Source organism: Bacteroides sp. D22, assembly GCF_000163675.1.
Taxonomy (GTDB): Bacteria; Bacteroidota; Bacteroidia; order Bacteroidales; family Bacteroidaceae; genus Bacteroides; species Bacteroides xylanisolvens.
This window is the reverse complement of record NZ_GG774795.1, coordinates 61863-118954: the sequence shown is the minus strand read 5'-3', so window position 1 is coordinate 118954 and position 57092 is coordinate 61863. Positions and strand designations below refer to the sequence as shown.

Genomic DNA, 57092 nt, shown 5'->3' with positions numbered 1-57092 from the left:
CTGTACTGAAACGAGTTAAACGGTGCGCTAATGAAGTGGGTCAAAGGTGAGGGTTGGTGAGGGTAGATTTATAACTTTCGTATTTTTTTTATAGATAAAAAGGAGATAGTATAGAAAATAATAAAATAAAAAGTTATAAATCTACCCTCACCAACCCTCACCTTTGACCCATATCTTATAATAAAAAGATAACGGGGAATCTTAAAAACTCAATCATCTTTTTCAGATTTACCACAACGTTTCCAGAATACTCTATTATTTTATTCAAAACTGTGCGGAAATGAATGAAACCTTGCTTTCTAACTGCTGATTACTCATTATTTCTTTATCCGTACGTTTACTGTTTGGGTAGTGTTACCGAGAAATATGGATTGGGCGTATGTTGTTCGAAGATGATAGCTTTCATCTTTTCTACAACGTCCGGATGTTGGAGTGCTATGTCAGTATCTTCGTGAATGTCCGTTTTTAAGTTGTAGAGGAACGGTGTTCCTTTTTTTACCACCATCTTCCAATCGTCCATGCGTACGGCAATCTGGTCTGTTTCATCAAATTCCCAATACAGGAAATCATGTTTCTTTTGCTTTTTCTTACCCAGCAGTGTGGGAGCAAAAGAAATCCCATCGAAATAATCGACTTCTTTTTCTTTATTGCGATATTTCTTTTCGTAGTCCTTGATGCCGATCACTTCGCAGAATGTGGGCATTAAATCATAAAAAGCACAGATATGATCGTTCACTTTACCTGCCGGTATGTGTCCCGGCCAACGCGCGATAAACGGAATACGTATTCCTCCTTCATGACACTGGCGTTTTAATCCACGTAGTTTTCCGTCTCTGCCGAAGAAAGTAGGGTCGGCTCCGCCTTCTTCGTGAGGGCCGTTGTCACTGGAGAAAATAACCAATGTGTTTTCGTCCAGCCCTTTCTCTTTCAGCTTTTTCAGGACTTCACCCACGTAATAATCCAGACGGGTAATCATTCCTGCAAATTGAGCATGGGTGTGCGTAATAGCATTGTATCGTGAGCCTTCGCTTCCTTTAAACTCTTTGTCCGGGTTGAATTTGGCTTTGTATTCATTCAGGATAGAATCTTCCGGTTGAACGAGTTCCGCATGAGGCAAGGTGTAAGTCAATATGCCGAAAAACGGTTGTTGGTCGTCTTGTTGGTCCAGCCACTCCAATGCTTTCTGATGAATCATGTCGGCCGAGTATTGCGGACGTTTCTGGTAGTCGGGACCATACATCGGATATTTGATGTTTTCATTCATCACCACACGCACCACTCCGGTGTCGCCCAACGCTTTACTATAACGGTTCAGGAAATTGGGGTAGTAGAGATGAGCCTGAAATTGACAGATGTAACCGTAATATTCATCTATTCCCCGTTTGTCGGGAGTAGAACGCGAGCCTTCATATCCTCCCGCCCATTTGCCGAACATACCCGTGGTATAGCCATTGTCTTTCATTATTTCCGGCAAGATTACATGGTCGGAATCATAAGGATGTTGTCCTACTATCGAATATTCTTGGTTTTGCCCATACAACACGATCGGTACATTTTTCCAGTATTCTTTGTTGCCTCGCACCTCACAGTGGCCTGAATGTTGCCCTGTCATGAATGAAGCTCTGGAAGGCGCGCTGACGGGACTGCCGGCGTATGCCTGTGTAAAACGCATACCTTCATTGGCCATGGTGTCTATATGAGGGGTGCGGATAAATGGTTGACCGTAACAGCCTAAATCTCCATATCCCATGTCGTCACAAAGAATGAAAAGAATATTGGGTTGGGTGTTCTTTTTCTGTCCGTTGGCAGTTAAGGTAGATAGAAGCAGCGTGCCGCCTATCAACGAGATTGATTTATAATTCATCATATTATGCAATTAAATAAGGTTAAGCTGGTTAGAATGAAATGCCTCTCTAAGGCTTTGTGACTGTCTTTATGAGGCATTTCATCATTCTATATCCTGAATCTATTTTCCGATTAAATCTTTTCCTTCGCGTACGCTTTGAAGGATATTTTGCAGTTCGGCCACTTTCTCCGGCATATTCTTTGCGTAGTTGGTCACCTCTTTCACTTCTTTCATTTTATAAAGCTGCGGTTCTTTAGAGTTTCCGGTTTCTATCTTCGGTCCCCACTGGATCATTTTCGGTCCGTCATTCGGTTCGATGTACTTCCAGTCTTTGGTGCGGACGGACAGCGTGTGGTTGGAAGCCTGCTCTATTACCCACGGGCGGTCTGTCTTTTCTTTACCTAGCCAACTTCCCAGATAGTTGTAGCTATCCGGTGCAGTGCTTTTAGGCATTGTAGCTCCGGTGAGGGAAGCCAGAGAAGCCAACCAGTCTACTTGCGAAACCAACAGGTCTGAAGTCATGCCTTTTTCTGCTCCCGCAGGCCAGCTGACAATGGCGGGAATACGCGTGCCTCCTTCGAAGGCGCTGTATTTGTTGCCCCGTAACGGTCCCGCAGGGCTATGACCGTTGAGCAGTTCTTCTGCTTTGTCGTCGTATCCGTCGTCTACCACCGGGCCGTTGTCACTTGAAAGAATGATGAGCGTATTTTCTCTTAAACCCAATTTCTCTAATGTATTCAGAATTTCACCGACACAATAATCGAACTGTACGATAGCGTCGCCTCTTAATCCCATCGGGTTTTTACCTCTGAAACGGTCGTGAGGAAAGCGGGGAACATGTACGTCGTTAGTGGCAAAGTAGAGGAAGAAAGGTTTGTTTTTGTTCTCCTCAATAAACTGAATGGCATGTGTCGTTAATGAATCAGCAATGTTTTCGTCTTTCCAGAGTGCTTTTCCTCCGCCTTTCATGAAACCGATGCGGGAAATTCCGTTGACGATAGACATGTCGTGACCGTGACTTGGCTTGAGGTTGTAAAGTAATTCAGGATTACTTTTTCCGGTAGGTTCGCCCTCGAAGTTCTTTTGATAACTTACTTCGATAGGAGCACTCGGATCGTAGTTGGCAACTTTTCCGTTTTCGATATAGACACAAGGCACGCGGTCGGCTGTAGCTGCCATGATATAATGATAGTCGAATCCTAAATCACCTAATGCGCAAGGCAACGGAGCATTCCAGTCTTGAGTAGCGGTTTTATCTCCAAGTCCCAAATGCCATTTGCCTACTGCGGCAGTAGCATAACCGACACTTTTGAACATATCTGCCATGGTGTATTGCTCGGGGCGGATAATCATCCCGGCATTTCCTGCCGCTACATCCGTTCCTTCTTTGCGCCAGGCGTATTCTCCTGTCAGCATGGAATAGCGGGAAGGGGTACTGGTGGCGGCTGTTGCATGAGCGTTGGTGAAAAGAATTCCGGATTTTGCCAGCCGGTTGACATTAGGGGTTTGCACGTTTTTAGCTCCGTAACATTCCAAATCGCCATAACCGAGATCATCAGCATAGATAAATACGACGTTGGGTGTTTTTGACTTTGTCGGTGTAGTGTTTTCCGGTGCTTTGTTAGTGGCTGTTGCAGTGCAGGCAACAGTGGACATAAGGGTTAGAATGAAAGGTTGTTTCATTGTTTTTGGGGGTTAAGTGTGTTATTATTAGTAGAAAAAGATGTGTCTGTTCTTTGCCGGACACATCTTTTTCATCGTCTGTTTAACTTAATTCAATGATTTCTTCATTGCAGTTCGTCAGCTTTTCTATTCCTTCGTTGGTTACTACCCAAGAGTTTTCAATGCCTACGGGGCCTACCCCCGGAATAACGATTTTCGGTTCGAGGGCAAAGACCATGCCCGGTTCTAATTGTTGTTTCATGCGGGGAGCTAATACTGGAGCTTCATTAATTTCGAGTCCGATACCGTGGCCGATAAACTTGGCTTGTTGCCCTGTTCCCATAAATTTGTCGGCAAATCCGGCTTCTTTGGCTATTTCGGCAGCTATGTCGTAAAGCACTTCACAAGCAATGCCCGGTTTGGCGATGGAAGCTATCTTTGTTTGGATATCCAAACAAACCTGATGGGCGGTGTAAGCCTCTTCGGGCAGCTTTCCTATTGAGAATACGCGGCTCATATCGTTCATATAACCGTTGAAGTTGCCTCCCAAGTCCACCATAACGCTCTGACCTTCCTTTAGCGGAGTTTTATTTGCTCCTCCCGGCAAAGCAGGATCAAGTCCCTGTCCACCTAAAGCAAAATCATAAGGCGAGGGGTATCCGGCATTGTCTCCGGTCAGTACGCTACCCATGAATATTTCCATGCTGCGTCCGAATACCCGGAAAATTCCGAGGCAACCTTGCAGACGCATCAGGCGTTCTATTTCAATGGAAAACTCGATGTCCGTCATACCGGGGCGATATACGCTTGGAATCTGCTCGTATGCCTTGGCGTGGGCAATGCCCGAACGGCGGAACATCTCAATTTCTACAGGTGTTTTTACGCTGCGTGCCTGACGAATCAACGGGGTGCCATTTACAACTTCTGCTTCCGGAAACAGGCTGGCCAGACGGCAATATTCCGTATAAGGGAGCTCGTCACCTTCTAACATCAGTTTGGTTGGCATCGGCAATCCTTGTTCTTTCAACAGGTCAACGATTTGTTCCGGTTTGCGAATCGAGAACGAATGTTCTCCTGTGATATTATTAGGGCGTTTGAAAAATAATAGTGCAGGCGAATGAAGGGGGAGGTAAAGATAGCCACTGACTACACAGCCATACGTGTAAATTAAATTTGCATTACAAGTGATAAGTGCGGCGTCAATGCCCTGTGACACCATCAGACTGCGAATCTTGTCACGGCGAAATTTCAATTCGGGTTGTAGCATTTTTTATTTATTACATGATTATTAATTACAAAACTATCAATGGTAAATTATTAGTTGTGAGTTGTTTATCTGATATAACAAATTCACAAACCATTATTTAACCTATCATGCCACAAAGATAATTAATTCCAGCGAAAATAATGTTAATCTCAAAAAAATAGCGCTACCCGCGTCCTGTCACAGGAGGCGAGCAGCGCAAACCACAAATACAAATACAACTAAACAAAGTCTTCTAAATAACGCCTTGTCCCATCATTGCGTGAGCTACTTTCATAAATCCGGCAATGTTGGCACCCTTCACATAATTAATGTATCCGTCGGGTTCCGTGCCGTACTTCACGCATTGTGCATGGATGCCGTGCATGATTGCATGGAGCTTTTCGTCCACTTCGGCAGCACTCCAGCTTAGGTGCATTGCGTTTTGAGACATTTCCAAACCGGAAGTGGCAACACCGCCTGCGTTGACCGCTTTACCCGGAGCATACATTGTCTTATGTTCAATAAAGAGGTCGATTGCTTCGGGAGTACATCCCATGTTGGAAATTTCTCCGACGCAAAGTACGTCATTTTTTATGAGATTTTGAGCATCTTCTCCATTTAATTCATTCTGGGTAGCACAAGGAAGCGCGATGTCTGCTTTCACTTCCCACGGGCGCTTGCCTTCTACAAAGGTAGCATTCGGATACTGTTCTGCATAAGGGGCAACAATGTCATTACCCGACGAACGAAGTTCGAGCATATAGTCTATCTTTTCGCCGCTGATACCATCCGGATCGTAGATATATCCGTCCGGGCCGGAAATTGTAATCACTTTGGCACCCAGTTCGGTAGCTTTGGTAGCTGCTCCCCATGCAACGTTGCCGAAACCGGAAATAGCGACTGTCTTACCTTTTATATCAATACCTTTCGCTTGTAGCATCTGATTTACAAAATACAGACCACCGAAACCGGTAGCTTCCGGGCGAATCAACGAGCCTCCGAATTCTAATCCCTTGCCGGTGAATGTGCCTGTAAATTCGCGAGTCAGTTTCTTATACATACCGAACATATAACCTACTTCACGTCCGCCTACGCCGATATCACCGGCTGGTACATCCATATCCGGTCCGAGGTGACGCCATAACTCCAACATAAAGGCTTGGCAGAAACGCATGATTTCAGCATCACTCTTACCGCGCGGAGAGAAATCGGAACCACCTTTTCCACCACCCATAGGCAGCGTGGTCAGTGCATTTTTGAATGTCTGTTCGAAACCGAGGAATTTCAGAATGGAAAGATTGACGGAAGCATGGAAACGGATACCACCTTTATAAGGACCGATCGCATTATTGAATTGTACACGATAACCGAGGTTGGTCTGCACCTCGCCTTTGTCGTCCATCCACGTCACACGGAAAGTGAAGATACGGTCGGGTTCTACCAATCTTTCTATGATTTTAGCTTTTTCAAATTCAGGATGTTGATTGTATATATCTTCGATAGAAAGAAGAACTTCCTTCACTGCTTGAAGATATTCAGATTCACCGGGATGCTTAGCCTCCAAAGAGGACATGATTTTCTGGATGTTCATGATACTATATTTTAAAAGGTTAATTCTGATAAAATGTCAACTAAATCACTGCAAATATAGGAATTTTTTTCAAAGTTGCTTGTTTTAATGCAGATATTTTGATTAAATAATGATAAAATGTCAATTTCTTCTGCTGAAAAACACAAAGCCCCGCAGCCTGTAATGTAAAATACAGGTTACGGGGCTTCTATGTGTTTATAAATAGGAAGTGTCGCTTTAGAATTTTGGTTTCATTCCTAAATTATACATGATGAATCCGTAAATATCAGCTTGTTCTTCCAGTACTTTAGCCATTGGTTTGCCTGCGCCATGCCCGGCTTTGCTGTCAATACGGATCAGTGTCGGATTGGTACCGTCGTTGTCAGCTTGCAGGGTAGCGGCAAACTTGAATGAGTGGGCAGGGACTACACGGTCGTCATGGTCGGCTGTAGTGACCAGTGTTGCCGGATATTTCGTGCCCGGTTTCAGGTTGTGCAGTGGAGAGTAGCCTTTGAGGTATTCAAACATCTCTTTGCTGTCTTCGCTTGTGCCGTAATCACTAGCCCAGTTCCAGCCGATAGTAAATTTATGATAGCGGAGCATATCCATCACACCTACCTGCGGGATCGCTACGCGGAACAGGTCAGGACGCTGTGTCATGCAGGCACCTACCAACAGACCACCGTTGGAACCTCCTACAATGGCGATTTTATCTTTATTCGTATATTTCTGGTCGATCAGATATTCGGCAGCAGAGATGAAATCGTCGAATACGTTCTGTTTCTGCATTTTAGTTCCGGCTACGTGCCAATCTTCACCGTATTCACTACCACCGCGCAGGTTTACTTGTGCGTAGATACCTCCATTTTCGAGGAATGGAATGCGCGTGGCGCTGAAGCCCGGGTTGAGGCTGATGCCGAAGCCGCCATATCCGTAGAGGAATACAGGGTTCTTGCCGTCTTTCTTCAAATCTTTCTTATAAGTAAGGAACATCGGAATTTTTACGCCGTCTTTGCTGGCGAAGAATACTTGTTCGGTCACAAAATCATCCGAGTTGAATTGTACTTTCGGGGCACGGTATAGTTCGTAGGTGTTCTGATCCATGTCGTATTTGTAGGTAGCACCCGGTATGGTGAATGAAGTGAATCCGAAGAAACATTCTTTGTCGTCTTTGTTGCCGCTAAAGCCTACGGAACCGAGTGACGGCAGTTGGATTTCCTGAATTTGTTTACCGTCGAGACCGTAAACGTATGCGTGGTTCGAGGCATCTTTGTCATAAGTAAGGAATAGTTTGCCACCGATCACTTCCGCATTTGAAAGAACAGCTTCCGATTCGGGTACGAGCTCTTTCCAGTCCTCCAATTTCGGACGGTTGATGTCAGCGACCATAATTCGGTTTTTCGGTGCGCCGTAGTTGGTATAAATATAAATCTGGTCGCCGATAACTTCAATCGGATAATATTGGTAGTCGAGGTCTGTAGTCAGTTGGATGAAGGGTGAATTCGGCTTTTTCAGGTCCCGTATAAACAGGTTGTTACCTCTTCCGGCGCCGGATTCTGTCAGGAAGAGAATCCGTTCATCTTCACTGGTGCTTGATGTGTAGAAACGTTTCGGATAAGCAGGGTTCTGATAAATCAGTTTATCTTTTGACTGTGGCTCACCGATTTTGTGATAATAGATTTTGTGATTTTCATTCACGTTAGAGAACTCTTTTCCTTTGGTCGGCGCATCATAGGCACTGTAATAGAAACCGTCTCCCTGCCAGGCGGCACCGGTAAACTTGGCCCATTCGATGTGGTCTTCCAGCAGTTTTCCGCTTTCGGTATCCATTACATAAATTTCAGACCAGTCCGAACCGCTGCGTGAAATACTGTAAGCGGTGTACTTGCCGTCGTTTGAGAAATAAAGACCGGTCAGTGCCACTGTTCCGTCGTCCGAGAGTTTGTTCGGATCGAGGAAAACACGCGGTTCGCCGTCCAGTGAGTCCTGCACATAGAATACACTCTGGTTCTGCAGACCGTCATTTTTACTGAAATAATACTTTCCATGTTTTTTGATCGGGGCACTGATCTTCTCGTAATCGGCCAGTGTCGTCAATCGTTTCAGCAGGTTTTCGCGGAACGGAATCTGGCTAAGATACTCATTCGTTACTTTGTTTTGTGCTTCTACCCAGGCAGTAGTGGCTGCACTGGTGTCATTTTCCAACCATCTGTAAGGGTCGGGAACTTGTGTGCCGAAGTACACATCTACAGTGTCTACCTTTGCCGTCTCGGGGTAGACCAGCTTTTTTTGTTGGGGAGCGCATGACATCACCATGATTCCACTCATTAATAAAGTTACTTTTTTCATGTGAATAAAAAGTCTTTTTGAATAAACTTAAAGTTACAAATCTACAAAATAATAAGAGATAAACAAGTAAACTTTATAAAGAAGATGATGGAAAATGAGATTTAAAGAATTAACTTTGCAAAAGTAATCATCAAGTATAAAGGACTATGGGTAATTTTATTACGAGTATCAAGGTTAATCATATTTTTCATTTGGAGAACTTTTGTATACCAATCTCTGAAAATGAAAAAAAACATCTGATTATTACGGGAAAGAACGGAAGTGGTAAGACTATTTTGTTGAATGCAATTGTGGAGCATTTAAGTCAGGTTTGTAATGATAAGGCGTTGAGATTCTTAGATTTAAAGAAAAATTTAGAGTCTAATCAAGCATGGTTGCAGCAAGCTGAGACCACTGGTGATTCAAAAAGTATTGCTTCCGGCCAGAATAACGTTGAATATTATAAAAATAGAGTTGAAGAATTTTATGGAAAAGTAGAACTTTCATTCCATGATATATACTCCATCTCTAAGGATTTTTTTAGTCAGAACTTTATTATAGCCTACTATGCTGATGAACGTAAGTCTCTTTTTGTAGAACCTAAGAATCCTGTTAAGCCGGATTTGAAGATGAAGACTGATCTGAAACATAATAAAGTAGATCAGTTCTTGAATTTTATGGTTGACTGTAAAGTGCAAGAGGCCTTAGCTCGTAATGAAGGAAAAACAGAGGATGCTGATTATATTCGTCAATGGTTTGTCGGCTTCCGAAATATTCTTCGTCAGATATTTGATGATACAACCTTAGAACTTGATTTCAATTATAAAGATTACTCTTTCCTCATTCAAACACGCGGAAAGTCGTTTAAATTCACCGAACTATCAGCAGGGTATTCGGCTGCATTAGACATTGTAGCCGATTTAATTTTAAAAATGCAATCACAGAATAATGTGGTCCGTGCATACGAGAAAGAAGGAATTGTGTTGATTGATGAAATAGAAACGCATCTTCATTTGGAACTACAACGAGTGATTTTGCCGATATTGACTACTATTTTTCCTAATATACAGTTTGTTGTCACTACTCATTCCCCTTTTATTCTTAATTCTTTAGAGAATGCTGTTGCTTTTGATTTGGAGCATCGTGAACCAATTGAAGATTTAACGGATTATTCTTATGAAGCATTAGCAGAAGGTTACTTTGGTGTTCGTACAGACTCCAGTGAGATTCAAATGCGTTTACAACGGATGGAAGAATTGATTCGTTCCGATCGGCTTTCTATTTCGGATAAAAGTGAGTTGGAAATGTATCTGCAGGATTTTGATAAGATTCCGGAAGCAGTTGCTCCTGCTATTAAAGCTAAATATTATGATCTGAAAAGAGAGTGGCAAAATAAGAATTAATTAAGATGATTAGAATTTGTAAAAATGCAGATAAGCCACAAACTTTAGATAAGAGTTATAATACGGACGAGGTCTGCAAACAATTACTGATGGATCAGAATGATAAATGTTATCTATGCGAACGGCGTTTGACAACTGATTATCAAGTAGAGCATTTTAAATCGCAAGCCAATAATGGAGACTTGAAACAAACATGGGAAAACTTATTTGTAGCTTGTGGATACTGTAACAATAAAAAGTCGAATAAGTATGATGATATCTTAGATCCGACTCAATATGATATCGAAACTATAATAGAACATTCAAATGATTTTGTTAATCAGAAAGCAATATTTGATAGTGATAATAGAACTTCTGAAGTACTTTCAACGATAAAGTTATTGAATTTATTATTTAATGGAAAACTATCTTATAGGAATTGTCGTGAGCAACGATTTTATGATGAATTTATTCAAAAAATGAATTTCTTTTCTTATGTTGTTGATGAATATATGTCAGGTAAGAAAGAATATTATTATCCGGTTATAAAAGAACAGTTGGATATTCGTAGTGAATATTTGGGATTTAAATATGCAATTATTCATAGTAACGATTTGCTGAAACATGATTTTGGAGATATGACGATTTGGAATAAAAAAGGAGAATGACTTTATGCTTAGTAAATATAAATTAAACCAGCTTTACTTCAAAGATACACAGTTCGCCAACCTGATGACAAGGCGAATTTTTAACGTGTTGTTAATCGCCAACCCTTATGACGCTTTTATGCTGGAAGATGACGGGCGCATTGATGAGAAGATTTTCAATGAATACACCTCTTTATCTTTGCGTTATCCGCCTCGTTTCTCGCAGGTATCCACAGAGGAGGAAGCATTGGCGCAGTTGGAAAATATGTCGTTCGACCTGGTGATTTGTATGCCGAGCACAGGAGATAATGACAGTTTTGATATTGGTCGTCATATCAAAGAGAAATATGAGCATATTCCTATCGTCATTCTGACTCCTTTTAGCCATGGTATTACCAAACGGATTATCAATGAAGATTTAAGTGCGTTTGAATATGTGTTCTGTTGGTTAGGCAATACCGACCTGTTGGTGTCTATTATCAAATTGATAGAGGACAAGATGAACCTGGAACACGATGTGCAGGAAGTCGGTGTGCAGTTGATTCTTTTGGTGGAGGATGGCATTCGTTTCTATTCTTCTATTTTGCCGAATCTGTATAAGTTCGTGTTGAAGCAGAGTCAGGAGTTCTCTACTGAGGCCTTGAATGCTCACCAGCGTACGCTTCGTATGCGCGGGCGTCCTAAGATTGTACTGGCACGTACGTATCAGGAGGCAATGGAAATTTATCATAAGTATCAGAATAATATATTAGGAGTAATCACCGATGTCCGTTTCCCGAAAGTGGAGCGGGGGGAGAAAGACGGTCTGGCAGGTATCAAGCTGTGTGCCGAGATACGCAAGAACGATCCGTTTGTTCCGTTGATTATCCAGTCGTCCGAATCGGAAAACTCTTCTTATGCCGCTAAGTATGGTGCCAGCTTTATTGATAAGAACTCAAAAAAGATGGACGTTGATTTGCGTCGTATTGTCTCCGATAATTTTGGTTTTGGTGATTTTATATTCCGGAATCCGGATACCGGGGAAGAGATAGCCCGTGTCCGGAATCTGAAAGAATTGCAAAACATTCTTTTTGCCGTGCCTGCGGAGTCTTTCTTATATCATATCAGCCGGAATCACGTGTCGCGTTGGTTCTATTCTCGTGCCATGTTCCCGGTAGCCGAGTTTTTGAAACCGATTACCTGGAATAGTCTTCAAGATGTGGATGCTCACCGGAAAATCATCTTTGAGGCCATCGTGAAGTATCGTAAGATGAAGAACCAGGGAGTCGTGGCAGTGTTTAAGCGAGACCGTTTCGACCGTTATTCTAACTTTGCCCGTATCGGGGATGGTTCTTTAGGAGGAAAAGGGCGTGGACTGGCGTTTATTGATAATATGGTGAAGCGTCATCCGGAATTTGAAGAGTTTGAGAACGCACGTATTGCTATTCCTAAAACGGTGGTGCTTTGTACGGATGTGTTTGATGAATTTATGGACACTAATAATCTGTATCAGATTGCGCTGTCAGATGCGGATGATGCTACGATTCTGAAATATTTTCTGAAGGCAAAGTTGCCTGACCGCTTGGTGGAGGACTTCTTTACTTTCTTCGATGTAGTGAAATCTCCGATTGCCATCCGTTCCTCATCTTTGCTTGAAGATTCTCATTATCAGCCGTTTGCAGGAATCTATAACACGTACATGATTCCTTATCTGGATGATCGGTATGAAATGTTGCGCATGCTTTCGGATGCCATCAAAGGGGTGTATGCATCAGTCTATTTCCGTGACAGCAAAGCGTATATGCAGGCTACTTCGAATGTGATCGATCAGGAAAAGATGGCTGTTATCTTGCAGGAGGTAGTTGGCAATCAATATGGCGACCGTTATTATCCGTCTATGTCGGGTGTGGCCCGTTCACTGAATTATTATCCTTTAGGAGATGAAAAAGCCGAAGAAGGAACGGTTAATCTGGCTTTGGGATTAGGGAAATATATTGTAGACGGTGGTATGACCCTTCGTTTTTCTCCCTATCATCCCAATCAGGTGTTGCAAACCAGTGAAATGGAAATCGCTCTGAAAGAGACCCAGACCCGTTTCTATGCTTTGGATTTAAAAAATGCCGGACATGATTTTTCTATCGACGATGGTTTCAATTTACTGAAACTCCATGTCAAAGAGGCGGAAAACGATGGTGCCCTGCGTTATATTGCCTCTACGTATGATCCGTACGATCAGATTATCCGAGATGGTCTGTATCCTGGGGGGCGCAAGGTGATTACTTTTGCCAATATCCTGCAACATGATGTTTTCCCGTTGGCTCGTATTCTGCAGTTGGTCTTGAAATATGGTGAACAGGAGATGCGCCGTCCGGTTGAAATTGAATTTGCAGCAACGTTAAGTCGCGAACATGATAAATCCGGAACCTTCTATCTGTTACAGATACGTCCTATCGTAGACAGTAAAGAAATGCTGGACGAAGATTTGAACGAGATATCGGATGAAGATGTGATTCTCCGCTCATATAATTCGTTGGGACACGGTATCATGAATGATATTTATGATGTGGTCTATGTAAAGACCGATAATTATAGTGCCTCCAACAATCAGGCAATTGCTTGGGAGATAGAAAAGATCAACCAACAGTTCTTGAATGAAGGAAAGAATTATGTGCTTGTCGGTCCGGGACGTTGGGGAAGCAGCGATACATGGCTCGGTATTCCTGTGAAGTGGCCTCATATCTCGGCTGCCCGTGTGATTGTGGAAGCCGGACTGACCAACTATCGGGTAGATCCCAGTCAAGGAACACATTTCTTTCAGAATCTGACTTCGTTCGGGGTAGGATATTTCACTATCAACGCCTTTATGAATGATGGTGTGTATAATCAGGACTTCCTCAATGCGCAACCTGCGGTGGAAGAAACGAAATATCTTCGTCATGTCCGCTTTGAGAAACCGATGGTGGTCAAGATGGATGGAAAGAAGAAGCAGGGTGTGGTTTTGATGCCGGAAACTTAAGTGACTGTATAATTTATATTATTCACCCGTTATTTCTATATGCCAATGGACTCATGCCAACATATCGTTTAAAGTATTTGCCGAAAAACGATGTGTTGGCAAAATTGAGTGAGTTAGAAATTTCTTGAATGGAAAGATGAGTAGACTTTAATTGTGATTTGGCATCCATGATAACCATGTGTGAAATAATTTCTGCACATGTATTTCCTGTGACTTTTTTCACTGTAGTACAGAGGTGGATATTTGAAATCTTGAGCTTTTCAGCATACCACATAACATTGCGTGTTTGATTATAATTTTGCATTACCAGTTGAGTGAAATTTTTGTAGATTAATTCGCTTTTAGATAGACATTCTTTGCTGCTTTGCATCTGGTTGTTATACATGGCAGCTATTCCTGCGTGTATGTTGTTATATAGGTGTGGAGTAATTCCTTTGCGAGTTGATTCATTAAAAAAAGTATATAATTTTATCAGGAATTGAAAATAGTCAGCTAGTAACTTTGCTCCTTCTGATTTTAATGAAATGACTGGTCGTCCTATCGTTATGAATAAAGTGTTGATGGCTGAAGGTACTAAATTAGCCTGTTCTATATATTTAGATGAGAATCCTCCGAAATAAAGTATCGGTTCACTATTTACACTGTGTATTTGAAGAATGCTTCCGGGCATAATTGTAATGAAATCATTAGCTCGCACCGTAATGCGATTTAGGTTGACTGAAGCTTCGATTTCTCCTTTCATACATAACACGAATATTTCAGCTTTTAACCGACAGGGAAAGTTTGTATATAAATTGAGCAATTCTTTATTGACTCCTGTTCCTATGAGCCATTCTTCTGGCAAATCTATTTTGGGTAATTCTTTCATTATATCATGCTTTTTACTTCGTACAAAGATATATTGATTATTGAAAATAGACTATCTTTCCTTTTTTAAATTATAATTTTGACTTGAAAAATGGTGTTTTAGAAGGTCTTTGGGGTATATTTCTTTAAAAATAGAACAGAAACAAGAAAAATAGACCTTGCGAAGGTGTGAAAATAATGGTTACTTTGCACCTGTGAAATTTTGGTATCTGTGCGATGGTATATCGTGCATATGCTTTTATTAATTAAAAAGAGAATTTAGAAATGAAAAAGAATTTATTTTATTATCTGTTTGTAGTATTGTGTACTGCGACATTGTTTACGTCTTGTAGTGATGACGATGATAATGGTAAGAATGGTGATGATCAAGTTACTGATATAAGTGGTAAATATAAAGGTAGTTTGGTCGTATCCATTGATGGAAGTGCAGCTGATCCTGTCTCTCAAGTGATATCTATTGCTAAATCAGGTGAACAAACATCACAAGTTGTATTGTCTTTGAAGAACTTTTCATTCACCGGTCGGTTGGTCGGTGATATTGAAGTACCTTGTACGGTAGAAGAAAAAGATGGAGTGCAATCTTTTAGCGGTCAAAAGGACTTGAAGTTTACGACAGAATTTGGTCAGGCATTGGGTACACTTCCTACATCGGTTAATGGAACTGTGAAGAATGGAAAAATTAGTATGAAGATTGGTGTAACAGTTGCGCTTTTAGGACAAACGGTTGATGTTGATTTTGACGGAGATAAGATGTCTGGTAATGAAAGTAGTGAAGCGAAGATTTCTGATTTTGTTATTGATAGTGATTTTATCACAGAACAACCTGTTATTGATGATGAGAATGGAACTATTACTTTTGAGGTTAATGAGGCAGCAACTGATGATGATTTGAAAGCATTAATTCCTACATTTAATATTTCTGATAAAGCTACGGTTTCTCCTGTAAGTGGTGTTGCACAAGATTTCTCTAGTAATAAAGTTGTAATTTATACAGTGACTGCGGAAGATGGGACAATAAAAACTTATAATGCCTCTATTTCGGGATATATTATGAAGTTCTCATTTGAAGAATGGAAGACTGTTGGGACTGGTCCTGCCAAACATGAGGAACCACTTCCTAGTGAGGTTTTGGCTTCAAGTGTTCAAGGGGCATCTTTATTGGGTATCTTTGGTTGGTCTGGAGGATTTCCTGTTGAAAAGACTGATGATGCTAAGGATGGGGAATATGCAATCAAATTGGTTACTTTAGATACTCATGAAATTTCATCCTCTTTTGTTCCTGCCTTAACAGCTGGTTCTCTTTTTACTGGCACTTTTAATGCCGGGCCAGCAATGAGTGGAGATCAATTGTCTTGTACAAGGTTTGGTGTTGAGTATAATAAGAAACCGTTAACTTTGAAGGGATGGTATAAATATACTCCCGGGGATAAATATATGAATGGTACAGACAAGAAAAATGTAACCTATCCAGAAGGAACAGATGAATGTGCTATTCAAGGTGTGTTGTATGAAGCTGTTGATGAAGAAGAAAACTCCGTAACTTTAACGGGACATGACATTAATGATTCGAAGTATCGTGTTGCTACAGCAGCTTTATCGGATGGAAGTGCAAAAGCTGATTATACTTATTTTGAATTACCTTTTACATTTTTAGAAGGTAAAGAGTATGATGCTAATAAGAAATATAAGTTGGCAATTATATGTTCATCTAGTAAAGATGGAGATAAGTTTATAGGAGCAGGGGGAAGTACGTTGATTATTGATGCACTTGAAGTTGTTGGAGAATAATATTCAAGTTTGTTGTATATAAAAACGAAGATTTTAGGGATATTTCCTGTATAATAAAAAGGTAACTAATTCTTTGCGAGTTAGTTGCCTTTTTTAGGAATTATAGAATGCGATATTTTTTGAATTTTTAGACTCTGTTCGAAAACGGTTCAGTTTGAAAGTTTCTTTGCAGAATAGCTATCCTAAAAACGATTCATTCCCATATAGACCTGAGTCAAATCTTACTATTCTACCTGCTATAAGTATGCTTCATGCGGCTTGCCGAATATGACTGTGGATGTTTTTTTAAAAGTTTGCTATGTTTTTCGGATCAGTTCGAAAACTTGGGGATTTGATTCAGGATAATCACATTCTTAAAATTGATTCATTTTGGTGCGGAAATGAATTAAACGATGGTTTCCAATAGTTAGTAAAAGATAATCTATTGCAATACTGTATTTAGTTTCCTGTCTTTTATAAATAATAATTAGATATGCACTCTAGTTTGCGTTCCACTTAAGTGGTTCTGTCGTTCGACTTAAGTGGAACGCAAATTTGTTAGGGAACAAAGAAAATAATACTTCCAAGAAGAAGTACTAAAAATAATAATGTGTTAGATTAATCCTTGTAGCTATACATTTAGCCCAAAGCCGTGCAGGATGGATCAATTTTTAGGGATATAGTTGCCCTGTCTCCTAAATCCCCCAAGATTTCAACCAAAGTCATAATAATGAGGCGAATAATAGAGGATAATTCAAAAGTATCCAACTGAAACCAATAAAAGAAGTGGCGAAGAAATCGGTAAACCTGTTCTTCGCCACTTCTTTTGTTTTTAAGATATCTAGTTTATTTAGAACGCATATCCAAACCCAATATTCAAGTAGATAGGATACATCGCAAATGTGATGGTATCAAAGTCTTTCTTAAAGATGTCGTTTAGCCCCCATGTCAGATCTGCATAGACATTAAGGTGCTTGAAAGCTTTCCACTCACCGCCTAATTGAGCTCCCCATTGAAATTTACGTAAGTTGTCTGAAAAATCATAAGTTGCAATACTTTCACCTGTGAAGTCGACACGTTGACCGGTTTCATCAGGTGTGCGTAAATGTCCTTTATATACATGTCCGGAGAAGTTGCCTTCAGTCATATAAGAGACATAAGGACCAAGTGATACTTTCCAACGGTCACTTATCTTATAATTAGCCAATACAGGAATGGTGAGATATGAATTTTTCACTTTTGTTTTTACACCACCAGTCCAAAGACCTTGTAGCTCGCCACCATTAGTGTTGATGATCTTCATACCATAATTTTTTACGGTAGCTTCGGTAGTCATCGTTTTATTCTCAAGACGTATACCTGCGGTCATTCCCCATTTTTTGTCTTTGCCGAACCATTTTGTGGTATTTCCCTCAATAGCGATAGCTATGTTTGGCGTATAGCTATCAATACTACGTATTTCTTTAGGTAGGGGAAGAGGAGAAGTACCTCCAATGCTCAATCCAGCTTTGATACTATACTCCCATCCATGTAAATATGAGTAGATAAGAGCTTTGTTACGTTCGTTTTGGGCATATGCTACATGTGAAAAAAGTATTGCGAGGAATATGATTCCTGCTACTTTATTATATATTATTTTCTTCATTATCTTATCGATTGATTGGGTTTATTATTGATTTGCAGGATATTCACTCGGGTTAGAAGTATGGGTAATCACTACTTTGTCTATATGAAGTGTACTACCTACGGCTCCCTCAAATTTTGCACCGTCTACACTAGAAGAGAATACAATGGCAAGTTTGTAGATACCTTTCTCTAGCTTGTTAGAGTCAATAGATTTGCCATTCTGTGGTTTGAAATTAAAACTGAATTGTTTCCAACTATCTGTTTCAGGAAGTGCATCAAGATTTCGTGCCAAGGCTACAATATTGGGTGAAGTGAGTGAAGTAGAGCCATCGAGAAATTGTACATTATCATCTGTTTCATACAATACTCCGTAGATATCACATTTATCTTTTTTTCCTTCTATAATTTCTCCTTTTGATGAGAAGTTGGCACCTGCTTTATATTTATACCCTCCTTCCAACTTCAGCGGATAGTAGAAGAATGGAAAGCCAAAGTGAGTGGCTTTCATGGCATTGCTTAAGGCCTGTCCCACTTCAAACGAACCGATGAACAAGTTTCCTGCAGCAATATACATTTTTACCATGCTTCCGAAGCTGCCTGTGTCTTTTGTTTCCAGTTTTACACATTTACCACCATCAACTCCTCCATTGACCTGTACTGTGGGATAGTCTTCCGGTGTTTTTGCCATTTTAGTTAGTTCGAATCCTGGATTTCCACTAGCTAATTCTAATCGACGGATTATAGTCCCCGAAGAAGGATTGTCTTCGGTAAACTTGTGATAAGGATTGTCTGAACTTAAAGTTTCAAAATCATATGTAAAAGGCATTTCTGTTTGCCAAAGTCTGATTGTATAGGTCGCAGAAAAAGCATTGTCCTCTGATGTAACTTTAAATAGCCTAGGGTTTTCGTCTTTAAAATTATAAGTATTAACCCCGTCTTCGGGTAATTGTTCTACAGGTGCTATGGAAGCGCCAGTAGGGAGATCGAAGTTAATGTTTATTTTAGATGGATCGGCAGCTCTTGATACATACAGCTGGACGGTGAATTCGTTTGGATCAATCAAACATTGTTGGATATCGTTTCCACTGCATCCATCTATAGCTGCTTCAACATTTTGAGCTTCATCTTGAATGCAGGAAGCAACTGCCAGACATAATATCATTCCGGCGAATAAATTTTTTAGTTTCATCAGTCTGTTATAAATATTAATGGGTTATACTGGGGACAAAGATAGTTAAAAGAGTTGAATCGCTATTTCTGTAGAATGTTAAAAGAAAATTCGAGGTTGGCGGTAATACTATACAAAAGAGAGAGGAAAGGAATGATTAAATATCCAATTAATAGGCTCTTATATTTAGAATTTTCCCTTTTCTAAGTTTCGTATCTTTTCATCGTATTTGGCTTGTATTTGGTCTTTTTTGGGGGCACTTTTTCTTCTTGGGGATTTAACATACTCTGTGCAGTCAGATCTTGTGTATTTAAGTGCCGTTTTGAATTAAATTTTAGGTTGATTGCCTTGATTATTACAGGAGAGAACAAATGTCGGACAAATGAAGTAGAAGAATCAGCTGGAGAAGTACAAGAGTTGAACAAAAGAGGTACTTGTACTGCTGTAATAAAGTACATGGAACAGATGAAAGAAGTACTTAAAATCTGCTTTTTCAGTACTAAAACGCCCCGTGTGCCCACACCATATATTCACTAGCCCCACGGCATATATCTACTGAACCCATGGCATATATTTCCCATACGCCGGACATAACACTTGGAAATAGAGGCTCTATTCTAAGGAAGCAGAGCCTCTGATCAGTAATAATAGAGGCTGTATTTTCCCGTAATAGACTCTCTAATTTTGCATAAGCACAGAGGCTGAAAGCAAAATGGAGTGATTTCAGGGGCGCTTTCAGTCGAAAGTCCGATGGATAAGCACTTATACGAGAAAACTGAAAGCTGAAACCGAAATATTTATTGTTTATTTCAAAGACATTCAAATCATAGATAATTCATTTGTAAGAATAGCAAATTTACCTGATATTGTTAACAAAGTTCTTAATTATTTTACTATATAAGTGTGAAAAGATAAAGCGCTGTTATACAACAAGATGTGCCACCTGTTTTTTCCTTTAAAACAAATGCCCCGTTTCATTTAAAGGAACGGGACGTTTCTCGGTGTGCATCGGGGCGTTCCTTTAAAAGGAACGGTGACCCGGTTTTAGCTTATGGACAAAATATAAATATATCTTCTTTTATTCATTCCGAATTTTGCTCATAACGCGGAAGAACACAATGAAGATATAGGACTCTACTTCAACTAAGTAGCCAAATATGTGTTAAATCTCCAAGAATAATGACTGAACCTTTTTTTATTGATATTATAAATAAGTTATTCCCTCTTTGCATTCCTGGGCTGTTTTATAACAAATCTAACTTCCTTGTTATAATCAGCTTGTACTGTTGTTTCATTTCTTGGGGCAAGAAAGAAATATCTATAAACTCCAGCCACTTGTCGGTAACCTTTATGAATTTAGAAAATAGATTGTCCATGATCTTTTTCTCCAAACTACAACCATTCATTGCAACTTCAAAATCAGAACGCTTGATTTTGCGTCTTTTACCGTTTAGTGTCAAAGCCAATTCTTCGGTGTCCTCCGGCATGAGGAGTGCCGTAGAGAGCATGTCATATCCCGGGGGCATCGAATAATAGCCTTTACGCTGACTATAATTTTCCAGCTTTTCTCGGCAATATCCAAGAGTCAGCCTTCGGGAATGAGACCGTCAAAGAATGGGAATAATATTAGACTTGTATATGGCTTTTCAGAGATTGACAATGTGAGACTGACAGGTTTGGCATCGCTGGATTTAATGTAGGCTGCATCATATTGAAAGGTGTAGCCATTTTCATCTTCTGTAAGCAGTCCTGCCAACTGGTCTTGGTTGTATATGTGTGCTTGTCTCATAGCTTGTTGAGTTTACTTATTGGTACAACCCCCACTTCCATTCCAAAGAGACTAAGCACTTGATTTACTTTATCAAGACGCAAAGTTTGTTTTCCCTGCTCAAGTTCGCGCACAAAGCGCAACCCAACTCCTGATTTTTCAGAGAGTTCTACTTGGGTCAAGTTATGTTCTTTACGCATTAGCTTTACGTATTCTGATAATGATTTATCGTTCATATTATACCCTTTAGGGTATAAATCTGGTTGTGGATTTATGGATTATACCTTATAGGGTATAAGAAAACTGGTACTCTTTCTTCAGGAAGAAGGAGTACCAGTAGAGGAAAGTGATAGCAGATTACTCTTTCAAAGCCTCTTGCAAATCAATTCCCAATGCCTTGGCAACTCCTGTTCCGTATGCGGGATCAGCTTTGTAGCAGTTGCGTACATGACGTTGTTTGATAAATAGTTCAGCGTCTCCCATAGCACGAGCTGTATTTTCGAACAATAATTGTTGTTCTTCAGCTGGCATCAGTCGGAATAGGTCACCCGGTTGGCTATAATAGTCGTCATCATATTCCCGTTCATTGTAGTTGTAAACTTCACCGGTAACTTTGAGAGGCGGTTCTTTCATAGTAGGAGAATCCTGCCATTCGCCGTAACTGTTTGGTTCATAACCTTTAGTGTCACCGTAGTTTCCGTCTACGCGCATAGCACCGTCACGATGATAGGCGTGGAAAGGACAACGAGGTTTGTTGACCGGGATTTGTTCGGCATTCACTCCAAGACGATAACGTTGTGCGTCACCGTACGAGAACAAACGTCCCTGCAACATTTTGTCGGGAGACAGACCGATACCATCTACTATATTCATCGGGTTGAAAGCAGCCTGTTCCACTTCGGCGAAATAGTTTTCCGGGTTGCGGTTCAGTTCAAGGATACCGACATCTTGCAGAGGAAAATCTTTGTGCGGCCATACTTTAGTCAAGTCAAACGGGTTGATGCGATAATTGTCCGCTTCTTCTTCCGTCATTAACTGAATCTGGAATAACCATTTCGGATAATCGCCCTTTTCGATGCTCTCGAAGAGATCACGCTGATGAGATTCACGGTCTTTAGCAACAATTGCTTCCGCTTCCTGGTCAGTCAGATTCTTGATCCCCTGCAAGGTGCGCAGATGGAACTTGACCCAGATACGCTGATTTTCTGCATTGATAAAACTATAAGTATGACTGCCGAATCCGTGCATGTGGCGATATGAATAAGGAATACCACGCGGACTCATGGTGATAGTCACCTGATGCAATGCCTCCGGCAAAAGTGTCCAGAAGTCCCAGTTACTGTTCGGGCTACGCATATTCGTTTTCGGATCTCGTTTGATAGCATGGTTCAGATCCGGGAATTTAAGTGGATCACGTAAGAAGAATACGGGAGTATTGTTACCAACCAAGTCCCAATTACCTTCTTCCGTGTAAAATTTCATGGCAAAACCACGGATGTCACGTTCTGCATCGGCAGCTCCACGTTCTCCGGCTACGGTGGAGAAACGGACAAAACATTCTGTTTGTTTTCCGACTTTACTGAAAATGGCGGCACGGGTGTACTTTGTGATGTCGTGAGTGACGGTAAAAGTGCCGTATGCTCCTGAACCTTTAGCGTGCATACGTCTTTCCGGAATCACTTCACGATCAAAATGGGCAAGCTTCTCAATGAGCCAGGGATCTTGTAACATGACAGGCCCGCGTTGACCTGCGGTTTGCGAATTTTGATTGTCGGCGATAGGGCGACCGTTCGCAGCAGTGAGTTTTTTCTTTTCCATAAATGGATTTTTTAGTCGGATACAAGTATAAACAGACTGTCGCCTTTTTATTCTTTTATCCGGGGTTTATAATATGTAACAAAGATAGGCTTCTTTTGCTTGCTTGTCAAACAGATAATTTCTATCTAAAGATAGATAATAGCTATGAATTATGTACGTATTGCCTGTTATTTTTTTGCATAAAAAAAACTCCCGCACTTCCTTTCGGAAGGCGGGAGTCTTTAAATAAACTATAGCTTATATATCTTTCGCTGATTATACGATACCTTGTGCCATCATTGCTTTAGCAACCTTCATGAATCCGGCTACGTTAGCACCCTTCACATAGTTTACGTATCCGTCAGCTTCTGTACCATATTGAACGCAAGCTTCGTGGATATTTTTCATAATGCTTTTCAGCTTTTCGTCTACTTCTTCAGCACTCCAGCTCAATTTGATAGAGTTCTGAGTCATTTCAAGACCTGATACTGATACACCACCGGCGTTAGCAGCTTTACCCGGAGCGTAAAGGATCTTAGCGTCCTGGAATACTTTGATAGCTTCCGGAGTAGAAGGCATGTTAGCTCCTTCAGATACAGCGATACAACCGTTTGCTACCAGCTGACGAGCGTGGTCGCCATTCAATTCGTTTTGAGTTGCAGAAGGAAGAGCGATATCACATTTTTCACCCCAAGGTTTAGCTCCTTCTACATATTTGCAACCATATTTTTCTGCGTATTCACGGATACGGCCACGGTACAGATTCTTCAGTTCCATGATGTAATCCAGTTTTTCGCGGTCGATACCATCCGGATCGTAGATATAACCGTCAGAGTCAGAGCAAGTAACTACTTTACCACCCAGTTCGATTACTTTTTCGATTGTATATTGAGCAACGTTACCGGAACCGGAAACCAGACAAACTTTACCTTTCAGGTCAGTGCCTTTTGTTTTCAGCATTTCCATCAGGAAGTAGATGTTACCATAACCGGTAGCTTCCGGACGAATCAGTGAACCACCGAATTCGCGGCCTTTACCTGTGAATGTTCCGGTAAATTCATGAGCCAGTTTTTTGTACATACCAAACATGAAACCTACTTCACGGCCACCAACACCGATGTCACCGGCAGGAACATCGGTTTCAGGACCGATGTGACGCCACAGTTCCAGCATGAATGCCTGTACAAAGCGCATTACTTCGGCATTTGACTTTCCACGAGGAGAGAAGTCGGAACCACCTTTACCACCACCCATCGGCAGAGTAGTCAGTGAGTTTTTGAATGTTTGTTCAAAGGCAAGGAACTTCAAGATAGAAAGGTTTACAGATGCGTGGAAACGGATACCGCCTTTGTAAGGACCGATCGCGTTGTTGTGCTGAACACGGTAACCCATGTTGGTCTGAATATTACCTTTATCATCCATCCAAGTCACGCGGAACTGATATACTCTATCAGGAATACACAAACGTTCGATCAAGTTTACTTTATCAAACTCCGGGTGTTTGTTGTATTCTTCTTCAATAGTAGAAAGTACTTCTTCTACTGCCTGATGATACTCCGGTTCATTGGGAAATCTTCTTTTCAGATCGTCTAATACCTTTGCTGCATTCATAATCTTTTTTTCTTTAATTGGTTGATATAAAAATAATGTGCTAATTTGACAATTTGCTAATGTGCCGCTTGACTGTGTGCTTTCGTATTATATAGCAATTTACACACTTGCATATGGGTACATCGGATTTTTATTTTCGGTTGCAAAAGTAAAGATAAAAATTGAACTGGCAAACATTTTATAAAGAAAAATGCGATAAAACATCAAAATTGATATTTTATCGCATTAAAAATAGGAAAAAAGATATTTATTTGTTCTTTTTGATCGACTTATAAACAGGAATAAATACTAATGCTGCCGAAATGACAAGCATTACTATCGTCATCCCGTCAATTCGTTCGGCTTTCGTCAGAACTAAATAGCAAAGCGCCAACCAAAGCAGGCTGATACAAACTATTTGTGATTTGGATAACGGACGCTTCATTTAACTCCTCTTTTCTTTTTGTCAACAATGGCATCGATCACGGCTACGGCTGTGATATTCACAATGTCACGGACAGAACTTTCGAAATCGGTGAAGTGGATAGGTTTGTTCAATCCCATCTGGATAGGGCCGATGAATTCTGTATCCGGGTCCATTGCCTGCAACAGTTTGTAACCGGCGTTTGCTGAACTTAGATTCGGGAAAATCAATGTATTTACGTCTTTACCTTTCAGGCGGGTAAACGGATATTTGGTATCACGCAATTCGCGGTTCATGGCAAAATTTACCTGCATTTCACCGTCGATAGCCAATTCCGGATATTCTTCCTGCATGTGAGCAACTGCTTCGTGCACTTTCACTGGGCTACCTGCGGTGTCAGCGCCGAAGTTAGAGTATGACAACATAGAGATAACCGGTGTGTGATTGAAGAAACGAACTGTTTTGTCGGACAGTTTGGCGATATCAATCAATGTTTCCGTATCGGGATGACGGTTAATCAATGTGTCTGCCAGGAAGTAAGTACCTTTCTTGGAGTTCAGGATATGCATGGTACCGAAGTGTTTGAAGCCCGGTTGGATGCCGATCACTTCTTTTGCCACTTTGATCGTATTGCTATATCTTGTATAAAGTCCGGTGATGAATGCGTCTGCATCTCCTGTTTCCACCATCATCATACCGAAGTAGTTGCGTTCGAACATCTTGTCGTTGGCTTCTTCGTAGGTAAATCCTTCGCGTGCACGTTTTTCTGCAAGGATGCGGGAGTAACGCTCGCGACGGTCTGATTCGTCCGGGTGACGAAGATTGACGATTTCAATACCTTCCAGACTAAGCTCCATTTCTTCTGCCAGTTTTCCGATAGCTTCGTCGTTTCCTAATAAGATAGGATGACAGATACCTTCGGCTTTTGCTTCAACGGCAGCTTTCAGCATATTCGGGTGGATACCTTCGGCAAATACGACACGTTGCGGTGAGCGGCGGGCAGTATCATACAGTTGGCGGGTCAGTTTGGATTCGTAGCCCATCAATTCGCGCAGGTGAACACAGTAAGCGTCCCAGTCTTTGATTTCTGTGCGAGCCACTCCGCTTTCCATAGCAGCTTTTGCCACTGCGCAGGAAACTTCGGTGATGAGGCGTGGATCTACCGGTTTCGGGATAAAGTATTCCGCACCGAAAGAAAGGTTGTTTACGTGGTAGGCTGCGTTGACTACATCAGGCACCGGCTGTTTTGCCAGGTTGGCAATGGCGTGTACGGCCGCAATTTTCATTTCTTCGTTGATTGCTTTAGCTTGAGTGTCCAAAGCACCGCGGAAGATATATGGGAAACCGATTACATTATTAATCTGGTTCGGATAGTCGGAACGTCCGGTAGCCATCAGTACGTCAGGACGTGCTGCCATGGCATCTTCGTAAGAGATTTCCGGTGTCGGGTTGGCCAATGCGAATACGATGGGCATCGGAGCCATGCTGCGTACCATATCTTGACTCAACACATTTCCTTTTGACAGACCGAGGAATACATCCGCGCCCTTGATTGCTTCTTCCAGTGTATGGATATCTGTGCGGTCGGTTGCAAAATATCTTTTCTGCTCGTTCAGATCGGTACGTGTCTTGCTGATAACGCCTTTACTATCCAGCATGACAATATTTTCGAGGCGAGCGCCCAAAGATACATATAATTTAGTACAAGATACTGCGGATGCACCGGCACCGTTCACGACGATTTTCACATCCTCGATTTTCTTTCCTGCCACCTGCAAGGCATTTACCAAACCGGCGCTGGAGATAATAGCAGTACCGTGCTGGTCGTCGTGCATTACAGGAATGTCTAATTCTTCTTTCAGGCGACGTTCGATTTCAAAACATTCGGGCGCCTTGATGTCTTCCAGATTGATACCTCCAAAGGTAGGAGCGATTGCTTTCACTGCCGCAATGAATTTCTCCGGATCTTTCTCGTCTACTTCGATGTCGAAAACGTCGATACCGGCATAGATTTTGAAAAGCAGCCCTTTACCTTCCATTACAGGTTTGCCGCTTAATGCGCCTATATCGCCCAGTCCGAGTACGGCTGTACCGTTAGAAATAACAGCTACAAGATTTCCTTTAGCTGTATACTTGTATGCATCCTGCGGGTTCTTCTCAATTTCGAGACAAGGTTCTGCTACACCGGGGGAATATGCGAGTGATAAGTCGGTTTGTGTACTATAAGGTTTGGTAGGCACTACCTCAATCTTGCCGGGTTTGCCCTGGGAGTGATAGAGCAAAGCGGCTTCTTTCGTTATTTTAGCCATGGTATATATGTAATTTGTTAATAAGTTATCAATTGGCTGCAAATGTAGGAATAAAAGTTAGAAATTGTTGCTGTTGATTGGTAATTTCTATTAATTTTATAGCAAAATGGCTGAATTTATGATATGAGATACATAGGATATGCATTTATATCCTATTCTTTTTTAAAAGCTTAGATATTGATTTATTGAAATTTTAACAAGCGCTTTGGTTGTCGGCTTTAGTTATTTCGTTATTTTTGAGTCCATATATGATTTAACCTTATTTGATGATGATTACCACCCAACAACTTCAATTATTGAAGGAAGGAAATAAAAATGCTTTTGAAGCGTTGTATCGTGCATACAATGCTCGCATTTACAGTTTTGTCCTTTCTATGATAGGCGATGCCGGGGTGGCAAAGGATATTACACAGGATATCTTTCTCCAAATCTGGGAGAAACGGCTCAATATTGATTTGGAAGGTAATTTTGACGGTTATCTTTTTAAGATATCCCAAAATATGGTATACCATTACGTAAGGCGCGAACTCCTGCTTCAAAATTATGTGGATAAACTATCCAATGAATCGGCTGACGAATCCGTAGAGATAGATGAAGAGTTGGATTATTTATTTTTAGAAGAATATATCCTGAAACTTTTGGAAGAACTGCCTCCTGCCCGTCGGGAAGTTTTTATGCTCTACTGGAAATCCGGGCTGAACTATCGTGAGATAGCTGAACAGTTGGATATATCCGAAAAGACTGTTGCTACACAGGTACATCGTTCTTTGGATTTCCTGCGTGACAAACTGGGGACGATTGCCTTTTCTGTTTCTCTCTTCCTACACCATATTTAATGCTTAATGTTTAATAAAAGTTAATATCTAACTTGTCTTTATTTTCTTGTAGTCCTTTTCTGTCTCTCAAGGCTAGTATATATAGAACAGGAAAATTATGGAGCAACACGATTACATAGTACTATTGGAAAAATTCTTCAAGAAGGAGGCCTCTTCTGAAGAAAGAAGGATACTCATTGAATGGATTCGCAAACCGGGGATTCGTGATGAGTTTAATTCGCTTTGCGAGCAGATGTGGAAAGAAGCAGCTGTCGAAATAGATAAGACAGTGGAAGAAGAAATGTGGAATCATCTGCAGCGGAATTTGGATGAACCCAAAATTCTGTATCCGAAGAAGCGGCGTTGGCAACCTATTATATATAAGGTGGCGGCCACTATATTATTACCGGTTTGTTTGGGGCTGGCCACTTATTTCGGAGTAGGACATATAAATAAGGTATCGCAGGATCCTTTCATGGTTGCAGTAGATTACGGGCAGAAAGCGAACCTGACTTTACCTGATGGAACGAAAGTCTGGTTGAATTCGGCTACTCATCTTTCTTATGATGCGGAGTATAACAAATCCGACCGAAAGATTTATTTAGACGGAGAAGCCTATTTTGAGGTGGCAAAGAACAAAGACAAGCGCTTTATCGTCTGTTGCAATGATTTGGAGATAGAAGCGTTGGGAACAACCTTTGATGTGAAGGGATATGGCGACGATCTTTCCGTCACGACACTGCTGGCGGAAGGAAGTGTCAGGGTTTCTAATAAAACGAATACCACATTGTTGAAACCCGGAGAAAAGGTAGAGTATCATAAGAATAAGCAGACATTTACTAAATCGCCCATCTCGGATCTGCGTGAAATCGACTTTTGGCGGAACAATATGTTGATTTTTAATTCAGCGTCTTTGGCAGAGATCGCGACCACGTTGGAGCGGATGTACGGGGTGAAAGTCGTGTTTGACTCGGAGAAGCTGAAGAATGTGCCGTTTTCCGGAACCATCCGGAACAGCAGTTTGCATAATGTATTTTACATTATAAGCCTTACTTATCCTTTGACTTATAAGTTAGAAGGAGATACGGTGAAAATAGGAAGTAGTATTAACTAAAAAAGGACGATTTATGGAAGACACCTCATAATAAAACAAAGAGGGTAGAATTATGTAGCAGCATAATTCCACCCTGAAATTAAATACGGTTTATACATGATAGTAAAAAAGAAATTTTTCCTTATGCGGATAAGGGAAAGGGAATCCTTTTTGCATCACGATTTCACAAAGATAATAAAAAGTCTGATTTTCAGACTTATATTTTAAAGAATTTAAAGCTAATTACTAATGAGAAAACAATTACATATCATATTAAGGCTTGTTATGTTCTGTTGTATCTTGTTGTTTGTGTCTCAAGAGGTAAGTGCGCAGATCACTTTCTCTGTAAAGAATCAGACAATACGCCAGACGATACGAGTAATTGAGAAGAAGGCTGATTACAGCTTCTTTTATACGGATAAGCTTCCCGGATTGGATCAAAAGATTTCATTGAAAGTGGACAATGAAAGTATCGATTCGGTTTTAGAAAAAGTTTTCAAAGGGTCACCTATTAGTTATAAGATAGAATCGGGCAAGCAAGTAGTGCTTACCCTGAAAACCGAACAAAACGCCTCCCAGAAAGGAGATAAGAAAACAATAACCGGTGTTGTAGCCGATCGGAGGGGGGAACCTTTGATTGGTGTTACCGTGAGAGTGGAAGGAGAGAATATTGGGACCGCTACTGACATCGACGGACGTTTCTCTTTGGAAGCTCCCATAGGGGCAAAAATCAGTTTCTCCTATATCGGTTACGTTTCCCAGTCTCATACGGTCAATAAACAGAACATCTATAATGTGTCTTTGAGCGAAGATTCGCAAGTGCTGGAAGAAGTTGTCGTGGTGGGATACGGTTCTATGAAACGGAAAGATATTACGACGGCAGTATCTGTGGTTTCTACGGCAGATATTGAAGAACGTCCGATCATGACAGCCGCACAAGCCATTCAGGGAAAAGCAGCCGGTATTCAAGTTGTGCAGCCATCGGGTATGCCGGGTTCCGGGGTGACCATCCGGGTGAGAGGTGCTACTTCCGTGCAGGCATCCAATGAGCCGTTGTATGTGGTAGATGGTTTGCCGTCGGATGATATTTCGAATATCAGTCCGAACGATATTGAAAGTATGCAAATCCTGAAAGATGCTTCATCAGCAGCTATTTATGGAGCACGTGCGGCAAACGGAGTGGTGTTGATTACGACCAAGAGGGGAAAGATCGGTGCACCGCAGGTGAAAATGAGTGCTTATGTGGGTTTTTCTAAATTAGGGAAGAAGATAGACGCCTTGAATACAGAGCAATATAAAGACTTGATGAAAGACTTGAAAGCAGTTTCGGATGTTGCTCCCAATATTCCTGAAAATGAAACACGCTATGTGGACTGGACTGATTTATTCTTCGGTACGGGTGTTAATCAGAACTATCAATTATCCGTGGCAAATGGAACCGAGAAATTACAATATTTTGTATCCGGAGGTTATTCCGATGAACAAGGTATTGTGGAGAAAGCACATTTCAACCGGTATAATTTCCGTGCGAATTTGGATAGTGAGCAGACAAAATGGTTAAAGATGGCACTCAACTTTGCGTATTCGCATACAGGAGGACAATGGGTGAACGAAAGCCGCAGTTCTTTGCGTGCCGGTTCCATCTTGTCCGTAGTGAATACTCCTCCGTTTATGCAGAAGTGGAACCCGTATGATCCGAACGAATACGACGAACAGGCTTATGGTGCACGTATTCTGAATCCGCTGGCTGCCAATGCTGCGGACAGCAACACGAATACAGATCATATTAATGGTTCGCTCGGCTTTACGGTTGATATATACAAAGGTCTGAAATTCAAAACAACTTTTGGCATTGAACTGACTAATGAACACTGGGATTATTATCTGGACCCGATTTCAACTTCGGACGGACGCGGTACAAAAGGACGTGTGGAAGAGAGTTTCTCACGAAACTTCGAATGGCTGTTTGAGAATTTGCTAACCTATGATTGTTCCTTCAACAAACATAACCTTTCCATCTTGGGAGGAGCCACCCAACAGCGTGCACAATATAACGCATCCTGGATGGCTGGTTTCGATCTGGCAGAGTCTTATCCCGATATTCATTCCATCAGTGCCGCCAATCAGTTGGATAAAGACGCTTGTGGTTCTTCCGCCTCCGCATGGACGCTGGCCTCTTTTTTAGGTCGTATAGCGTACAATTATGACAGCCGTTATTTGCTGACGGTCAACTTCCGTGCCGATGGTTCTTCCCGTTTTGCTCCGGGACACCGTTGGGGTACTTTTCCTTCTGTTTCGGCAGGTTGGAGAATTTCAAGCGAAAAGTTTATGCAACCTTTGCAAGACATCGTAACCGATTTGAAGCTACGTGCCGGATGGGGTATGAACGGTAACCAGGGCGGTTTTGGAAACTACGCTTACATGGCTTCCATGAGTGCTAGTAAACTGCCGGTTTCAGAAGGTAACTTATATCCAGGACTTGCCATCAGACCCGGTTCGGCAGCCAATAAAGAACTGACTTGGGAAAAAACAAGCCAGTGGAATCTGGGTCTCGACCTGACAATGTTTGATTCCCGTTTATCCTTCTCGGTGGACGCTTACTACAAAAAAACAACCGACTTACTACTGACAGTCAGCCTGCCGGAGAATGTAGTGCCAAGCAGTGTGACAAGAAACGATGGTGAAATGGTGAATAAAGGTATGGAGTTCACTGTCTCTTCCCAGAATTTGAAAGGCAACTTCCAGTGGAATACCGATTTCAATATCTCTTTCAACCGGAATAAGTTGACGAAGCTCGGCTTGAATAAAGTCTATTATTATGCTGAAATGTATGAATCCAAGGAGAAAGCTGTCATCCTGAAAGAAGGTCTTCCATTGGGAACATTCTTTGGATATATATCAGAAGGCGTCGATCCGGAAACTGGAAATATCATCTATCGTGACCTGAATGGTAACGGCTTTATCGATCCGGAAGATCGCACTACCTTGGGAAATGCCCAGCCTAAGTTCATATATGGTATGACGAATACATTCTCGTATGCCGGCTTCGACCTGTCTGTTTTCTTGCAGGGAAGTCAGGGCAATAAAATTTTTAATGCGTCACGCATCGATATGGAAGGTATGACCGACTTTAGAAACCAGTCGGTTCGTGTATTGGATCGTTGGAAACGACCGGGTATGATTACCAATGTCCCCCGCGTTGGTAATACAGAGAACAATCACAACTCCTCCCGTTTTGTAGAAGACGGATCTTATTTGCGCTTGAAAACAGTCACTTTGTCCTATAATTTCCCTAAGAAATGGTTGAATAAAATACATCTGTCCAGATTGCAGGCTTACGTCACCGGACAGAATCTTTTCACGTTGACAAAATACAAGGGATACGATCCTGAAGTAAATGCTTTTGGCGGCGACTCCGTTGCCCAAGGAGTGGACTATGGTACTTATCCTCAATCGAGGGCGGTAATTTTTGGTTTGAATGTTGAATTTTAATAGGTGCGAAAATGAAAAACATAATAAAGTTAGCTTATGTCGTACTCTGCGTCTTAGTCGTTTCATGCAGTAATTTTCTGGATGAGAAACCGCAATCGGATTTTATGCAGGAGGGTACCGGAACGGAAGATCAGGAGTCTAAATACGGAAGTCTGGCAGATGCGCAAGCCGAGTTGCAAGGTGCGTATGAAAGCTTTAAGGCAGATATATTCCAGTCGGAAAATTACACCATTGGAGATGTACAATCCGATAATTGCTATATTGGTGGAGACGGCGTGGCCGAACAAGAATTTGATTTGTTGAAGCTGACTTCTACCAATTATAAGGTAGAATTGGTCTGGTCACAGTATTATTCAATGGCTGGCACTGCAACCAGTGTGATTGAAAATACGAAAATGATGGATCCTGCCTCTACCGTAGCAGAAGAGCGTAATCGGGTCATCGCAGAAGCAAAATTCTTGCGGGCATGGGCCTATTTCGATATCGTCCGTTTATGGGGAGACGCTCCGATGGTGTTGGATTTGATTCCGACCATTACAGCCGAGAATCTGGATAAATGGTATCCGGTGATGTATCCTGAACGTTCTGTCGCAGATAAAATCTACGACCAGATACTGGATGATCTGAACGAAGAAAATACCATTCGTTACCTGGTAAGCAAAAATAAAGGAGTTTTCCAGGCCACCAAAGGCGCCGCTTATGCTTTGCGTGCCAAGGTGTTGGCAACCAGAGGAGAGAAATCAACACGCGACTATGCCAAAGTGGTTGAAGCTTGCGACAAAGTGATAGCAGAGGGTTATACGCTGGTCGGCAACTTTGATGAGTTGTGGCAACCTGACAAGAAATTCTCTTCCGAAAGTATCTTTGAAGTCTATTACACCTCTGATGCTCCCAACTGGGCTTATTGGGTGTTGCTGAAAGAAGACGACGGTTCGGTGACCTGGAGACGTTATTGTACGCCTACTCATGACTTGGTTGCTAAATTCGACAAGGAGAAAGATACCCGTTATGCATCCAGTATCCTTTGGAAATCGGTTCCTTATGACACCTATTGGCCGGCGGACAGTTATCCGTTGTCTTATAAAATTCGCGAGAAGACTTCCAACATTATTCTGATGCGATTGGCGGATATACTCCTGTTGAAAGCCGAAGCACTGGTAGAGTTAGACCGCACTCCGGAAGCGATTCGAATCGTGAACGGCATTAGAGAACGTGCGGGCTTTGCTCCCTCTTCTCTGGATGAGAATATGGGACAGGCTAGGGGCCGCTTGGCGGTAGAGAATGAACGTCAATTGGAGTTGTATATGGAAGGTCAGCGTTGGTTTGACCTGGTACGTAATAACCGTTTGCTGGAAGTGATGCAGAAACATAAAGACAAAGATGGCAGATTGCTGTTTGCAGGTTTGCAGGCTTTCCGGCAGTTGTGGCCGATTCCTCAAGGAGAGAAAGATAAAAATACCAATCTGACTCAAAATGAAGGTTATTAATGAAAAGAGGAACGTAAAATTTTAAAAGAAAAAATGATGAAACACAATAATCTGTTTTTATGGTTGCTGGGGCTAACCGTTTGCTGGCTGGCTTCATGTAGCGAAGAAGATGGTCGGGTGAAGTATCCATATTCATGTCCTGAACTATCAGGACTACAATTCTCGACTACCGATCAGACTCCTGCTGCCGATTCTCTTTATTTCTCTGTAAAGATTCACGATCCGGAGACTCCTTTGTCTACGCTGGAAGTGAAATTGATGGTGGGTGAAACCTTGGTAAGTTCGCAGTCGATTCGTACGAAAGGCACTGATGTGTCGATTGTTGAGAAAGGAATTTATATCCCGTTTGAGGCTGACTTGGAAGAGAATCAGGAGGCTAAAGTAGTATTGACTGCCATCAATGTGGAAGGTAGTGAAGTCACTCAAACGTTTGATTTCCATATCGTTCGTCCACAGATTCCGGAAGTGCTCTATCTTCACTATAATGGTGAGGTGGTAGAAATGACCCGGAGCGCAGAGAATCCTTATCTGTATCTAACGGAAGTTTCCGGCTCGGAAGAGGGCTATCCGATGGAGCTAACCGGAAAAATCTCCACTACGGAATCATTGGACGATGCGGAATTGATTTGGGGAGCTGCTGAAAAGAGTAATACAGCGGTTCTTATTGAAGCGTCGGGACCCAGCTTTGCCTTTGATTACCGGGATTGGTTTGTTGAACAGATCACTTTCGACGTGATGACTTTTAAACTGGGTGTCGTCGGTTTCCAGAAGAACCTGAAAATTAAAGAAACCGAGTTGATAGCCAGTGAAGGATTGTTCCGTGCCCAGATTAGTTTTACTCAAGGTGAAGAATTTGAAATGAGTGGATTTGAAGATGTGGAACATGCTTACAACCGCGACTTCTTTAGTTATAATCCGGACAATGGTAAGTTTACCTTCCTGCGCAAATCGGGAACTTGGGAAATATACTATTCTTCTAAATTCAATTATATTTGGGTTGCACGGATGAGTGATACCGCACCTACTTGTTTCTGGTTGGTAGGACACGGATTCACTTGTGCTCCTGTCTGGAACGAGGCTTACAATAGCGGAGGCTGGAATTTGGAAGATATATCACAGTTGGGATATATTGTGCCGATTGGTGAACAAAAATATCAAACTACCGTGTATTTGAGTAACACTCATGAATGGGAGTCTTTCGAAATCGAAATTTACAGCGATTTGCAATGGAATAAAGATAAAGGTATGGAGTTGCAAGCAGGTTCGTTGTCCGGTGATACGGATGGAATTGAACTATCGGCTTCCAATGGAATAACGAGTGGCGACGGCTTCGTACCTGGCTATTACCGTCTGACTTTCGATACTTCGCAGGGAGTAGGCAAAGAAACATTGCACATCGAACGATTGAGTGATTAATGTCTGAAAGAGTGATATATAGAAAAATAGGAAAGCCTATGAGAAATATACTATATATGATAGGGGGAAGCCTGTGTCTCCTGCTGTTCATGACCGGCTGTAAATCGGCTGACGGGGCGAAAGCCCCCGTGTCATTGACTTGGGAGATGGGAGCTGCCGAAGTGCAGCCCGGCTACTATGAGAACTCATTTATCCTGAAGAATATATCAGATGTTCCTTTGGGAAAGGACTGGATCATCTATTATTCGCAGTTGCCTCGTGAGATTCTTCAAGACGAATCTGCATCGGTCAAGGTAGAGGTCGTAAATGCGAACTTCTTCCGGATGTATCCGGCGGAAAACTTCCAGCCATTGGTACCGGGAGATTCGCTGATTGTGACGTTCTGTTGTACCAACGGACTGAAGAAACTGTCACATGCTCCCGAAGGTACTTACTGGGTGAGTCAGGCAGGCGGCAAGCAAGGTACTCCCTTGCCTGTCGAACTGACCATACAGCCGCTACAAGGAATGGAGGCGGAAGACTGGTATCCCGCACCTGATAAGATATATGCTTCAAACTTGGCGTTAGAGACTACTGCCAAGTTGCAGCAAACTGATATTTTCCCGTCAGTAAAGGAAGCGTTTCCGGCTGTCGATAAAGAAAACGTTACCATAGAAAATAAGGTGAAACTGACTTTTCATCCCGATTTTGCCAACGAAGCAGGATTGTTGAAAGAAAAGTTGGAAACACTCTATGGGTTGGAAGTCATTTCCGAAGCACCGGTAACGGTTCATCTGGATTATTTGCCGCAACAGGAGACGGCTGCGAATGACGAATACTACCGGATGGACACAGGAAATAGTCTGATAAATATTTCAGCTCCTACGTCACACGGCATTTTCAATGGCACGCAAACCTTGCTCTCTCTCTTGAAAGGACAAGAGAAACCGTTCCGTTTGGAAGCTGTATCTATCCGTGACTATCCCGACTTGCCGTATCGCGGACAAATGCTGGATATTGCCAGAAACTTCACGACGGCAGACCAATTGAAGAAGCTGATAGACGTTATCTCTTCTTATAAACTGAACGTGCTGCATTTCCACTTTTCGGATGATGAAGGCTGGCGTCTTCAGATTCCCGATTTGGAAGAGCTGACTTCGGTTGGTGCACGTCGGGGACACACCACGGATGAAATGGAATGTTTGTATCCGGGCTACGATGGCAACTATGATCCGTCTGCGCCTACCTCCGGTAACGGATATTATACTCGTGAAGAGTTTATAGATTTATTGCGTTATGCAGCTCAAAGACATGTACGTGTAATCCCGGAAATAGAGTCTCCGGGGCACGCCCGGGCGGCAATAGTGTCCATGAAAGCACGTTATCATAAATATATAAACACCGATCCTGAAAAGGCCGTCGAATATTTGTTGAGTGACGCGCAAGATACTTCCCGCTATGTTTCCGCACAGTCTTATACGGATAACGTGATGAATGTGGCATTACCCTCCACGTATCGGTTTATGGAAAAAGTGATTCGTGAGCTGATGGCTATGTATGAAGAAGCGGAGGTACCTTTGACTACCATTCACTTGGGAGGCGATGAAGTGCCTGATGGAGCTTGGATGGGTTCGCCTGTCTGCCGGGCGTTTATGGATGAACATGGAATGACGAGTGCACATGAACTGTCCGAATACTACATCACGAAGATGGCAGACTATCTGCAACAATATCATGTGCAGTTCAGTGGCTGGCAGGAAGCAGCGTTGGGACATTCGGAGGCTACCGACCGCCATTTGAACAGGCTTGCGGCAGGAGTATATTGCTGGAATACAGTTCCCGAATGGGAAGCGGACGAAATACCTTATCAGGTAGCCAACAAAGGGTATCCGGTGATCCTCTGCAACGTGAACAACTTCTATCTGGATTTGGCCTATGATGCTCACCCCGATGAAAGAGGGCTCTCGTGGGCCGGATATGTGGATGAATCTAAAGGCTTTTCCATGCTTCCATATCACATCTATCGCTCTTCGCGTACTGATATGGCTGGCAATCCGGTCGATTTAGGTATTGCGGAAAGAGGAAAAACAGTTTTGACCGCATCCGGCAAGGAGCGTATCCAAGGAGTACAAGCGCAATTGTTTGCAGAAACGATCCGTGATTTCAAGTGGGTGGAATATTATACCTTTCCTAAAATCCTCGGACTGGTAGAACGCGGGTGGAATGCTTTTCCCGCTTGGAGTATGCTGGCAGGAGAGAAAGAACAGCAGGCTTTCAACAAAGCGCTGGCTTTGTTCTATTCGAAAGCGAGTGAGAAGGAAATGCCCCATTGGGCGTCCCGAAACATTAACTTCCGTTTGCCTCACCCCGGACTTTGCCTCAAAGAAGGCAAGCTCTATGCCAACACCCCCATCCGGGGAGGGGAGATACGCTATACGACCGATGGAGCGGAACCAACTCTTGATTCAGCGCTTTGGGAAGCTCCCATAGCCTGTGATGCTTCGGTTGTGAAAGCTAAACTGTTTTATTTAAACAAAGAGAGTGTGACAAGCACTCTCAAAGTAAATTAATCCACAAAAAGTAGACAAGTTATGAACTATGATAAGATAAAAAGAAGCGGTATATTATTCCTGTTGGGAATAGGTGCGATCACATCGTTGTCGTGCAATGACAATGATAATGGAGGGTATCCGGAACGGGTACCGACCCGCCTGTCGGTAATGCCTTTGCCGGAAAGAGTTGATTATAAAGAATCGGTGGTCACTCTTCCGCAGAATGTGACTGTTAGCCAGAATATTCCGGCTTCTACGTCACAACTGTTGAAATCCACGCTGGAAGAGAAACTGTCTCTTTCCGCGAGTGACGCTTCCAACGATCATGCCTTTATCCGGGTGAAACAAGAATCTGATTTGGCCAAAGAAGCCTATCGTCTGACCGTAACCAAAGAGGGAGCCTGCATCTATTATTCGACGGAAACCGGACTTCTTTGGGGAATCCAGACGTTGAGGCAAGCACTCGAACAAGCTAATTTCTTCACTTCGGGAAACTCGAAATATCTTCCGATGGTAGATATAAAGGATGCTCCCAAATACGACTGGCGCGGATTCCATATCGATGTGGTACGGCACATGTTTACAGTTGACTATCTGAAAAAGGTGATAGACTGTTTGTCTTTCTACAAGATAAACAAGCTCCACTTGCATTTGACCGACGATCAGGGCTGGCGCATCGAAGTGAAAAAATATCCTTTACTGACGCAGGAGGGAAGCTGGCGTGACTTCGACGAGTATGACAAGAGATGCGTAGAGCTTTCCCAACAAGATTATAACTACGAGATAGATCCTCGTTTTGTGAGAAATGGTTCGCAATATGGTGGTCATTATACACAAGAAGAGATGAAAGGCTTGGTGAGTTACGCATTGGAAAGAGGTATTGATATTGTCCCCGAAATAGATATGCCAGGGCATTTCTCAGCGGCTATCAAAGTGTATCCCGAACTGTCGTGTACGGGAGAAGCTGGTTGGGGAGAAGAATTTTCTTATCCTATTTGCCCTTCCCGGCCGGAAAACTATCAGTTTGTGCAATCTATCATTGATGAAATGGTTGAAATCTTCCCTTCGGAGTATTTTCATATAGGAGCTGACGAAGTGGAAAAGGATAATTGGGAGCAGTGTGAAGTCTGTCAGCAGTTGATGCAACAGGAAGGTTATCAGAAAGTGGATGAATTGCAAAACCGCTTTGTGAAGATAATGACGAACTATGTGAAGGGTAAAGGTAAGAAAGTGATGGGATGGGACGATGCTTTTCTTGAGAAAGATCCACAAGACCTGATCTATACCTATTGGCGTGACTGGCTGCCCGACCAGCCGGGAAAGATTACCCAGAAAGGTTATCCGATTGTATTTATGGAGTGGTCTCGTTTCTATTTGAGCGCAACGCCTTCGGACGAAGGATTAAGCTCTTTGTATAACTTCGAGTTCGAACCCCAGTTTCCTAGTATTGTGAAGCAGAATGTATTAGGCTTCCAAGCCTGTGTCTGGACGGAAATGATTCCCAATGAGCGGAAGTTCGGTCAGCATGTTTTCCCTTCTCTTCAGGCCTTTTCAGAATTGGCGTGGGGAAGTGACCGCAACTGGATTGATTTCACCAATCGCCTGAAATGGCATGTTAAATGGTTGAATGAGAATGGATTTTACTTCACCAAACCGGGATTTATTTAATCCCGGTGTCATCAGAACGATATGAAATCAGAACGTTTACTTTCATTAGACGTGCTTCGGGGAATCACCATTGTCGGAATGATTTTGGTGAACAACCCCGGGACGTGGGAATCTGTTTATGCGCCCTTGCGGCATGCAGAATGGAACGGACTGACACCGACAGACCTGGTCTTCCCATTCTTTATGTTTATCATGGGTGTTTCTATGAGCTTTGCCTTATCCAGGTTCGACCATCACTTCAGCCGTAGCTTTATCACCAAACTGGTGCGGCGCACAGTGATTTTATTCTTGTTGGGACTTTTTCTTTCCTGGTTTTCGTTGGTGTGTGCGGGGGTGGAACAGCCTTTCTCACAGATACGTATTCTAGGTGTGTTGCAACGACTGGCGTTAGCTTACTTTTTTGGTTCCTTGTTGATTATGAGTGTCCGGCGTCCGGCAAATCTGGCATGGATCTCCGCGATTATTCTGATAGGCTATATTGTCTTGTTGGCTTTGGGGAACGGCTTTGAACTATCCGAGCAGAATATTATTGCCGTTACAGACCGAACATTATTCGGAGAAACTCATCTGTATCGGGAGTGGTTGCCGGACGGCGGACGTATCTTTTTCGATCCGGAAGGGCTGTTAAGTACCTTGCCGTGTATTGCGCAAGTGATAATAGGTTATTTCTGCGGAAATATCTTGCGGGAGAAGACAGAAATTCATCACCGGTTGTTACAGATATCCATACTTGGTATTGTTCTTTTATTTGCCGGATGGTTGCTTAGTTACGGTTGCCCGTTGAATAAAAAAGTATGGAGTCCGACTTTTGTCTTGGTAACCTGTGGTTTTGCTTCTTTATTTCTTGTGCTTCTCACCTGGCTTATTGATATTCGTAAAAAACAGAAATGGGCGTATCCTTTCCATGTTTTTGGCACGAATCCGTTGTTCATCTATGTGGTGGCCGGCGTGTTGGCTACTCTACTCGAGGTTATCACAGTTAGTGGAATTAGTCTGCAAGGGAAGGTTTATACCTCCATCCTGCTTATTCTTCCCGACGCTTATTTGGCCTCTCTGATTTACGGTCTTCTGTTTATCGGATTCAATTATTTGATTGTGTGGGGCTTGTACAAAAAACGGATCTTTATAAAGATATAAAAAGACAGGTCTGAAAAAAGGATAGTTTACACCGATTCTTTTCGAAAGTTGGTTTTCGTAATGAATCGGTATAAACTCTATTCATACTACTGAATTTTCACAAATTATTCGGGGGAACCATAAATAGACTGGAAGAACCTACAATTTCACCTCTTTCGTGAATATTTCTCCGAAACGATTCTTAACCACCACTTTGACAGACTTCGTACCTTTCGCAGGCTGTGCCCGGAAAAGATGCCGTGTATGATAGCCGGTTTTCTTTCCTTTCACCATGTTGATATAATCCTGATCTTCATCATCAAAAGCCTGCATGGCACCTTTCAATACTCCGTCTTCGTACCAGTTTATTGTATACGTTCTGTCCCAATCCCAGATGTTGGCTACCACATAGTCTTTCTGGCTTTCAAATTCTCCCGGCTTGTGGAGCCGGAACTGATAATCGGGAGAACAGCCTGTCGCTTTGTAACGCCATTTCACATCGTCACCTTTCACTTCTACCACCAGATAACCGTTCGGCGCTCCGCAACGGTTCACGTGTCCTGCCCACCATGCACCGCAGGCAGCTCCGATATTATGTTCATAAATAGTAGGCGCAGGTTGCTGATTCTCATAGAAATGTGTGTGTCCCGAGAAAATATGAACCTGATACGGTCTTAATAGTTGGAAAAGCGCGTTGGCGTTGCGTGCATTTCCACCGGCCGATACCGTGTTGTTGGCTACCGGAGCGTGTACGTTCAGGAATATGGTGCTTCCTTCGGGCACATAACTTAAATCTTTTCTCAACCAGTCCAGATCTTCCGGTGTGAATCGTTCCGTGTATTTCTTATTACCATCGTAGTCGATGTCTTTCATTGCGATTACATGGATTTTTCCAATGTTGAATGAATAGTTGGCCGGACCGAACGACTGGTAATAATTCTGTTCCCCATATCCGTCTGCCGGATGATCCGTCTGTGTCATGGATTTGTAGAGCAGGTTGAAATCATGGTTTCCCATTAGTTGGAACATTGTGATACCTAAATTAGAGACGGCTTGCCGGTAAGGAGCATATAAGTTCATGGCATCCCACACAAGGTCGCCCAGTCCCATACCAACGATTTCGAAGTTCTTTAGCGAGTCGGCAGTCTGTTTCAGGTCGGGCACTGTTTCTGTGCGGAAGCGGTTCAGTTGTTTCTCGTTCCTCACTTGCGGATCGGAAATGGCGATATATACAAATTCATCCGCCGGCTTCTGCCGTTTGGTCAGAACGAAGTTGCACTGATTCTCGCTTTTCTTCGCATCCAAATATTGATAGAAGCCGTCGGCTACACCCTCTTTGGAAGGAAGCTCATAGTCTGCCGGAGTAGAGATGTAAACCATCGGATAACGTGCCGGATCGGTGTTCAAAACATAGTTTCCTTGCGCGTCGGTTGTTTTAAAATGCGCACCGTCAGTTACTACTACACCGCTGACAGGCTTACCTGTGTTATCTTTCACACTGCCTTTCACAACAGTCTGACCAAAAGCGGCAACAACATTTAGCTGGAGACATAAGATTGCCGCAAACAGCATATTTCTATTACATACTTTTTTCATTGCTTATAACTTTCTTAGAGTGACTTGATTGAATAATGCGATAATCTCTTCCGGTTCGTCTGCCGACTTTACAGCCTCTTCGAAAGACTTGCTGTTATCGTCGAAACACATCACATTGGCACAATCCAGAATGTGTGCCATGTTGGATGTAGCAACTTCCCGGCTCACTTCTTCCTTTTTCAGTGCTGATGTAGTCGTTGAAGTGTTCTTTGATAACCGCTGGGTAGACCGATGTAATTTTCGTCCTGTTGTGTAGGGTGACTTGCAACATATACACTAGGAAGCAAAACGTGTTTCATCCTTTCAACAAGTGGGCAAAGAACTCGGAACTTATTTCATGTTTTTATTTTTTAGGTTTTAAAATTAGATGATAATCTTTTTCTAAATTATAATCGTTGTAATTAGGCTTTAAATAATTAGGCATTGACTCCAACTCTTCAGAAGTGCGATTTTCCTTTAATTTGAATGTTTTTATTATATGAGAAACTGGCGCACCATTTTTAGGTTGTATTTTGATGGAAAAACGTACACAAACATCTCCGGCATATTTATTAAAATTAGCCCAATCTGTATTCCAGTGATCTGTATAAACTCCCTCTTCCCAATAAGTATATTTTTCATTATTATACGATGTCTTTAAAGATCTACATAAAACCTCTTTGTTATAATATAAAACGATTTCTTGATTTGTTACATGTATATCGGCAATGGCCTTTACTTCTGGATTAAATTCTAAGTAAGGTGAATAATCTTTACTTGTATCAAAGACAATGCGATGAACTTCATTGATATAATCACCATATTCTGGATCAACTCCTTGATATTCATAGTATTGTTCGTGAGATTTTATTTCTGGCTTTCCTTTAAAATTCACGACTCCCAGTATTTTATTATATAATGGAACATAACCTGTTGCATTTATAACATTTTCTGTTCCTGGTAACCAAAATGAAATTGGCATTGAAGGAAATGCTCCGCTATTTGTGCTTGTACCTGACAAGGAAATTGTAGTCATCAATTGATAATTTACCGGAGGATTTATTCCTTTATTGCTGCTTCCACCCACAATTCCACTAACAAATCCAACTATAAGTCCTGGCAGACCAGACGTAGATCCCTTTAATGCAGAACTCACTCCATTATATAACGCATTAAAAATCCCATTTTTTAGCCCTAACTTATTATTTGATTGTCCATCTTTAGCATCGGATATTTTGTTCCTCTCTAAAGAATTTAGTCCAATTCCAGCCAAAATTCCAGTCCCTATTGATTTTAATTCATCAGATTGTAATATGTTTCCCATTTTATTTGAATGATCTACTGCTCCTTGACCTAGAATGGCATCAAGCTTTCCTTCCATTTTTCCATCTAAGTATATTTTAGAAACACTATAGTAATTCAAAAACCAATTAAATCGTATTTCATTATAAGGAATAGAAGAAAGATTTTGATCATATGCCAATTCATATTCCATCATATACCATCTGTTAGTAGCTAATGGCATTGAACCATCAATAGGGGCGGGCTGTAGTTGTACGTAGCTTTTCTGATCTTTTGCCACTGCATCTAGGACTGGCTGTCCTAAAAAATTTAAAATAGATGTTTCCTTGGCAGAAATAACAGAAATACCATTTTGTATATACGAAGAAGTTGCTACGAAAGGTGTTGTTATATATAAATATATTCTCATTGTACCTCGATACTTATTATACAATACAAAGAAAGGATTATTTACTATACTAGAAGCCTCTGAACTGAAAGCGTTGTAAAGCATCTCCCACCCATCAAAAGATTTGTAATCATTAAGTATATCTGTTTCATAAAATGAAGACAAACTCCCTGCTCCAATCCAAGGAACCGGTATTCGTGCATATCCTGCAGGAGTTGGCATCCAATCGGCATTTTCCCAATCGAAGTCAGGCGTTACCACTGAACGAGTTATTAATGAAGGGGCCAGATTCCAGTCAGTTTTACTGTCATCAGAACATGAAGTCATCGTCAGGCAATATCCTAACACTAAGAATAATAATCGAAATAATTTTTTCGTGTCCATAATTTTGATATTTTAATGATACATAAATAGTATTATCCTCTATTAGATAATATGAAATTAAAACAATTGCTCTTTTTGTCTTTTAATCATGCTACAAAGTAAGATTTTTTTTATTTCAATAGGATTACATCCTCATTAAAACAATAGTTCGTTAAGTATTCATTTAATCTTTATGTGGTAATAATTACAAACTTTTGTTTTTTATTCTTAGACCAAGCGAGAATGGTGTTCCTGCGGAAATCTTTCGTGACTACTGGAGTAACGTCCAACTGGATAAATATAAGTTTGCATTCGTGACAAAGTGGTGGTATGACGGAAAAGGCAGGCAAATTTATCGGATAGTGCATCCGTAATGCTTCAATTATCATTATATTTGCCACTCTATTATCAAGGAAGGTCTCTTTGCTTTGGGGCAATCGGCTGAATGATGCTTGGATAGGAATAACCTATAGTGTCTTTAATCTAAAACGAAAAATAATAAATGGAAATTCAAAATAGTATATTTAACTACGCTACTTTGCTTAAACAAGTCAAAGCACGGGTGGCACTCGCACAGAAAAAAGCGATTTATTCCGCTAATGAAGAAATGCTTTCTATGTATTGGGACATCGGCAAACTTCTTTGTGAAAGCCAGAAACAGATAGGATGGGGGAACAATGCACTTGAACAGCTTGCCAATGACCTGAAGAATGATTATCCGAAAGTGAAGGGCTTTTCCCCACGAAATTGCAGGTGTATGATTCAGTTTCATAAAGAATATAATCAAGAGCTTACAATTTGGCAACCAGTGGTTGCCAAATTAGAAATGTCAAATTGTGTTCTTCCGATAAAACAGTTAAGCTGGTCACACAACATCACTTTAATACAACGGGTAAAAGACCTGAAAGCCCGCTATTGGTACATGATTCAATGTTTGAAGAGTGGATGGAGTCGTAATTTCTTAATTGAAGCTATCAATCAGGACTACTACCATACTTACGGAGCATTGGCAAACAACTTCGATTCCACTCTCCCGGAAATACAAGCCAAGCAGGTAAAAGAAACCTTAAAAGACCCCTATATTTTTGATATGCTGACTTTCACTGACGAATATAACGAAAGAGATGTAGAGTTAGGGTTGGTTAAGCATATTGAAAAGTTCCTTCTCGAAATGGGAGCAGGCTTCGCCTTCATGGGCAGACAGTATCATATTGAAGTGTCCGGCAATGATTTCTATATTGACATCTTGATGTATAATGTGTTTATGCACAGGTATTTAGTCGTGGAGTTGAAAAAGGGTGACTTCCAACCCGAATATATCGGTAAACTGAATTTCTATTGTTCTGCAGTAGATGATATTCTTTGCCGGGAAGGTGATAATCAGACGATTGGTTTGCTTCTTTGTCAGAACAAAGATCGCATCATGGCTGAATATGCTTTACGTGATGTGCACAAACCAATAGGTATTTCCGATTATGAGTTAGGTAAATCAATCCCTCACGATATAAAATCCGGACTGCCTTCCATCGAAGAACTGGAAAGCAAACTTTATCAGGGATTACAGGACAATGAAAGTGCAGAATAATTTAGGCGGAGTGGTGTATAGGTGGAAAAAATACACCATGCTCGCCCGTCTGTGCTATTTTGGTTATTAGATAGAATATTTGCTCTGATACTCCTTCGGCGACATCCCTTCATGCCGTTTGAAATACCTGCCTAGATACGACTGGTCGGGAAAACCGAGCCGGTCGGCTATTTCCTGAATCGTCAGTTCGGTGGATTGAAGCAGCACTTTTATCTCCAGGATGGAGAAGTCATCAATAAGCTTTTTGGCAGCTTCACCCGTCACGCTTTTGCAGATACCTGTCAGGTATTTGGTGGAGATACAGAGCTTGTTGGCGTAGAAGGTTACTTCCCTTTCAGCGATGCAGTTTTCGTGCACCAGTGCGATGAATTTCTTGAAGATTTCATCCTGCCGACTTCCTCCTTCTATTTCCTGCCGGTCGAAGTAGCGGTAACACTTGTCATAGATATCCAACATAAACGACTGGAGGTGATTTTTAGCAATTTGGTTGCGGAAACGATTTTCGCGGTCGTTGTATATAGCGGTCGTGGCACGTATTAACCCATTGATAGCTCCGGTATTTTCTTCCGGAAGTACGTAACACGGCTTTTCTTTGATGAACCGGAAGAAGATCGGCTCGAAACGGAGGCAGGCTTCGCGAAACATTTCTTTGGGGAATCCGAAGAAAGAAGCTGTGAAATCACTGCTGCTGCCGTTGACGCGGATAATCGTTCCCGGCAAGAGCACGATTTGAGTATTTTCGACAATTTCATAGTCTTTCAAGTCGATCGTGACGTGTGCCCATCCGCTACGGCAAAAATAGATGGCCCCCCCTTCCAGTTTCCACAGGCGTTGCATAATTGGAGACAGGTTTTCGTCCATTCCGGCTACGAACGGTTCACGAAATATGGCTAGGCTAGAGTTTTTTGATTCCATTGTTATTCTTATTTTGGGTACAAAAATAGCACTTTTTCACTAAATATCGGTTTTAATGTTCCTAAAATGAACAAAACTGAAGATACTAAGTCCAGTTTTCAATGAAGAAAACAGTCTACCTTTGCCGCGTTCAAAAATATTTAATAGGTAACAGAAAATGAGTAGAAAGGTATGTAAAATGAAGCAGGGATTATTGTTGCTCTGCTGTATGATTGCTGCGACAGGCTGTAAACAGGCTCCCCCGGCACAAATGGAAACAGAATACGAAGTGATGACCGTTGTTCCGGCCGACCGGATGATTTCAAGCGCCTACTCGGCAACCATCCGCGGACGCCAAGATATTGATATTTATCCCCAGGTGAGTGGTACGCTGACTAAAGTATGTGTGACGGAAGGTCAACGCGTGAAGAACGGACAGACGTTGTTCATCATCGATCAGGTGCCGTATGAAGCTGCTTTGCAAACGGCAGTGGCAAACGTTGAGTCGGCAAAAGCCTCTCTGGCTACGGCACAACTGACGTATGACAGTAAAGAGGAACTGTATAAAGCGAACGTAGTTTCCTCTTTCGATTTGAGTACCGCGAAAAACTCCCTACTGGCTGCCAAGGCACAGTTGGCGCAGGCAAAAGCGCAGGAAGTGAGTGCCCGCAACAATCTTTCTTATACGGTTGTGAAAAGTCCGGCAGACGGTGTGGTGGGTACATTGCCTTACCGCGTAGGCGCTTTGGTAAGTTCCGCTCTTGCCCAACCGCTGACAACGGTTTCCGACAATTCGGATATGTATGTTTACTTCTCCATGACGGAAAACCAGTTGCTGGGACTCATCCGCCAATACGGTTCCAAAGAAGAGGCGCTGAAAAATATGCCTGCCATCAATCTGCAACTGAACGATAAATCGGCTTATTCCGAACAAGGACAGATCGAGTCGATTAGTGGAGTGATCGACCGTTCGACAGGTACGGTCAGTCTGCGTGCTGTTTTTCCGAATAAGGAAGGATTGTTGCATAGCGGTGGTGCGGGCAACGTGATTGTTCCTGTGCAGAAAACGGGAGCATTGACCATTCCGCAGGCTGCCACTTTCGAAATACAGGATAAGAGATATGTGTATAAAGTTGTGGACGGTAAAGCTCAATCAAGCCCGGTACAGGTGACTCGCGTCAACGGCGGTCGGGAATTTATTGTAGATGAAGGGCTGGTACCGGGAGATGTGATTGTGGCCGAAGGCGTAGGATTGCTTCGTGAAGGTACTCCGGTCAAGGCGAAGGCTGCTCAAACTTCAATGGCAGGAGTGACAAAGGCTAATCAATCTTCATCAGCAGAGACAATCAATCAATCCTCATCAGCAGAGGCAATCAACCAATCCTCATTAGCGGAGACGACCGCTCAATCTCTGTCGGCAGAGACAGCCACAGCGTCTTCGGCCACAACTACTGAAAATTAAACCAAGGAGGAATCATTCATGAATTTAAGAACCTTTATAGAACGCCCCGTATTATCGGCAGTCATTTCTATTACGATTGTTGTAGTGGGTATCATCGGGCTGTTCAGTCTGCCTGTTGAGCAGTACCCCGATATTGCTCCGCCTACCATTATGGTGAGTACCACCTATTATGGCGCCAGTGCGGAAACGTTGCAGAAGAGTGTAATCGCGCCTTTGGAAGAGGCGATCAATGGGGTGGAGGACATGACCTACATGACATCTTCCGCCACCAATGCCGGTTCGGTGAGCATCACCGTCTATTTTAAGCAGGGCACTGATCCTGATATGGCGGCTGTCAACGTGCAAAACCGTGTGTCGCGCGCTACGGGACAGCTTCCGGCGGAAGTAACCCAAGTCGGTGTGACCACTTCCAAACGGCAGACGAGTATCTTGCAGATGTTCTCCTTGTCCAGTCCGGACGAGAGTTATGACGAGAACTTCCTGTCCAACTATATCAGTATCAACCTGAAACCACAGATTCTCCGTATCTCCGGTGTGGGTGATATGATGATTATGGGTGGTGAATATAGTATGCGTGTATGGATGAAGCCGGATGTGATGGCACAGTACAAACTGATTCCGTCCGACATTACCGGCGTGCTTGCCGAGCAGAATATCGAATCGGCAACCGGTTCGTTTGGCGAGAACTCGAATGAAACGTACCAATATACGATGAAGTATAAGGGACGTCTGATTACTCCCGAAGAATTTGGCGACATCGTCATCCGTTCTAGCGATACTGGCGAGGTGTTGAAACTGAAAGATATTGCCGACATACAACTGGGACAGGACAGCTACGCTTACCACGGCGGTATGGACGGCCATCCGGGAATATCCTGTATGGTGTTCCAGACGGCAGGATCCAATGCGACGGAAGTAAACCAGAACATCGACAAACTCCTTGATGAGGCACGCAAGGATCTTCCGAAAGGAGTGGAGCTGACACAGATGATGAGCTCCAACGACTTCCTGTTCGCTTCCATTCATGAGGTGGTGAAGACGTTGATCGAGGCAATTGTCCTCGTGATCCTCGTAGTGTACGTTTTCTTGCAGGACTTCCGTTCCACATTGATTCCTTTGGTCGGAATCGTTGTGTCGCTGGTAGGTACGTTCGCTTTCATGGCGATAGCGGGATTCAGTATCAACCTGTTGACACTGTTTGCGCTCGTGCTGGTGATCGGTACGGTGGTGGATGATGCCATTATTGTCGTCGAGGCGGTGCAGGCGCGGTTCGATGTGGGGTACAGGTCGTCCTATATGGCAAGTATCGACGCGATGAAAGGTATCAGTAATGCCGTTATCACTTCTTCACTGGTGTTTATGGCGGTATTTATTCCGGTGTCCTTTATGGGCGGCACTTCCGGTACGTTCTATACACAGTTCGGGTTGACGATGGCGGTGGCAGTAGGTATTTCGGCCATCAATGCGTTGACCTTGAGTCCGGCTTTGTGCGCGTTGCTGCTCAAGCCTTACATCAATGAAGACGGAACGCAGAAGAACAACTTTGCAGCACGTTTCCGTAAGTCCTTCAATTCGGCTTTCGATGTGATGGTGGATAAATATAAGACGATTGTATTGCTCTTTATCAAGCGCAGATGGCTCACATGGTCGCTGCTGGCTTGTTCCGTAGTGTTGCTTGTGTTCCTGATGAATACCACAAAGACCAGTCTGGTGCCGGATGAGGATCAGGGTGTGATCTTCGTCAATGTAAGTACGGCGGCAGGCAGTTCGCTCACTACGACGGATGAGGTGATGGAACGCATCGAAAAACGCCTGATGGAAATCCCCCAACTGAAGCACGTGCAGAAAGTGGCCGGTTACGGTTTGCTGGCCGGACAGGGAAGTTCGTTCGGTATGTTGATTCTCAAGCTGAAACCGTGGGACGAACGACCGGATGACGCGGATAATGTGCAGTCGGTGATCGGACAGGTGTATGCCCTTACGGCCGATATTAAAGATGCCAGTGTGTTCGCCATCTCACCGGGTATGATTCCGGGCTACGGTATGGGTAATGCGCTCGAGCTCCACATGCAGGACAAGATGGGCGGTGATATCAATGAGTTCTTTACCACTACCCAGCAATATTTGGGCGCGTTGAACCAACGGCCTGAAATAGCAATGGCTTATTCGACGTTCGACGTGCGCTATCCGCAATGGACGGTAGAGGTGGATGCGGCTAAATGCAAGCGTGCAGGTATCACGCCCGACGCTGTGTTGAGTACGCTGTCCGGCTACTACGGTGGTCAGTATGTGTCCAACTTCAACCGTTTCTCTAAAGTGTACCGCGTTATGATTCAGGCCGATCCGATGTTCCGTTTGGACGAGACTTCGCTCGACAACGCTTTTGTGCGTATGTCCAATGGTGAAATGGCTCCGTTGAGCCAGTTCGTTACGCTGACCCGCAGCTATGGTGCCGAGTCGTTGAGCCGTTTCAATATGTATAACTCCATTGCGGTGAACGCGATGCCGGCCGATGGATACAGTACGGGAGACGCGATCAAGGCTGTGCAGGAAACGGCGGAACAGTCTCTTCCGAAAGGTTACGGCTATGACTACGGAGGTATCACCCGTGAGGAAAACCAGCAAAGCGGCACGACGATGATTATTTTCGGTATTTGCTTCCTGATGATTTACCTCATTCTAAGCGCGCTCTACGAGAGCTTCATTATTCCGTTCGCTGTTCTTTTGAGTGTGCCTTGCGGATTGATGGGTAGCTTCCTTTTTGCCCGGATATTCGGACTGGAGAATAATATTTACCTGCAAACGGGTCTGATTATGTTGATCGGTCTGCTGGCAAAAACGGCTATCTTGCTGACGGAATATGCTGCCGAACGCCGTAAGGCCGGTATGGGACTGATTGCTTCTGCTGTCAGCGCAGCCAAAGCCCGTCTGCGCCCGATTCTGATGACGGCTTTGACGATGATTTTCGGTCTGTTCCCGCTGATGATGTCTAGTGGAGTAGGAGCTAACGGTAACCGTTCATTGGGTACGGGAGTAGTTGGCGGTATGACTATCGGTACGCTGGCACTGCTCTTTATCGTGCCGACTTTGTTCATTGCTTTTCAATGGTTGCAGGAACGTCTCCGTCCCGTACAGAGTGCCCCTACGCATGATTGGCAGATTGAAGAGGAAATCAAAGTGAGCGAGGAAGAAAAGTCCAAGGCTGGAAAAGAGTAATTCTGATTTTTAGACAGAAGAACATAAGTACAAAAGATAAAGTCGATGTAATCATATAATTAATGTAATCATATAATCGATGTAATTAATATAAGTATATCACCATCATTAGTTTATATCATAAATTTATAGTTGAATGAGAAAAATAATAATTCTGTCCGCAGCAACACTCGTTTTGAGCAGTTGCGGTATCTATAATAAATACAAACCGGTATCGGAAGTCCCCGAAGGACTTTACGGTAGCGAATCAGTTGCCGCCGCCGATACGGCAAACTTCGGCAACCTCTCGTGGCAGGAGGTCTTTACCGATCCGTCTTTGCAAAACCTGATTGATTCGGCACTCGTGCGCAACACGGATATGCAGACTGCCCACTTGCGTGTGAAAGAAGCGGAAGCTACCTTGCTGACGTCCAAACTGTCTTATCTGCCTTCTTTATTCCTTGCGCCGGAAGGAGCTGCCAGCAGCTTCGACCGTGGAAAGGCGACGCAGACTTACTCTCTGCCCGTGACCGCTTCGTGGGAACTGGATATTTTCGGAAAAGTGACCACCGCAAAACGTCGTGCGAAAGCTGCTTACGAGCAGAGCAAGGAATATGAACAAGCCGTAAAGACACAATTGGTGGCATCCGTTGCCAACACCTATTACACTTTGTTGATGCTCGATTCGCAATATGAGATAGCCGTTGCCACCGAAGCTGCGTGGAAGGAAAGCGTGAACGCCACCCGTGCCATGAAAAAAGCCGGTATGGTGAACGAGGCGGGACTGGCGCAGACGGAGGCTACTTATTATAATATATGTACCACCGTGCTCGACCTGAAAGAACAAATCAATCAGGCGGAAAATTCACTGGCGTTGTTGCTGGCTGAAACTCCCCATGAGATACAGCGTGGCAAACTGGGAAACCAGCAGTTGCCGGAAAACTTCTCCGTAGGTGTTCCCTTGCAGATGCTTTCCAACCGTCCCGATGTGCGTAGCGCAGAATTCTCGTTGGCGCAGGCTTTCTATACCACAAATGCCGCCCGTGCCGCTTTCTATCCTTCCATCACGTTGAGTGGCAGCGCAGGCTGGACCAACAGTGCGGGTAGCATGATTGTCAATCCGGGTAAGTTTCTGGCTTCCGCCGTAGCTTCTCTGACGCAGCCTCTATTTAATAAAGGCGCCAACATCGCCCAACTGAAAATAGCGAAAGCCCAACAGGAGGAAGCCCGCCTTAGCTTTGAGCAAACCTTGCTGAATGCAGGTGTGGAAGTGAACGAGGCACTGGTACAGTATCAGACTGCCCGCGAGAAAGCCGACTACTATGACAAGCAGGTAGCCTCTTTGCAAACAGCCGCCAAGAGCACAAGCCTGTTGATGAAGCATGGCAACACCACTTATCTGGAAGTGCTGACGGCACAACAGACGTTGCTCAACGCGCAACTGTCACAAGTGGCGAACCGCTTTACCGAAATTCAGGGTGTGATTACGTTGTATCAGGCTTTGGGTGGCGGCCGTATGTAGGGAGGTATGTTTAAAATGGATGGCATCCGTTACATTGACGAGCATCTGGTACCTGATCATTTGAATGTTTGTGTATGAAGAGAAAGAGGTGGGCTACCCTGTGAAGGGGAACTCACCTCTTTTGTTTTAGCTGTCTATGTCATATAGGTTAAGAAGGGTTTCTTTAATTCTGTCTTTTTTTCTCTCTATATCAGAACACTCTTTTTTGTTTACCATCAGGTAAGAACTGATTTCTATAAATTCGTAATGTTCAAAACGTTCTTTACCAAATAATTGGGTAGCCATGTTTTTGTATAATCTGAACCTTTGATCGTTGGCTCTTCCTTCTATTTTGTTAGATTCTAAATCTAAACTTTGAGCACCATTTATCACAAATGAAGCTAGTGGGAATTTTTGTAAAATGAGAGGGACAATGCTGGCACAAGTCATAAATATACGTAGAGTTTCTGTATAGTTGTGCATTTTGAGAATTCGGTTATATTTATTATCGAGCTTTTTGTCTCTGGCAGCATAAAACTTGATGGCAAAAATATCATTGGTAACTTCAACCCTGACAATGTATTTTAGTCTTTGACAGATATCTTTTCTGTTTGAGTAGAACTTATAAATATATGCAAAATCAAAAGCGTCACCAACATTTGGTGACGCTTTTTGAATAAATATCATCTTATAAGGCCTTATATTATCCAGCATTACGGTACAAGTCTTATACTTGTATTTACAGGAATATTTGTTTCGTTTACACGATTTCCGTTTCCGACAATTTTTTTGAGAGACACAGTTTTATATTCGCTTATTGATTTCCATCCAAGTCTCTCACCTTTGCTCTTTTTGGTGTTGTTAGCAGCCAATGAAGCTTCTTTCTGTTTTTTTAAACTGTTTCCCATAATTAATGTCTCCTTTAGAGCTATGCCCCAAATATCTGTTTTGGAACGTAATAATGTTATTACTCCGCAAAAATAACAAATATATTTGCAAGAGAGGGTGGCTGATTGTGGATTGATGAGTGCTTTTAACTTCTTTTGTCTAATTACTCTATAACTCTTCGATCATGCTTAAAGGTAAATCAGTACATTCGGCAATAGATTGGTTGTCTATCCCTTTGGCTTTCATGTTCCGCGCTATTTGTAGTTGGGCTTTTTGGGCGCCTTCTTTCATCCCTTTTTGTTCAGCTGCATCCATTGTCACCAAATAATCGCGGTACACCTTGACGCTATTGTCGTATCGCTCCCTGTCTTCCGGAGACATAGAAGCCACATCGGCGATATCTTCCAATTTCTCGAAGACAGCTTTTCGTGCCTTGAACGGCAAGATAGGTCGATCTAAAATCTTATTTCCACTCATCCGGGCGTTCTATTACATATCCGTTTGGTAGCTGCACTTTTTGGGGCAATATATGTTTCTTGAATATATTAAAAGCGCCATCAAGTTTACGTGTGCCATCACTTAGGTTCGATAAATTAGATGAATATCTGTTAGGAGGAAAATATACATAGACCTTTTGTAACGGGTTAAATTCTCTTATCAGCTCTACAGGTGGTATTAAATCGCTGTCTGCTGATACAATGATAGCAATGTCACAGCGCTTTTTATAGGCGTCCGACAGAATCTTTGTAGCTATTCGTACATCTGTCTCTTTTTCTTCAAAAGAATGAATGATACCACCACAATAACGGCATTTAATCTCTTTTTTGAGGTATTTACCCAATATCAAGTTAAATTTAGGGTTACATTTGTTTGCTTGAAATAGTTTATCTTGCCTATCGTGTTTGCCTGCATCTGTTGGACGAGCTGAAAAATAATTGACTTCTACCAATTCTTGATAGGGCTTTAGAAAACTATTAAAGAAGCTGACTAAATCCAGCCAATAACACATTTTCCATTTTTTGGACTTCAGCCCGTAATAGAAATTAAAACCGTCTACATAGACTATTACTTTCTTTTTGTCTTCCATAGCGTTATATATAAAAAAACCCATCTTTAATTGATGGGTCAGCCTTAGTATTTCTCAACTAAGGGGGGTAATTTGTACCACAAAGGTACAAATCTTTTTTAGAATAACAAATTGATAGGTTCTTTTTCTTCCTTTTTTATGATTTACTTTATTCTTTGGTTTCTCGAGTTACAAATACTGGCTCTACAAGTCGAGGCCTTTTCCTTGTATGATAAAGATGCGATAGTTCTTGGTTTTCTATCTTTCTTTGCCTGAATTTATGATATAAACGAATGATGATGGCATGTTTCGTTTTTATATTCAGACTTTTTCCCGGTTTATCTTCCCCTGATTAGCTTTTTCAGTGTCCCGTTGTATGTGTTTTCAAATTCCGTCGGATGATTGAGCGCCCAAAGAATGTAATCACCCGGTTCGTTCTTTTTGAGTAGGGTAGGGCGGTATTGGGAACTAAGGATTTTCCATAAAATCCCGCCGGGACCTCCCAGTTCTTTACGTCGGGCAAGGGCGGCAATCGCTTTCACTGTCTGTTCGTTCCGGATACCGATTGTTTGCATATTTAGTAGAAGTATAGCTTCCGATCCCCCTCCCGTTTGCATCCCTTCCGAAATCGTTTTCGGAGCTGTTTCTAAGACTGTTCCCGGGGCTGTTCCCGAAGCTGTTTCAGAAACCGTCTCCGCAGTAGATTCCGTTTTTTCTCTTCCAATCGATTTATCCAAAGACAAACCCTCTACAACGACAGGCGAAGCCTGAAAAACGCTGTTTGACGGAACGGGCGGCATTATCCTCTCATTCTCTTTTGGGCATTTTCCTTGTCTCTCTGTCTCTTTGTCTTTTTTGATTTCAGATTTGCTCTCATTTTCCATATCCATTTCCTGTTTACCTTTGATATCTGTATCCGTTTCCTCTTTTGTTTGTGGCATTGTTGTAGCAAAATCATGGGATTCTGTTACATCTTTAAAATCTTCCTTGATAAGCCAGAAATGTTCCAGAGGTAATTTGTATTTTCTCCGGCTGTCGGTGATGATTTTATGATATTGTTCCTGAATGGCCTGTGAGGTCAATACACCGTACTCCTTATATATAAGATCGTCGAACAGTCCCACCGCCAGGCAATCATCAATGATGGCCTGCATTTCCTCCTCCCCGCAACACGCTTCCTGGGCGATGTCGAAGAGCGTGTCTTTGTTCCACGAAATATAATAACCTTTCTCTTTATAAATGAGGCAAAGCAGTGAAGTGAGCGCAGCAATCCCTGCCGCATGGTGGCGACAGGAGATGCGGCGTACTTTTCTGTCCTGCAGAAAATTGACATCGAGGGGAAAATAATCTAATCCGGGTTTGGAAATGCGGGCCATGATGATAAATTACTGATTGTAAATAATTGATAATAAATAACTGATAATTATTGAATAAACTCCGCTTTTACATCGAAGCAGGGGCAGGATTTTATATACTCGTTCGGTGAGATAATACCGTCTCCATTAAGGTCGGGACTGGTGTCCCGATGTCCTATCACCTGTTGCAGAGAAGGGAAGACAAGGCGCAAATCTTCTACCAGCCGGACAAGTGCTTCACGCTGCGCTTCCGTTCGTGTGTCGGCAGGCCGACCGTTCCTGTCCAGTCCGCCAATGTAGCAGATACCGATAGACCGATGATTCCATCCCGTGCAATGTGCTCCGTCGAGGGCAACATCCCTTCCCGGTTCAACCGTGCCGTCGAGACGGACGACGAAGTGATAACCGATAGAACGGAAGCCGCGTTGACGATGCCAGCGGTCGATGTCGGCAGCGGTAAAATCCTGTCCCGCACGAGTGGCGGAACAGTGGATGATGATGGTGTCTCTCATTGTGAAATCCTCCTTTCTTGTTTGCGTATAGTAGGGGAGGTGAATCCGAAGGTGGCAGCCTCCTCTGCAGACAGTTGACGGTAATATTGCTTTGTCACCGAGTGGTGCACCGGAGTGAAGGGAGCGTGAATCAGGGCAGACGCATTAAAAATTATTGTTCTGTAAAAGTTGTGACAAATATTTTTCATCCCATCCGGCTTTTAGTCTTTTCAGATTCATACTTCCTTTTGTTGTTTTATCCTTCTTTAGTATGGTAAGTGCCATCTTTGTTGCCACCGAAAAGTTTCTGGCTGCATTTTTCACCTTTTTACTGTAGTCTTCTCGAAAGGTAACATCCAATTGCCAATGAAGATTATTCTCAATAGACCAATGCTGTCTGATGGCAGATGCAATCTC

At 42.6% G+C, this 57092-nt stretch carries 38 protein-coding genes and 5 pseudogenes; 16 read left to right on the top strand and 27 right to left on the bottom strand.

Annotated elements, in window-relative coordinates; genetic code table 11:
* Positions 1-337 precede the first annotated feature (337 nt).
* The 5 genes from HMPREF0106_RS23765 to HMPREF0106_RS23785 form a co-directional block, all read right to left on the bottom strand.
* The gene (locus HMPREF0106_RS23765; RefSeq protein WP_008641196.1) at positions 338-1864 is read right to left on the bottom strand and encodes an arylsulfatase; all 1527 of its coding nucleotides are present in this window, start codon (positions 1862-1864) and stop codon (positions 338-340) included.
* Between the two features lie 102 nt (positions 1865-1966).
* Entirely contained in the window at positions 1967-3529 is a 1563-nt protein-coding gene (locus tag HMPREF0106_RS23770; RefSeq protein WP_008641197.1) for a sulfatase family protein, read from the bottom strand.
* A gap of 82 nt (positions 3530-3611) precedes the next feature.
* On the bottom strand, positions 3612-4775 hold the full coding sequence (locus tag HMPREF0106_RS23775) for a M24 family metallopeptidase (RefSeq protein WP_009038724.1): 1164 nt from the start codon (positions 4773-4775) through the stop codon (positions 3612-3614).
* A gap of 232 nt (positions 4776-5007) precedes the next feature.
* Positions 5008-6345, bottom strand: a complete 1338-nt coding sequence (gene gdhA / locus HMPREF0106_RS23780) for an NADP-specific glutamate dehydrogenase (protein ID WP_009038723.1) — start codon at positions 6343-6345, stop codon at positions 5008-5010.
* Positions 6346-6561: 216 nt separating this feature from the next.
* The gene (locus HMPREF0106_RS23785; RefSeq protein ID WP_009038722.1) at positions 6562-8673 is read right to left on the bottom strand and encodes a prolyl oligopeptidase family serine peptidase; all 2112 of its coding nucleotides are present in this window, start codon (positions 8671-8673) and stop codon (positions 6562-6564) included.
* Between the two features lie 146 nt (positions 8674-8819).
* On the opposite strand from HMPREF0106_RS23785, the gene HMPREF0106_RS23790 reads away from it, so the two are divergent.
* From HMPREF0106_RS23790 to HMPREF0106_RS23800, 3 genes are read left to right on the top strand one after another with little or no spacing between them, the layout of a single operon-like run.
* Positions 8820-10055: an AAA family ATPase gene (locus HMPREF0106_RS23790; protein WP_009038721.1), complete on the top strand. Its 1236-nt coding sequence runs from the start codon at positions 8820-8822 to the stop codon at positions 10053-10055.
* Between the two features lie 5 nt (positions 10056-10060).
* Complete coding sequence (locus tag HMPREF0106_RS23795; protein WP_008024719.1) at positions 10061-10702, top strand: HNH endonuclease; 642 nt, start codon at positions 10061-10063, stop codon at positions 10700-10702.
* A gap of 4 nt (positions 10703-10706) precedes the next feature.
* Entirely contained in the window at positions 10707-13676 is a 2970-nt protein-coding gene (locus HMPREF0106_RS23800) for a PEP/pyruvate-binding domain-containing protein (protein ID WP_009038720.1), read from the top strand.
* A gap of 22 nt (positions 13677-13698) precedes the next feature.
* Here the strand turns inward: HMPREF0106_RS23800 and HMPREF0106_RS23805 are convergent, their stop codons facing one another.
* A complete protein-coding gene (locus HMPREF0106_RS23805; RefSeq protein ID WP_008641205.1) occupies positions 13699-14544 on the bottom strand; it encodes a helix-turn-helix domain-containing protein in 846 nt (281 codons plus the stop codon).
* A 263-nt stretch (positions 14545-14807) separates the two neighbouring features.
* Here HMPREF0106_RS23805 and HMPREF0106_RS23810 point away from each other — a divergent pair, with 263 nt between their 5' ends.
* Entirely contained in the window at positions 14808-16331 is a 1524-nt protein-coding gene (locus tag HMPREF0106_RS23810; RefSeq protein WP_009038719.1) for a PCMD domain-containing protein, read from the top strand.
* 829 nt (positions 16332-17160) lie between these two features.
* On the opposite strand, the gene HMPREF0106_RS23815 is transcribed toward HMPREF0106_RS23810, so the two are convergent.
* From HMPREF0106_RS23815 to HMPREF0106_RS23850, 9 genes and pseudogenes are all read right to left on the bottom strand, one after another.
* Complete coding sequence (locus HMPREF0106_RS23815) at positions 17161-17955, bottom strand: porin family protein (RefSeq protein ID WP_008641209.1); 795 nt, start codon at positions 17953-17955, stop codon at positions 17161-17163.
* Positions 17956-17979: 24 nt separating this feature from the next.
* Positions 17980-19125, bottom strand: a complete 1146-nt coding sequence (locus tag HMPREF0106_RS23820) for a PCMD domain-containing protein (protein WP_009038718.1) — start codon at positions 19123-19125, stop codon at positions 17980-17982.
* A gap of 1223 nt (positions 19126-20348) precedes the next feature.
* On the bottom strand, positions 20349-20630 hold the full coding sequence (locus HMPREF0106_RS23825; protein WP_008641213.1) for a hypothetical protein: 282 nt from the start codon (positions 20628-20630) through the stop codon (positions 20349-20351).
* Positions 20631-20692: 62 nt separating this feature from the next.
* Positions 20693-20893 (bottom strand): annotated as a pseudogene (locus HMPREF0106_RS26685) (HipA N-terminal domain-containing protein); the annotation flags it as partial.
* Positions 20890-21108 (bottom strand): helix-turn-helix transcriptional regulator, encoded by a 219-nt coding sequence (locus HMPREF0106_RS23835; protein ID WP_008641217.1) that lies wholly within the window; start codon positions 21106-21108, stop codon positions 20890-20892. The pseudogene HMPREF0106_RS26685 and the gene HMPREF0106_RS23835, both read right to left, overlap by 4 nt.
* A gap of 121 nt (positions 21109-21229) precedes the next feature.
* Positions 21230-22690, bottom strand: coding sequence for a catalase (locus tag HMPREF0106_RS23840; RefSeq protein WP_008641219.1), 1461 nt, complete (start codon positions 22688-22690; stop codon positions 21230-21232).
* A 255-nt stretch (positions 22691-22945) separates the two neighbouring features.
* Complete coding sequence (locus HMPREF0106_RS23845; protein WP_004317274.1) at positions 22946-24280, bottom strand: NADP-specific glutamate dehydrogenase; 1335 nt, start codon at positions 24278-24280, stop codon at positions 22946-22948.
* A gap of 247 nt (positions 24281-24527) precedes the next feature.
* Complete coding sequence (locus tag HMPREF0106_RS26680; RefSeq protein WP_004317275.1) at positions 24528-24704, bottom strand: hypothetical protein; 177 nt, start codon at positions 24702-24704, stop codon at positions 24528-24530.
* Positions 24701-26992, bottom strand: coding sequence for an NADP-dependent malic enzyme (locus tag HMPREF0106_RS23850; protein ID WP_004317276.1), 2292 nt, complete (start codon positions 26990-26992; stop codon positions 24701-24703). Before HMPREF0106_RS23850 ends, HMPREF0106_RS26680 begins: the two co-directional genes overlap by 4 nt.
* A 269-nt stretch (positions 26993-27261) precedes the next feature.
* Here HMPREF0106_RS23850 and HMPREF0106_RS23855 point away from each other — a divergent pair, with 269 nt between their 5' ends.
* From HMPREF0106_RS23855 to HMPREF0106_RS23890, 8 genes are all read left to right on the top strand, one after another.
* Entirely contained in the window at positions 27262-27828 is a 567-nt protein-coding gene (locus HMPREF0106_RS23855; protein WP_008997775.1) for an RNA polymerase sigma factor, read from the top strand.
* 97 nt (positions 27829-27925) lie between these two features.
* Positions 27926-28921, top strand: a complete 996-nt coding sequence (locus HMPREF0106_RS23860) for a FecR family protein (protein WP_004317279.1) — start codon at positions 27926-27928, stop codon at positions 28919-28921.
* A 228-nt stretch (positions 28922-29149) separates the two neighbouring features.
* Positions 29150-32392: a TonB-dependent receptor gene (locus tag HMPREF0106_RS23865; RefSeq protein ID WP_008641231.1), complete on the top strand. Its 3243-nt coding sequence runs from the start codon at positions 29150-29152 to the stop codon at positions 32390-32392.
* A gap of 11 nt (positions 32393-32403) precedes the next feature.
* A complete protein-coding gene (locus tag HMPREF0106_RS23870; protein ID WP_004317283.1) occupies positions 32404-33879 on the top strand; it encodes a RagB/SusD family nutrient uptake outer membrane protein in 1476 nt (491 codons plus the stop codon).
* Positions 33880-33912: 33 nt separating this feature from the next.
* Positions 33913-35295, top strand: a complete 1383-nt coding sequence (locus HMPREF0106_RS23875; protein WP_009038715.1) for a DUF5016 domain-containing protein — start codon at positions 33913-33915, stop codon at positions 35293-35295.
* A 38-nt stretch (positions 35296-35333) separates the two neighbouring features.
* Positions 35334-37844, top strand: coding sequence for a family 20 glycosylhydrolase (locus HMPREF0106_RS23880; protein WP_009038714.1), 2511 nt, complete (start codon positions 35334-35336; stop codon positions 37842-37844).
* Positions 37845-37865: 21 nt separating this feature from the next.
* Positions 37866-39494 carry a beta-N-acetylhexosaminidase gene (locus tag HMPREF0106_RS23885; protein ID WP_004317287.1) on the top strand — a complete coding sequence of 543 codons (1629 nt, stop codon included), beginning with the start codon at positions 37866-37868 and terminating at the stop codon, positions 39492-39494.
* A 21-nt stretch (positions 39495-39515) separates the two neighbouring features.
* The gene (locus HMPREF0106_RS23890; RefSeq protein ID WP_008641250.1) at positions 39516-40631 is read left to right on the top strand and encodes an acyltransferase family protein; all 1116 of its coding nucleotides are present in this window, start codon (positions 39516-39518) and stop codon (positions 40629-40631) included.
* Positions 40632-40769: 138 nt separating this feature from the next.
* Here the strand turns inward: HMPREF0106_RS23890 and HMPREF0106_RS23895 are convergent, their stop codons facing one another.
* The 3 genes and pseudogenes from HMPREF0106_RS23895 to HMPREF0106_RS23900 all read right to left on the bottom strand — a co-directional run bounded on the left by HMPREF0106_RS23895 (position 40770) and on the right by HMPREF0106_RS23900 (position 44259).
* Positions 40770-42206, bottom strand: a complete 1437-nt coding sequence (locus HMPREF0106_RS23895; protein ID WP_009038713.1) for a calcineurin-like phosphoesterase C-terminal domain-containing protein — start codon at positions 42204-42206, stop codon at positions 40770-40772.
* Positions 42207-42209: 3 nt separating this feature from the next.
* Positions 42210-42392 (bottom strand): annotated as a pseudogene (locus HMPREF0106_RS28190) (hypothetical protein); the annotation flags it as partial.
* 157 nt (positions 42393-42549) lie between these two features.
* Positions 42550-44259: a hypothetical protein gene (locus HMPREF0106_RS23900; protein WP_008641252.1), complete on the bottom strand. Its 1710-nt coding sequence runs from the start codon at positions 44257-44259 to the stop codon at positions 42550-42552.
* A 481-nt stretch (positions 44260-44740) separates the two neighbouring features.
* On the opposite strand from HMPREF0106_RS23900, the gene HMPREF0106_RS23905 reads away from it, so the two are divergent.
* Positions 44741-45823 (top strand): YhcG family protein, encoded by a 1083-nt coding sequence (locus tag HMPREF0106_RS23905; RefSeq protein WP_008641253.1) that lies wholly within the window; start codon positions 44741-44743, stop codon positions 45821-45823.
* Between the two features lie 66 nt (positions 45824-45889).
* Here the strand turns inward: HMPREF0106_RS23905 and HMPREF0106_RS23910 are convergent, their stop codons facing one another.
* Complete coding sequence (locus tag HMPREF0106_RS23910; protein WP_009038711.1) at positions 45890-46738, bottom strand: helix-turn-helix domain-containing protein; 849 nt, start codon at positions 46736-46738, stop codon at positions 45890-45892.
* 157 nt (positions 46739-46895) lie between these two features.
* Between HMPREF0106_RS23910 and HMPREF0106_RS23915 the strand changes: the two genes are divergently transcribed.
* From HMPREF0106_RS23915 to HMPREF0106_RS23925, 3 genes are all read left to right on the top strand, one after another.
* A complete protein-coding gene (locus tag HMPREF0106_RS23915) occupies positions 46896-48179 on the top strand; it encodes an efflux RND transporter periplasmic adaptor subunit (protein ID WP_083787871.1) in 1284 nt (427 codons plus the stop codon).
* A gap of 18 nt (positions 48180-48197) precedes the next feature.
* Positions 48198-51395 carry an efflux RND transporter permease subunit gene (locus HMPREF0106_RS23920; RefSeq protein WP_009038709.1) on the top strand — a complete coding sequence of 1066 codons (3198 nt, stop codon included), beginning with the start codon at positions 48198-48200 and terminating at the stop codon, positions 51393-51395.
* A 136-nt stretch (positions 51396-51531) separates the two neighbouring features.
* Complete coding sequence (locus HMPREF0106_RS23925; protein ID WP_009038708.1) at positions 51532-52896, top strand: TolC family protein; 1365 nt, start codon at positions 51532-51534, stop codon at positions 52894-52896.
* 126 nt (positions 52897-53022) lie between these two features.
* Here the strand turns inward: HMPREF0106_RS23925 and HMPREF0106_RS23930 are convergent, their stop codons facing one another.
* From HMPREF0106_RS23930 to HMPREF0106_RS23960, 8 genes and pseudogenes are all read right to left on the bottom strand, one after another.
* A complete protein-coding gene (locus HMPREF0106_RS23930) occupies positions 53023-53589 on the bottom strand; it encodes a hypothetical protein (RefSeq protein ID WP_009038707.1) in 567 nt (188 codons plus the stop codon).
* Complete coding sequence (locus HMPREF0106_RS23935; RefSeq protein WP_004317307.1) at positions 53589-53783, bottom strand: hypothetical protein; 195 nt, start codon at positions 53781-53783, stop codon at positions 53589-53591. Before HMPREF0106_RS23935 ends, HMPREF0106_RS23930 begins: the two co-directional genes overlap by 1 nt.
* 148 nt (positions 53784-53931) lie before the next feature.
* A pseudogene (locus HMPREF0106_RS23940) lies at positions 53932-54207 on the bottom strand (hypothetical protein); the annotation flags it as partial.
* Positions 54208-54226: 19 nt separating this feature from the next.
* Positions 54227-54850 carry an NYN domain-containing protein gene (locus HMPREF0106_RS23945; protein ID WP_009038705.1) on the bottom strand — a complete coding sequence of 208 codons (624 nt, stop codon included), beginning with the start codon at positions 54848-54850 and terminating at the stop codon, positions 54227-54229.
* Between the two features lie 317 nt (positions 54851-55167).
* Positions 55168-56205, bottom strand: coding sequence for a DUF4373 domain-containing protein (locus HMPREF0106_RS23950; protein WP_009038704.1), 1038 nt, complete (start codon positions 56203-56205; stop codon positions 55168-55170).
* A gap of 47 nt (positions 56206-56252) precedes the next feature.
* On the bottom strand, positions 56253-56696 hold the full coding sequence (locus HMPREF0106_RS23955) for an N-acetylmuramoyl-L-alanine amidase (protein WP_009038703.1): 444 nt from the start codon (positions 56694-56696) through the stop codon (positions 56253-56255).
* Positions 56693-56851, bottom strand: a pseudogene (locus tag HMPREF0106_RS28185) (endonuclease); the annotation flags it as partial. The gene HMPREF0106_RS23955 and the pseudogene HMPREF0106_RS28185, both read right to left, overlap by 4 nt.
* Positions 56841-57092, bottom strand: a pseudogene (locus HMPREF0106_RS23960) (ISAs1 family transposase); the annotation flags it as partial. The pseudogenes HMPREF0106_RS28185 and HMPREF0106_RS23960, both read right to left, overlap by 11 nt.

Excerpts from the sequence above, each read along its gene's own strand:
- HMPREF0106_RS23905 (WP_008641253.1), top strand. The coding sequence starts at position 44,741 with ATGGAAATTCAAAATAGTATATTTAACTACGCTACTTTGCTTAAACAA.
- HMPREF0106_RS23825 (WP_008641213.1), bottom strand. The coding sequence starts at position 20,630 with ATGCCCCCGGGATATGACATGCTCTCTACGGCACTCCTCATGCCGGAG.
- HMPREF0106_RS23900 (WP_008641252.1), bottom strand. The coding sequence starts at position 44,259 with ATGGACACGAAAAAATTATTTCGATTATTATTCTTAGTGTTAGGATAT.
- HMPREF0106_RS23770 (WP_008641197.1), bottom strand. The coding sequence starts at position 3,529 with ATGAAACAACCTTTCATTCTAACCCTTATGTCCACTGTTGCCTGCACT.
- HMPREF0106_RS23935 (WP_004317307.1), bottom strand. The coding sequence starts at position 53,783 with ATGGGAAACAGTTTAAAAAAACAGAAAGAAGCTTCATTGGCTGCTAAC.
- HMPREF0106_RS23800 (WP_009038720.1), top strand. The coding sequence starts at position 10,707 with ATGCTTAGTAAATATAAATTAAACCAGCTTTACTTCAAAGATACACAG.
- HMPREF0106_RS23785 (WP_009038722.1), bottom strand. The coding sequence starts at position 8,673 with ATGAAAAAAGTAACTTTATTAATGAGTGGAATCATGGTGATGTCATGC.
- HMPREF0106_RS23815 (WP_008641209.1), bottom strand. The coding sequence starts at position 17,955 with ATGAAGAAAATAATATATAATAAAGTAGCAGGAATCATATTCCTCGCA.
- HMPREF0106_RS23920 (WP_009038709.1), top strand. The coding sequence starts at position 48,198 with ATGAATTTAAGAACCTTTATAGAACGCCCCGTATTATCGGCAGTCATT.
- HMPREF0106_RS23840 (WP_008641219.1), bottom strand. The coding sequence starts at position 22,690 with ATGGAAAAGAAAAAACTCACTGCTGCGAACGGTCGCCCTATCGCCGAC.
- HMPREF0106_RS23955 (WP_009038703.1), bottom strand. The coding sequence starts at position 56,696 with ATGAGAGACACCATCATCATCCACTGTTCCGCCACTCGTGCGGGACAG.
- HMPREF0106_RS23930 (WP_009038707.1), bottom strand. The coding sequence starts at position 53,589 with ATGCTGGATAATATAAGGCCTTATAAGATGATATTTATTCAAAAAGCG.
- HMPREF0106_RS23895 (WP_009038713.1), bottom strand. The coding sequence starts at position 42,206 with ATGAAAAAAGTATGTAATAGAAATATGCTGTTTGCGGCAATCTTATGT.
- HMPREF0106_RS23765 (WP_008641196.1), bottom strand. The coding sequence starts at position 1,864 with ATGAATTATAAATCAATCTCGTTGATAGGCGGCACGCTGCTTCTATCT.
- HMPREF0106_RS23805 (WP_008641205.1), bottom strand. The coding sequence starts at position 14,544 with ATGAAAGAATTACCCAAAATAGATTTGCCAGAAGAATGGCTCATAGGA.
- HMPREF0106_RS23925 (WP_009038708.1), top strand. The coding sequence starts at position 51,532 with ATGAGAAAAATAATAATTCTGTCCGCAGCAACACTCGTTTTGAGCAGT.
- HMPREF0106_RS23810 (WP_009038719.1), top strand. The coding sequence starts at position 14,808 with ATGAAAAAGAATTTATTTTATTATCTGTTTGTAGTATTGTGTACTGCG.
- HMPREF0106_RS23860 (WP_004317279.1), top strand. The coding sequence starts at position 27,926 with ATGGAGCAACACGATTACATAGTACTATTGGAAAAATTCTTCAAGAAG.
- HMPREF0106_RS23875 (WP_009038715.1), top strand. The coding sequence starts at position 33,913 with ATGATGAAACACAATAATCTGTTTTTATGGTTGCTGGGGCTAACCGTT.
- HMPREF0106_RS23775 (WP_009038724.1), bottom strand. The coding sequence starts at position 4,775 with ATGCTACAACCCGAATTGAAATTTCGCCGTGACAAGATTCGCAGTCTG.
- HMPREF0106_RS23865 (WP_008641231.1), top strand. The coding sequence starts at position 29,150 with ATGAGAAAACAATTACATATCATATTAAGGCTTGTTATGTTCTGTTGT.
- HMPREF0106_RS23890 (WP_008641250.1), top strand. The coding sequence starts at position 39,516 with ATGAAATCAGAACGTTTACTTTCATTAGACGTGCTTCGGGGAATCACC.
- HMPREF0106_RS26680 (WP_004317275.1), bottom strand. The coding sequence starts at position 24,704 with ATGAAGCGTCCGTTATCCAAATCACAAATAGTTTGTATCAGCCTGCTT.
- HMPREF0106_RS23795 (WP_008024719.1), top strand. The coding sequence starts at position 10,061 with ATGATTAGAATTTGTAAAAATGCAGATAAGCCACAAACTTTAGATAAG.
- HMPREF0106_RS23855 (WP_008997775.1), top strand. The coding sequence starts at position 27,262 with ATGATTACCACCCAACAACTTCAATTATTGAAGGAAGGAAATAAAAAT.
- HMPREF0106_RS23835 (WP_008641217.1), bottom strand. The coding sequence starts at position 21,108 with ATGAACGATAAATCATTATCAGAATACGTAAAGCTAATGCGTAAAGAA.
- HMPREF0106_RS23790 (WP_009038721.1), top strand. The coding sequence starts at position 8,820 with ATGGGTAATTTTATTACGAGTATCAAGGTTAATCATATTTTTCATTTG.
- HMPREF0106_RS23915 (WP_083787871.1), top strand. The coding sequence starts at position 46,896 with ATGAGTAGAAAGGTATGTAAAATGAAGCAGGGATTATTGTTGCTCTGC.
- HMPREF0106_RS23880 (WP_009038714.1), top strand. The coding sequence starts at position 35,334 with ATGAGAAATATACTATATATGATAGGGGGAAGCCTGTGTCTCCTGCTG.
- HMPREF0106_RS23950 (WP_009038704.1), bottom strand. The coding sequence starts at position 56,205 with ATGGCCCGCATTTCCAAACCCGGATTAGATTATTTTCCCCTCGATGTC.
- HMPREF0106_RS23845 (WP_004317274.1), bottom strand. The coding sequence starts at position 24,280 with ATGAATGCAGCAAAGGTATTAGACGATCTGAAAAGAAGATTTCCCAAT.
- HMPREF0106_RS23910 (WP_009038711.1), bottom strand. The coding sequence starts at position 46,738 with ATGGAATCAAAAAACTCTAGCCTAGCCATATTTCGTGAACCGTTCGTA.
- HMPREF0106_RS23885 (WP_004317287.1), top strand. The coding sequence starts at position 37,866 with ATGAACTATGATAAGATAAAAAGAAGCGGTATATTATTCCTGTTGGGA.
- HMPREF0106_RS23870 (WP_004317283.1), top strand. The coding sequence starts at position 32,404 with ATGAAAAACATAATAAAGTTAGCTTATGTCGTACTCTGCGTCTTAGTC.
- HMPREF0106_RS23820 (WP_009038718.1), bottom strand. The coding sequence starts at position 19,125 with ATGAAACTAAAAAATTTATTCGCCGGAATGATATTATGTCTGGCAGTT.
- gdhA (WP_009038723.1), bottom strand. The coding sequence starts at position 6,345 with ATGAACATCCAGAAAATCATGTCCTCTTTGGAGGCTAAGCATCCCGGT.
- HMPREF0106_RS23850 (WP_004317276.1), bottom strand. The coding sequence starts at position 26,992 with ATGGCTAAAATAACGAAAGAAGCCGCTTTGCTCTATCACTCCCAGGGC.
- HMPREF0106_RS23945 (WP_009038705.1), bottom strand. The coding sequence starts at position 54,850 with ATGGAAGACAAAAAGAAAGTAATAGTCTATGTAGACGGTTTTAATTTC.